The sequence below is a fragment of the Pilosibacter sp. NGB245 genome (assembly GCF_057397225.1).
In genome coordinates, this window is record NZ_CM171584.1 from 2,672,900 (window position 1) to 2,730,570 (window position 57,671).

Consider the following 57,671-nt stretch of genomic DNA (forward strand, 5'->3'; position numbering starts at 1 on the left):
TCAAAATAATCCTGTGGGGAGATCCCGCCGTGAAATTCCGGATAGTCGCTCTCATTGATATCCAGCTTCCATGTCACGCCGGAAATCCTGCTGATATCCTCATCTGCTTCCGTCTCCGAGTTTTCTTTTTCGGTGTCAGCTTCCGCATCTATCTGCTGCTCGCCTTCTGCTTTTTGAGCATCCTCTAAAGTTTCCTGCTTCATCCGAACCTCCAGAGTATCCGGAAGAACGATATCGCTTTCTTTGGCACCCAGAGAGAGCTTCTGCACTGCAATGGCCTCATCCAGCTCCAGAAACGCTTTTATCTCTGCTCCTCCCTCTGCCCCTGTTGCTGTGCCGTTTGGTGCTCCGTTTATTCCTGCCTCGATTCCTGTTATTGCTCCGTTTGCACCTGCTTCTGCTTTGTTTGCACCTGACTCTGCTCCGTTTGCACCTGCTTCTGCCCCTGCTTCGGCTTTGCCTGCATCTGCTCCTGCTTCTTCTTTTCTCGTACCAGACTCTGCTTCTGCTTTGTTTGTACCCGACTCGCCGCGGTTATCTCTTACTTCCGCATTCGACGGAGAAGCATCCGACGGAGAGGCTTTTAATGCAGATTCTTTTTCTGCTGTTTCCGCAGTATCATCTGCCTCCGTTTCAGCCCCGATCCGCTGCATCGAACCGGCCGCCAACGCCTGCGGCTGCCATTCACATGTGTTCCATATTAATATAGCTGACAATGCAGCTGCTAAAATTCGTTTCGATTTTTTTCTCATACCATTTTCCTCCCATTGAGACAAATTTGCTATTACTATCACCAAAAAGCGGTGGAAGTCTTCTCGACTGAGATAAACATCAAGTTCCCGCAATATTTACATTTTTCGCATAATCTTCTATACTAATAGTATATCAATTACGTGTTTTTCTGAAAACCACCTCGACGCAAATGGTCAAACCTCGACCTAATTGGTTCAGAAGCATCGTGGTGAAGGGAGTGCTGCAGTGATGATGCATATTGCTATTGTGGAAGATTGCGTTTTCGATCAGAAGCATCTGATCGATTTAATACAGAAGAATTTCGAGAAATATGGAGAAATGGCTGATTTTACCTGCTATGAGAGCGGCGAGTCCTTTTTAGAGGCTTTCCGCCCCGGTCTTTTCAACGCCGTATTTATGGATATTATGCTTGCAAAAAACGGCCTAAACGGGCTTGAAACAGCCGAAAAGCTTCGAGCTGTTGCCGCGCGGATACCTCTTATCTTTGTGAGCAATGAGCGGGACTATTCCCTTGAGGGATACCGGGTACATCCGCTTGACTATCTCTTAAAGCCGGTGGATGCGGACACACTGGCCTGGTGTCTCAATGAGATCCGCACTTTTCGGGCCGAACCGGCTTATATTGAGATTCAGGCTGTCCTTGGACAGGGGCAGTCATCCTGCCAGCGGATTCTTCTGGATGATTTTTTATACGCGGAAACGCAGAATCACCGCCTGATCATCCACACGTTAAAGGGGGACGTTGCCACGCGCCTCTCTTTTTCGGATCTAATGGCGCTGCTGCCAAAGGGCGGACGTTTTTATATGAGCGGCCGCAGTCTCCTCCTCAATTTTTCGCAGGTGATCTCTGTGGAGGAGGATGGCTCTGTCCGTTTAAAAAACGGCTCCTGCCTTTTCTGCAGCCGACGAAAGAAAAAAGAGACAAAAGAAGCATTTATGGCATACCTGTTTACCTGTATGCGGAAGGGAATGATAACCGATGAGTAATGCAGGCTTATTTCTACATACCACGTAACTATTCAGTACCTTCATAGTTACGTGCAAAAATCCATTCCAGATCAGCTTCGCTGATGGGATTTTTGCCTTCCAGCCTATGTTTTCTTACGGTCAGCGCAGCAAGTGCGCAGACCTACTGAACAGTTACCATACCACTATTAATTTTGATGAAGTTGCAAATGCTTTAGGTTATGGGCAAAGAACTTTAGACCATGCAACCTATGCAAAGGTAACGAACGCCTTTAAGAAAATGGTATTCCACTGCCTTCTCTGGATCTTTATATCCATAATCATCTGTTGTGGCACTGTACTGTTAAGCCATCACATCCAGAACCTGAAGACAAATGAATTGCTGACAGCTTATAATGCAACGACTTTTAAAGGAGGAGTGCGAACCAGTCCGACCACGGTAATGTATACAGAAGGCAGCTCCTATCAATATGATGTCGCCGGGCTTGGATTGAATCTTGATACAGATTTTCCGCATCAGCGAGCATTAACCTTATTATTAGATGACCAAAACCAGCTGAAAGGCGTGATTTCTAATGATGAATCCAACAAAATAACCGATATATTCGCATTTGGACTTGTTTTCGGAATGATCGAGATAGCGGTGAGCATGATCGTCTATGCATTTTTTGTTCGGAAGCATACGTCTTATGGCAAAAAATGGTATGCCTTTATGAAATGGTTCGAAACCAGAGATGACACCCTGCTTGATATCATACGGGAATAATGCCATGCAAGATTTCTTTTATCTTAATTTCCTGTTACATAAAAACAGTCCCGGCATACAGACACTTCTGTCCATATCGCCGGAACTGTTTTTATTTTTACATGATCTTATTGCGCCAAAGTTCTCTTACTCTCTTACCAACAGAGACTTACCAGTCATCTTTTTCGGCTGTTCCCTTATTGCCCGCGCCAGCTGTCCGTGCCGTCCCAGCTTCCGTCTTCCTTATGTTTTGGTATTTTTTGAAATAGGGCTACCGCAATCCCACTGGCTTTAGATGGTGGGTTAAGGTAGCCGGAAGCGGATGTTTGTGCTATACTTGCGTTATGGAAACGTGGAAATCAAAAAACAGACACAAATATTTGTTACAGTATCATATTCGTATGCAAGTATAGAAAGAAATTGCTGATGTCAAAACAAATATCAGATGATATAAAGCAGTTTTCTTATGAGATATGTCAAAAGCATAAAGTCATTATCAGATATATGGAGACAGATAAAGATCATATTCATTACATGATAGAAACAGAACCAACAATGTCTATCAGTAAAATAGTAAATCTGATGAAGAGTTATACAACCTATCATATTTGGAAAAGATATCCGGATTATCTACGAAAACATTTCTGGAAAGAACATACTTTTTGGACGGACGGATATTTTGTCTGCAGTGTAGGAAATGTATCAGAAGAGATGTTGAGAAAATATATAGAAAATCAAGGGTAGGAAGGTGGCGACAGTGGGTGTTAAAAGCATATAAATACAGGATATATCCTAATAGCGAACAAAGAATTCAGATTGCAAAAACATTTGGCTGTTGCCGTTTTGTTTACAATCAGACATTGGCATATCGGAAAGAAATATACGAGAAAGAGAAAAAGTCAGTTAGTAAAACGGATTGTAATAATTACTGTAACAGAGAATTAAAGAAAGACTATGAATGGTTAAAAGAAATAGATAAATTTGCTCTGACCAACGCAATCTATCACATGGACGCTGCATATCAAAAATTTTTTAAGGAACATGCAGGATATCCGAAATTCAAGAGCAAACACGATAACCATAAATCATACACAACAAACTTCACAAATGGAAATATAGCGGTAGATTTTGAGACAGGGAAGATAAAATTGCCAAAATTAAAAGCGGTAAAAGCAAGGTTACACAGGGAATATCGTGGGCAGATTAAGTCAGCGACCGTTTCGCAGGTTTCCAGTGGAAAATACTATGTGTCCATACTTGTAGAAACGGAGCATAAGGAACTGGCACATACAAATCATAACATAGGAATCGATTTAGGACTTAAAGATTTATGTATTACTTCCGATGGGAAGGTATATGAGAATCAAAAAATTATAAAAAAATACGAGAAACAGCTTGTAAAGCTGCAAAGGCAACTGTCACATAAAGGAAAGAGAAGTAAGAACTATTATAAAACAAAGAAAAAGATAGCATTATGCCATGAGAAAATAAGGAATATGAGAAAAGATTATCTGCATAAAGTTTCACATGAGATTATCAGCGAAAACCAAGTGATAGTTTCAGAGAATTTACAGATAAAAAACATGGTAAAAAATCATCATCTGGCAAAAGCCATAAGTGATGTATCATGGTATGAGCTGACAAGACAGTTAGAGTATAAGGCAAAATGGAATGGCAGGAAATACATCAAAATAGATACATTTTATGTCAGTAGTCAATTATGTTCTGTTTGCGGGTATCAGAATCCAGATACAAAAGATTTGTCAGTGAGGACATGGATATGTCCGAAATGCGGAGCAGAACATGACAGGGATATCAATGCCGCGAAAAATATACTGACAGAAGGATTAAGACAAATAGCATAAAGAAATATATAGGGCAGGGACTGCCCAAATTAACGCCTGTGGAGATAGTAGGTTACGAGGTCGATGAAGCAGGAAACCCATTGGCTTAAGACAATGGGTAGTTCACTAATAGAAACATTTTTACTGGCACTATAAAATTTATTCTCACTCCGCAACTTCTCACTATACAACATCAATCTTAACAGATAATCCGGCATATTCCGATGTGCAAGTTCCCATTCCTGCACTGTCCTGTATGGGATGCAAAAATACTCCGCAAATTCCCGGCGATTTAGTCCCATAATGCTTCTAAGTTCTTTTAATATTTCTTTGTTTTCCATTGATCCTCCGCCATAATATACTCATTGAGTATATTATGGCGGATATATTTTTATTTACAAGTAACTTCGTCTAAATATCTTGTATTATATGTACTCCACCTTACAGGTATCTCCCCGTCACACTTTCTTTCACATTTTTGATCTCCTCCGGCGTCCCACACGCAACAATCCGGCCACCCTGTTCTCCGCCGCCAGGGCCCATGTCGATGATATAGTCGGCATTTTTAATCACATCCAGGTCGTGTTCGATGACAAGGACGGTGGCTCCGTTTTCAATCAGCGTCTGGAATACACCGAGGAGCACCTGGACATCCGCCGGGTGAAGACCGATCGTCGGCTCATCGAAGACGAAGACCGTGTCCTCCTGGGCTTTTCCCATCTCGCTTGCAAGTTTCAGTCGCTGGGCCTCGCCGCCGGAGAGGCTCGGGGTCTCCTCGCCCAGAGTCAAGTAGCCAAGTCCTAAATCCCTTAATACCTGCAGTCTCTGGGAGACAATCTTCATATCCCTGCAATTCTCCAGCGCCGTATTGATATCCATATCCATAAGTTCCGGCAGGGAATGGGAAACTCCCCTTTTATCCGTGTGCTTTACAAGATCCGCCTCTTTCGAATATCTCGATCCGCGGCAGTCCGGGCACGGGATCTCCACGTCCGGCAGGAACTGGACATCCAGGCTGATCACGCCTGTTCCGTCACATCCAGGGCAGCGGAGTTTTCCCGTATTGTAGGAGAAATCCCCGGTCTTATACCCAAGACGTTTCGCGTCCGGTGTTCTCGCAAAGGTCTTTCGCAGCTCATCATGGACATTCGCATAGGTCGCCACCGTGGAGCGGACATTCGTGCCGATGGGTGCCGCGTCGATGAGCTTCACTTGACGGATCCCCTCCGCCTGGATCTCATGGACGTGTTCCGGACGTTTTTCGCCGTGAATCATGGCGGATAACGCCGGGATCAGACTCTCTAAGACGAAAGTCGTCTTTCCGGAACCGGAAACTCCTGTGACCACGGTCATCCGACCTTTCGGGATATCCGCAGACAAAGGTTTTACCGTGTGGATATTTCCGGTGGAGATATGGATTTTTCCATACTCAAACATATTCTCCCGATTCGCCCGGACTCTCGTGCAGGTATCCGCTTTTCCGGAGAGGAACGATCCCAATACCGACTTTCCCGATTCTTCGATCTCCCCGATGGTCCCCTCCGCAATGACGGTTCCGCCGCCAGCACCGGCTTCCGGTCCCATCTCGATCATCCAGTCAGACTTCTTTAAGATCTGGACGTCATGATCCACGAGAACTACGGAGTTTCCGTCTGCAATCAGGTCATGCATGACACTGGTGAGTCCCTCGATATTCGACGGGTGAAGACCGATAGACGGCTCGTCCAGCACATAGAGGACACCCGTCGTGCGGTTTCTCACGGCTCTCGCGAGCTGCATTCTCTGGCGTTCCCCAGTGGAGAGTGTAGATGCGGCGCGGTCCAGGGAGAGATAGCCCAACCCAAGGTCTAATAACCGCTTTGCCACCTCTATAAATGACGCGCAGATATTCTCCGCCATCGGGCGCATCTCCTTCGGAAGAGACCACGGCACACTGTGGACCCACTCCGTGAGGTCATTTAATGGCATCCGGCACATCTCATCCAGAGAGATTCCACGGAGCCTCGGTGCTCTTGCCGCCTCCGAGAGTCTGGAACCGCCGCAATCCGGGCAAATGTCCTGTTTTAAGAACTTTTCCACTCGCTTCATGCCCTTTTCGTCTTTTACCTTCGCCAGGGCATTCTCCACTGTGTAGACCGCATTATAATAAGTAAAATCAAGCTCACCCGCCTGATTGCTGTTCTTTGCATGGTAAAAGATGTGCTTTTTCTCCGCCGGCCCGTTGTATACAATGTTCTTTTCCTTCTCCGTGAGATCCTTAAATGGCACGTCCGTCCGCACCCCCATCTCCCGGCAGACGTCCGTCATCAGGGACCACATGAGGGAATTCCACGGAGCTACCGCGCCCTCATCGATGGTAAGGGATTCATCCGGCACCAGGGCCGCACGGTTAACAGTGCGTACGATTCCCGTTCCGTCGCATGTCCTGCAGGCGCCTTGGCTGTTGAAGGCCAGTTCCTCCGCCGACGGGGCGTAGAATTTTTCCCCGCACTTCGGACAGGAGAGTTCCTTTCCCGCCGCCACAAGAAGGGTTGGTTCGATATAATGTCCGTTCGGACATCGGTGGCTCGCCAGTCTCGACACCATGAGACGCAGGCTGTTTAAAAGCTCCGTTCCTGTTCCGAAGGTACTGCGGATCCCCGGGATCCCAGGCCTCTGGTGAAGCGCCAGCGCCGCCGGGACATAGAGTGCCTCATCCACCTGTGCCTTCGCCGCCTGGGTCATACGGCGTCTCGTGTAGGTGGAGAGCGCCTCTAAGTAGCGCCTGGAACCTTCCGCGTAGAGGACACCCAGAGCCAGGGATGATTTTCCCGAACCAGAGACTCCGCCGATGGCGACGATCTTGTTTAAAGGAACGTCCACATCAATATTTTTCAAGTTATGGACCCGTGCGCCGCGGATCTTGATTTTTTCGATCATAGTTTCTCCCTACTGCCCGTTCTTCGAATACATCACCTTCGCGCTGATCCCCTTGATCTTTCCAAGCTTCCCTGAAAGCGCATTGATCCAGTCAGACGGGGCATCAACGATGACGCTGATGATGTTCACTTGCTTCTTCTCGTACGGAAGTCCCATTCTTCCGATAATATACGGGCTGTAATCGTGAAGGATTCTGTTGATCTCCCCCACAGCCTCTTTATCTTCCACAATAATTCCCACTACCGCGATTCTTGTTTCCTGTTCCATACTGCTCTCCTTCTGTCCTGTCCGAAATCATTTCCTTCATCTTAATGCGCCGGGAATCCTTATGTCAAGTGTGCACAAAAAAATAGTCCCGGCATACAGACTCTCTGCGTCCACACTGCCGGAACTATTCTTCATATTTTCTGCCGCTGTTTTACAACACACCAGCCTTTATTACTTTCTCACAAGCAGAGACTTACCAGTCATCTCTTTCGGCTGTTCCATTCCCATAAGTTCAATCAGGGTCGGAGCGATATCTGCAAGGCAGCCGCCCTCTCTGAGGCCGCAGCCCTCGCCCGCGTTTACAAGAATGAACGGAACCGGGTTTGTTGTGTGAGCGGTCCACGGCTCTCCTGTCTTGTAGTCGATCAGCTGCTCTGCGTTTCCGTGGTCAGCACAGATGAACATCACGCCATCAACCTCTTTGATTGCCTCAACTGCTTTTCCAACGCACTCGTCGACAGCCTCGATAGCCTTGACCGCTGCGTTCTCAACGCCTGTGTGGCCTACCATATCCGGATTTGCGAAGTTTACGATGATAACATCATATTTTCCGGAGCGGATCGCGTCTGTCAGCTTCTCACAAACGGCCGGTGCGCTCATCTCCGGCTGAAGGTCATATGTTGCGACCTTCGGGGACTTCACAAGGATACGGTCCTCACCCGGATTCGGCTCCTCAACGCCGCCGTTGAAGAAGAAGGTAACGTGGGCATATTTCTCTGTCTCAGCAATTCTCGCCTGAGTCTTCCCGTGGGCAGCAAGGAACTCACCGAGAGTATTCTTAATCGTCTCTTTCTTGAATGCGACAAGTTTGTTCGGGATCGTCTCATCGTAATCAACAAAGCATACATAGGTGGTCTTGATCCTCTTCGCTCTCGCAAATCCTGTAAACTCGTCATCACAGAATGCGCGGGTCATCTCTCTTGCGCGGTCCGGACGGAAGTTGAAGAAGATCACGGAATCATTGTCCTTAATGGTTCCGATCGCATTTCCATCTTCTCCTGTCACGACAGCCGGAACAACGAACTCATCTGTCTTTCCGTCATCGTAGGACGCCTGAATCAATTCCGTCGCGGATGTTCCCTTATTGCCCTCGCCCGCTGTCAGTGCCTTATACGCAAGTTCCACACGGTCCCAGCGGTTATCACGGTCCATCGCATAGTAACGTCCCATAACGGATGCCACCTTGCCGACACCGAGCTCTTTCATCTTCTCCTCTAAAGCTGCGACAAAATCCTTTCCGGATGCCGGCGGAGTGTCACGTCCGTCTAAGAAGCAGTGAACGAATACTTTGTCGAGACCGTTTCTCTTTGCGAGCTCTAAGAGTCCGTAAACATGGGTGATATGGCTGTGTACGCCGCCGTCGGATAAGAGTCCGAACAGGTGAAGCGCGGAGTTATTCTTCTTGCAGTTCTCAACAGCTGCAAGGAACTCTTCGTTCTTGAAGAAATCGCCGTCCTGGATAGACTTTGTGATTCTTGTCAGTTCCTGGTAAACAATGCGGCCTGCGCCCATGTTCAGGTGTCCGACCTCAGAGTTTCCCATCTGTCCCTCCGGAAGTCCGACAGCAAGTCCGCTGGCCTGACCCTCCACAAACGGGCACTCCTTCATTAAGCGGTCCATCACCGGCTTCTTCGCCTCGTATACCGCATTTCCTTCATGTGTTTTATTCAGTCCGTAACCATCGAGGATCATTAACACTACTGGCTTTTTGCTCATGATTTTTTCTCCTTTATTGCGTGACTGCAGGAGCCCGCTCCAAACGGCAGCTTCCTGCGTTCTTTATAAATGCAATCATATTTCTGCGGTCGGAACGGAGCTTTCCGTCCAACGCTTTGATATCGGTACTATCATCGCAGAAACATCTATATTTTATACCAATTAGAACGTTCCTGCAACCGTTTCGGAGTAGAAATTGTTATAATTTTATCAGTCTTGATCTGCACGATCCTCCCCGCCTTCTTTCTCTCCGTAATTTCCACTCCAGAAAACTCATGCCCGAAAAAGGAGCTTCCTTCCAGGTGAGCATTCTATCCTACAGCGATTTCACAATTTTTTCACATCAAACACAATATTTCGACACATTTTTCCAGTATCCTGTAAAGCGTAACAGGACAGCAAGCCTGGAACAAAATATACTTTTTCATACTTGACCGGCAGAGCGTTCTGCCGGTCCCTCCCTTTTGTTTTAAAAACATTTACAATATAAATCCCCTCTTTTAAGTCTGCCGCAGGATCGGAAATGCGGCAGTCTTTTTATTCATTCCGTCAATCGCTTGAAATACAGTTCTGTATAACAGACTGTACTGAAATATGATTCATGCATCTTCATATTGCTTGCATTTAGGATCTGCCGTCAGGGTCATAGTGTTCTTATCGATCTTTGAATTGAATTTTCATGTTTCTTTTCGATTTTTTTGGTTTCTGTGAACTTTCCGGACATTTTTCTTCCTGCTCGCAGCGCATGATTCCCATACCCATCGATTGCTGTTTTTCCTTATAAAATAAGGCTTTGTGAGGTTTTTCTTGATCCCGGAAGATTCGCCGAAAAAACTTTTTTTCAAAAAATTGAAATTTTTTCAAAAAAACGCTTGCATTTTTTTCAAGGTCATGCTATTATATACGAGTCGCTGGTGAACAGCACAAAACACAAAGCCTTAAAGACATCGAGGCGTGGCTCAGTTTGGTAGAGCGCTGCGTTCGGGACGCAGAGGTCGCAAGTTCGAATCTTGTCGCCTCGATTCCGGCCTGTTGGTCAAGCGGTCAAGACGACGCCCTCTCACGGCGTAAACCCGGGTTCGATTCCCGGACAGGTCATGAAGCTGTATGGAATTCCATATAGCTTCTTTTTTTATATCTATCATAGTTTTCATTAATACAAGAAAAGGGGCTGTCGCATTAGCAAATATTTTTTGCTGGGCGGCAGCCCTGCTTTATGCCCAAATGGCATCGAAATCGGTCACGTTTTCGATGCCATTCTTTATAAACGCAGTTCATTCCCAGGCATCCCTTTCGGCATGCCTTATTTCAGGCTGTTTTGTTTTCAACTATCAAAATCTATGCCCTTTTTAATGGAAAAAGATAACTTCCCGTTCTTCCGGTCTGAATCTTGCAATGAAGCTTATTGATATTTCGTCCCATCGCCAGAAGGATGCTCTCTGCCAGTGCATTTGCCTTTCCACGATACAGATATCTTCGAAAATTCATGTCCTCTTTTACGTCAGCAAAAGAACCTTCTGCCTGAATACTGCGATTCATACGGAGCATCGTTCCATACTCACTTGTGATCCGTTCCAGATCTTCTGCGCGTTTCTGGCTCATTGTTTTTGAAACCATCAGCACTTTATTGCGCTTTTCCATAGGTGTTTTGCAGTTGTTTCCCTTGATACATTCCGTTTTATAAGGACAACCAGTGCAGTCTGGGCTTCTGTAATAAGTTTTTACACTGACATATCCGCTAGTTGTTTTACTTCTGCGTTCATTTGTGACAGTTAGTTCCCTTCCGTTGAGGCAGATGTAGCTGTCTCTGTCTGCATGGTACTCCATGTTTTCCCTTCTACTGATGTCTTTTTTGTATTTTCGGGTCTTCGAAATCTCATAGTTCTGCGGCTTTATATAGGCGGTCTGTCCGTTTTCCTCAATGAAAAGATAGTTCTCTTCACTTTCGTACCCGGCATCTGCAACGACTTCTGAATACTTAAATCCCAGGTGATTCTCCATGTCTTTCAAAAACGGGATCAGGGTACGTGTATCGGTAGGGTGCGGGCTGATATCGATCCATGTGATGTATTCGGAATCCACTCCATGCTGAATGTTATAAGCAGGCTTTAACTGTCCATTCAGCATCGCGTCCTCTTTCATTCTCATGAAGGTTGCGTCAGGGTCTGTTTTGGAATAGCTGTTTCTATCCCCAAGCGTATACAGCTTTTTTGTATATTCCTTTAGTTTCTCCAGATATTGATCCAGCTGTTCCAGAGATTTCTGTAATTGTGTTTTTCTACGCCCGATTCCATGTACAAACACAATTCCCTCCTGCACTTTTATGCGGCACAACTGCTTCTTTAACCGTTTTAATGTGTGGATGGATATCCGGTCATGGTATACGGTCCTGATTCCATAGAGTTCTTCGCATTCAGCCACAAAAGAAGATAGTTTTGTGTATAACCGGGCCTGATTTTTCGTAATAGCCCGTTTCCATACAAAGGTATATTTATTGGCTGCAGACTCGATCTTGGTGCCATCAATAAAAATGGTCTTTCCTGAGATCTCACCAAGAAGATAGAGCAGATCTGACATTTGGGCAAGCAGTACCTTTGCACAAGCCGAAAAATGCAGGGAGATAAAACGCGCGATCGTTGCATGGTCAGGAGCCGGCATTCCTTCCAGGAGGTACATAAAGTTGATATCCCGTTTGCATGCCTTTTGGATATCCCTGCTTGAGTAGATTCGATTCATTGCTGCATAGATGACGAGTTTCAGCATCTGACGCGGCGTTGCCTGATTTTTTCTGATCCTGCTGTAAGTTTTATACAGTTCAGAAAGGTCCATTTCCTCCACAAAGGCACTTACCAGACGAACCGGATCATCAGATGGAATAGAAATCTCTAAATCCAGCGGAAGTTTGATTTGATAATACAGAGAAAAAGAGGTATAATCTCTCTGTATTATTTTGTTTAGTCGCATAAACTGATTATACCACGAACGCCGGGCTTTTCGAAGCTCGGCGTTTTGTGTTGGAAATATGAAATGAGCTGCCGCACGTTAGTGCGACAGCCCCTTTTTGCGTCGCATGAGAAAAGTTCACCACATTTCTTAGCTGCCTACATCATATTCTATTTTTTTTAAATGTCAATATGATATCAAAATCACCCATCCAAAGAGCTCCAGACCGAAACCTATTTCCATACGCTATGACTTATTTCAATTTTTTTCACAAATAATTCATGTTTTCTTCCCTCTTTTTGTTACAATTTATGCTATAATGTCAATAGACGAGTCATGGTGAAGTATCATGACTCTATTTACGCAAGAAAAAGCTGATCCGCTGCTTCTTTTGGACCGGTTTTTGCGCCACTGACCCGGCGGCGGCTGCCGCCTGTACCCGAAGGAGGAACATCGAGAACTTATGGATTACGCAGTATTAAAAAAGAACTTTGAAAACCATCGTTTTCATACATCATATTTCGAGACAAAGGAGGAAGCTGCCGCTTATCTGAGTAACCAGATCAAGGGCGAGAAAGTCGGCTTTGGCGGCTCCATCACCGCAAAAGAGATGAATCTCTTTGAGGTCCTCGGAAAAGACAACGAAGTGATCTGGCACTGGGAACAGGGACCGGATGCAAGGATCCGGGCAAAAAAAGAATCTACCGTATACATACTGAGCGCAAATGCCGCTGCAGAGACCGGACAGATCATCAACATCGACGGGACCGGAAACCGTCTTTCCGAGAGCTTATTTGGACCGAAACGAGTATACTATGTGATCGGGAAAAATAAGATCGCGCCGGATCTGTCCTCCGCAATGGATCGCGCACGAAATATCGCCTGTCCAAAGAACGCGGCGCGTTTTAACAAGAAGACTCCTTGCGTCGTGTCCGATGACAAAAAGTGCTATGACTGCAACAGTCCGGAGAGGATCTGTAACGCGATCCTGATCTTAGAACGCCCCTGTACCGGAATGGAAGTTGAAATGGTATTTATCAATGAAGATCTTGGATATTAAAGGAGAGACACATGAATATTCTGTTTTTTCTGACACCAAAGAGTGATGTGGCATTTATCTATTCTGACGCGAACCTGAGAGAAGCGATCGACCTGATGGAAGCGCACCGCTACTCCGCCCTGCCGATCCTTACGAAACAAGGACGGTATGCCGGAACGCTGACGGAGGGCGACCTGCTCTGGTACATGAAGAGCCATATGAACCAGAGTTTAAAGGATATGGAGCTGATCTCCATCATGGAAGTAAAGCGCCGTCAGGACAACAGCCCGGTAAATGCCGGTGCGAAAATGGAAGATCTGCTGGACAAGGCGATGCAGCAGAACTTTGTCCCGGTACTCGATGACAATAAATCCTTTATCGGAATCATCACGCGACGTGATATCATGAAATATTTTTCCGGTTCCTATAAGAAAACAGGAAATGCTTAAGTTATTGGATTCCGGTTCAAATGGCTTTTTCCAGACTGTCGCATAAATTCCTGTCATTTTCTTCCAGCATCATTTTCTGCCGTCCGGTTATACTGATACCATCCCAGAAAAAGGTGGTGAGAAATGATGAATCAGGAAAAGAACGACAGCATCCAGTGCTCGATCCATAACTGCGTGCATCATGCGGAAAATGTGGATTACTGCACCTTAGACCGCATCCATGTAGGAACGCATGAGCTCAATCCTACAAAAAAGGAATGTACCGACTGTGATTCCTTCCAGTGCAAGATGTAGTCCTGTCTGACCCTTGACGAGAAAAGAGATCCCTTCCTCCCATAAATTTTATGAAAAAGGAACGGGATCTCTTTTTCTATTCTTCTACCGTGAATTTCCTGCCCTCACCGGTGCCGGATCGAAGCTCGGATTGAACGCATAGAAATTTCTGGAATCGAGCCGGTCCTGGAGGCCGCGGAGTGCTTCGCCGAAGCGCTGGAAATGGACGATCTCGCGTTTTCTGAGGAAACGGATCGGTTCGCAGACATCTGGATCCGTCACGACACGAAGGATGTTGTCGTAGGTGCTCCGGGCTTTCTGTTCCGCAGCAAGGTCCTCAAACAGATCGGTGATCGGATCACCTTTCGACTGGAATTCGCAGGCATTAAACGGCACGCCGCCGGCTGCCTGGGGCCAGATCCCTGTGGCATGGTCGATATAGTACGGGCCGAATCCCTGCGCTTCCAGCTCCTCCGCTGTTAAGTTTCTCGTAAGCTGGTGAACGATCGCCGCGACGATCTCCAGATGGGCGAGCTCCTCCGTTCCGATATCCGTCAGAACCGCTTTCTGCTCCCCATACGGCATTGAGTAGCGCTGGGAGAGATAGCGCATGGACGCACCCATCTCGCCGTCAGGTCCACCGTACTGGCTCATGATAAACTGTGCCATCTTCGCATTCGGCTCCTTAATATTCACCGGAAACTGCAGTCTTTTTTCATAGACCCACATCTTAACATCCTCCTTCCCACGGCCATTTTTCAGTTACCCAGTCCCAGGATGAGGATGTCACATCGGCATATCTCAATGGTCCAAACTGGCTTTCATAGGCGGCAATGGCCTGATTTCGCATGTCGCGGACAGCCTGGTAATAGCGGAGTGCATCCTGATTTTCCGGATGAGTGTCCAGGAACAGGACCACATCATCCATCGCAAATCCTGCCTCCATGATCTGGCGCATCAGTGCCTCTTTATCCTGAAATATCATGTCTCCACCGCCCTGACAGCTGCCGCACGCCGGCACGACATTCTGAGCAGACAGGCGCGGATCACGGATCGGTTCTGCCGGCATTCCCGGCATCATACTGCATCGATAGAATTCTTTCATCTTCTGCACCTCCCCATCGCGAATGGAAGATCCAGAGTCGGGAAGATCGTCCCCCGGACAAAGCCTCTGGCTAACGGATATGTGGTTCCCCACATCTGCACCGGGACGTAGCCCATTCCTACCGGAAATATCGGATCATTGCCGTCAAAGCAGGCACGGGACACCGGGCGGACGACAGGTCCCGGGCCGGAAATATCAGATGGAAGTCTGCCGCAGCCGCAGGGAGAAGTCCGGGCGGTATCCGGCAGATCAGAATTTCTGCAATTCATATGCGGATGTCTCCTTTCTTTGTTCTGATATTATGGTATGCACAAAATCAAAAATGGGATCTTTCCACTGCGAAAAAGAGCCTTCAGAAATTTCTCCCTGAAAGCTCTTCCACAAAACTCCTCTTTATTTTATTGCCGCACACTGTCTCTTCCCTGCGCATCCATAACCGGATTGATTCGTGGGCACAGGTATGACACTGACCGGGGTGATCCATCCCGCTCACTCCAGAAAATCCAGCGCATCCACCGGAACGCCGTCTTTTAAGAATTCGAAGAACACATTCGTTCCTTCCACCGTATAGTATTTCGTCGGCTCCGCGACATAGCCTAAAAGGTCGCCCCGGTGGACATACTCGTTTTCCACGACCGGGATCTCCTTTAACTGACCGCAGACGGCTGTGTAGCCGTTTCCAAAGTCGAGATCGACATAGTTTCCGATCTCCTCATTCGTCCCCACAGAGACGATCCTGGCGTCCGCAGGGGCCGATACCGGGGTGCTCACCTCGCTCTGGATCACATTTGCCGGGTTGACTTTATACTGGTCCAGCGTCGGAAAATATGTCGTGGTGTCCATGCTGTAGCCGAGAACGATGTTCCCGTTTACAGGCCAGGCGAGCTTGTCCGTATCGGCAAAGTCGAGCACCAGGGACTCCGTGACGGCAGCTCCGGCTTCCGCCATGGAACGATCCGATGCAGCCCCGGCTCCGCCTGCCGCATCCGCAAGACCGGTATCCTCAGAAATGCCCGGGGCAGCGGCAGCAGGATCCGTGCCTGTTCCCGCCTCATTTTCCGCAAGCGCAGCATTTCTGCCATCTCCGGTATTTTCCACGTTTCTGGTTTCATCTTTTAATGCCGCCAGTTCCCCGGCCAAAGTATCCCCTCCGGACTCTGCGCCTGCGTTGGAATCCCCCGCGATCACATGGTCCGGATCTTCGATCTCCAGATAGGGACTCTTTTCGATATTTTCTCTCCCCTTCTGGATCCTCACAACTCCTGCTGCCGCAACAATAGTCAGCAGGCCGAGCACGAGCATGACAAGGACAAATTTGTCCCTGAACAGCTGATTTCCTTTTTCTTTCACGTTTATCACCTCGGTTATATTTTTACCCGTGATGATAAAGTTATTCACAAAAGCAAAAAATTCTGCGATAATTCAGCAAGTCTGCACATTTGCCGGACAGACCGCACAATGCTCACAACAGAACATATGCCCCGGCACATTCCTGCACTGGGCACAGTCGTTTGCAGCATTCTTCAGCTTCGCGCAAACGCACATCATTAGCACATCGTGCCAGCAGCACGCAATCCTGATAAAAAAGGAGCAGAGTCATTCATGCCAGATCCTCTACTCCGCGATCTTCACGATTTCGATCCCCCGGAAATAATATTTCAGCAGTTCCTGAAACGCACTCCCCTGCTCTCTCTCCATGGCGTCCGCCCCAGCCTGCGAAAATCCGTATCCGCTGCCGATCCCTTTCGAGGATACCCGGATCTTTCCGTCCGCGGAGGAAAAATAAAAGCATGATGACGAAAGTCCCAGGGAATCCCGGACCTCATCTCCCGTATAGTCCATATTTCCGATCTGCGCCCTTTTTACATATCCGGCACTGTCCCGCTCGATGATCTGGATCTTCTCCGCGATCCCGTCCGCAGCCGGCTGCGGTCCGCCGATCCGCCCGATCCTGTCCGCAAACTCGCTTTCCGTGAACGTCCGGACATATAAAAATCCTTCCGTTTCCAGATCCCCCGGACTCTCCACAGAAGAAAGATACGGATACGCCGCCAGCTCTCTCGTCTTTCCTGCCGACGCGAGACAGTAGAACGGCTCGATCAGTTCCCCGTCATACTCCGCGACAAGTCCTTCCGTCTCCCGGACCGCCCTGCGGACCTTCTCATAGTACTCCTCAAAATGTTCGTTTCCCCACTTTTTCTCCATCTCCCGTACACTCAGGCAGTCGATGTCCAACTCTTCCTCCATAAGGTCCCGGTCCAGAGTCCTGCTCCGTTTTCCCCATCCCGCAGCTCCGGCGCCGCTGTCTGTTCCCGGATCCGCACTTCCCGGATCGTCCGTGTTTTCCCCACCGATCCCGGGATCCACGATCCGGTACACATACGTCCTTGCGAGCACGGCCTGCGCCTTCATTGTCTCAATCCCATATTCCGCCGGGATCTCCGCCGCCACCATCCCCACGAGAAACTCCTCTGTCGGAATGCTCTCCCCCACATCCGTCCGGATCCTGCCTGTCCACGCGAGAGTCGTCACATAGGGGATCATGACCATCGCGAACAGGAGCATAAAAAATCGTTTCATAAAAAATACCCGCCTCATACACCGTGATATTTCCAGTGTATGAAGCGGGTGATTCTTTTATGTTAGTAATATTGTAACTATTCAGTAGGTCTGCGCACTTGCTGCGCTGACCGTAATAAAACATGGGACGGAAGGCAAAAATCCCATCGGCGAAGCCGATCTGGAATGGATTTTTGCTCGTAACTTGCCATGCATCCGAAGGAAATCTCCGAGGGGAGGTTTCTGTAGGTGTGAGGGTACTGAACAGTTACGTAATATTTTAAGTGTCGGATTACAGCTCTACCTTGATCTTCTTCAGATGCCAGATATCCCTTACATACTCTTCGATCGTACGGTCAGAGGAGAACTTTCCTGCAGATGCGGTATTGAGCATTGCGGTTCTTGCCCACCACTTCTCATCGCGGTATGCCTGGTCGATCTTCTTATGAGCTTCCGCATAGGAACGGAAGTCCTTTAAGATAAAGTAGGTATCTGCGCGATCACTGCTCTGTGTGTTGAGCAGGGAATTGTAGATATCGCGGAACAGCTCCGGATCCTGCGGAGAATAGTAACCGTTGATCAGCTGCATCAGAACACGGCGGATATCCTGGTCATTGTTGAAGATATCCATCGGGTTGTAGCCACCGTTGTTCTCAAGGTTGATGATCTCATCTGCGGACGCTCCGAAGATGAACATGTTGTCCTTGCCGACTTCCTCCGCCATCTCGACGTTCGCACCATCCATGGTTCCGATCGTCAGAGCGCCGTTTAACATGAACTTCATGTTTCCGGTACCGGACGCTTCCTTACTTGCTGTGGAGATCTGCTCGCTGACATCAGCGGCGGAGAAGATCAGCTCTGCGTTGGATACACGGTAATCTTCAATGAATACGACCTTTAACTTGCCGCCGATGGACTTATCGTTGTTGATCACGTTTGCTACATTGTTGATGAGCTTGATGGTCAGCTTCGCGCGCTTATATCCGGCAGCTGCCTTTGCGCCGAAGATGAAGGTTCTCGGAACGATATCCATATTCGGGTTATCTTTTAACTGGTTGTAGAGATACATCACATGAAGGATGTTCATGAGCTGTCTCTTGTACTCATGCAGACGTTTTACCTGAACATCGAAGATGGAACGCGGGTCAACGTCGATTCCGTTGTGTTCCTTGATGTACTTCGCAAGACGGATCTTGTTCTGGTACTTGATGTTCATGAACTCCTGCTGGCACTTCTCGTCATCCACATAGACAGAGAGTTTTTTGATATTGGAGAGGTCGGTGATCCACTCGTTTCCAATCTTGTCGGTTACCCAGTCTGCAAGCAGCGGGTTTCCGTGAAGAAGGAAACGTCTCTGGGTGATACCGTTCGTCTTGTTGTTGAACTTCTCCGGCATCATCTCATAGAAGTCACGAAGCTCCTGTTTCTCAAGGATCTCTGTGTGGAGCTTCGCAACGCCGTTTACGGAGAAGCTGCCGACGATCGCGAGGTAAGCCATGCGGACCTGTCCGTCGTAAATGATCGCCATTCTGCGGATCTTCTCGTTGTCGCCCGGATATCTCTGCTGGATCTGGGCAACGAAGCGGCGGTTGATCTCCTCAACGATCTGGTAAACACGCGGAAGAAGGCGGGAGAAGAGCTCGATTGGCCATTTCTCAAGAGCTTCCGCCATGATCGTGTGGTTCGTGTAGGCACATGTCTTTGTGGTGATCTCCCAGGCCTCATCCCACTCTAAGTTCTCCTCGTCAAGTAAGATACGCATTAACTCAGCGACAGCAACGGTCGGATGTGTATCGTTTAACTGGAAGGATGCCTTCTCATAGAATTTATGGATATCGTCATGCTTTTCCTTGTACTTTTTGATGGCACGCTGAACACTGGCAGAAATAAAGAAATACTGCTGTTTTAAGCGAAGCTCTTTTCCGGAATAATGGTTATCATTCGGATAAAGGACTTCAACGATGGTCTTTGCCAGATTCTCCTGCTCAACGGCTTTCTGGTAGTCACCTTTGTCGAACTCGCTTAAGTTGAAGGTGTTCACAGGCTGTGCATCCCAGATTCTCAAGGAGTTTACGACATTGTTGCCGTATCCCACGATCGGAATATCATATGGAACTGCCATAACAGACTGGTAGCCCTTCTGTACAAAATGATTTCTCTTTCCGTCCCACTCGGTCTCCACATAACCGCCGAACTTGACCTCCGTCGCGTACTCTGCGCGGCGGATCTCAAACGGATAGCCATCCTTTAACCACTCATCCGGAACCTCAATCTGATATCCGTCACGGATCTGCTGTTTGAACATTCCATAACGATAACGAATACCGCAGCCATATGCCGGATAGCCTAAAGATGCAAGGGAATCCAAAAAGCATGCCGCAAGACGTCCAAGACCGCCGTTTCCGAGTGCCGGATCCCGTTCCTGATCCTCAATGGAATTCAGGTCAAATCCCAGTTCAGAGAGTGCCTCCTCGATCTCCTTCTGCTCACAGAGACTGATGATGTTGTTTCCGAGGAAACGACCGGTCAGGAACTCCATGGACATGTAGTAAACGATCTTCGCATCCTGCTTGTCGTACTCTTTATGAGTCGCGATCCAACGGTCGATGATCATGTCCTTGACTGCAAGTGCGACAGCCTGGTAAACCATAGCCGGAGTCGCCTCGTCGATCGTTTTGCGGTAGATGCTCTTTACGTTGAACACAATGGTCTTCTTCAGTTCATCCTTGTTAATTGTCTGACTCACCCCTAAAGTCCTCCTTTATACTCTCTTAATGGCCGGATCCCGCGCCATGCCTCTTCAGGCCGCGTCTGTGATCCGGTCCATGTGAACCCCTTATTTACAGGAAGGTTCCGCATTGCGGGTCTGTCCATAAATATTGTTCATGAAATCCCCGCGCTGCGGAACTTTTTCCTGTTGTCATCCGTCTATTTTGTCACTTTCGCGACACCGAGTACAACATCTTCACCGTTGATGTTCCACTCTTTTGTATATCCAGTCATCTCGCCGAGCGTGATGCTGTCGGCCATGACTTCGCTCTTTAACTCGTCTGCGTACTTCTTGATCAGATCTGCGATCTTCTCATTCTTGTCCACGTAAACGTAGATGTGGTCCATAACCTCGAATCCGGCCTCTTTACGCATCGTCTGGATCTTGCTGACGATCTCGCGGTAGAAGCCTTCCTCGAGAAGCTCCGGTGTCAGAGTCGTGTCGAGAACAACTGTCACGGTGTTGTCCGCCTCGGATACATAACCTTCTGTCTGTGCCATGTCGATCAGAAGATCATCCTTTGTGAGAACAACCTCGTTTCCGTCAAAGTTGAAGGTCAGAGCGCCCTTCTCGTTTAACGTATCCATTGCAGCGTTTCCGTCTAACTCAGCGAGAGCTTTCTTGATGTTTCCGAGCTGTTTTCCGTACTTCGGTCCTACGGTCTTAAGCTGCGGCTTGAAGGTGTAGGATGTGAAGTTTCTGACATCGTCCGTGAACTCTACGGACTTCACGTTTAACTCGTCCTCGATGATCTCCTGGTAGAACTCCGGAAGGTGTTCCGGTGCCTTTACGAACATTCTGGCGATCGGCTGACGGTTCTTGATGTTTGCGGTATTTCTTGCCGCACGTCCCATAACAACGATCTTTAATACTTCATCCATCTTCGCTTCCAGCTCGGCATCGATATGTGCCTCATCAACGGTCGGGAAGTCGCAGAGGTGGATGCTCTCCGGAGCCGTCTTGTCGATGGATCTTACCAGGTTCTGGTAGATCTCCTCTGTCATGAACGGGATCATCGGAGCTGCTGCCTTACTGATCGTCACGAGAGCTGTGTAGAGAGTCATGTAAGCATTGATCTTATCCTGCTCCATGCCCTTTGCCCAGAAACGCTCACGGCTTCTTCTTACATACCAGTTGCTCATGTCATCCACGAACTCCTGGAGTGCTCTTGCAGCCTCCGGGATGCGGTAGTTCGCAAGGTCGTCATCCACTGCCTTAACAGTAGAATTTAACTTGGATAACAGCCATTTGTCCATGACCGGAAGTTTATCGTATTCCAGTGTATACTTGGTTGCGTCGAAGTTGTCGATATTTGCGTAGAGAACGAAGAATGCGTAGGTATTCCAGAGAGTACCCATGAACTTTCTCTGTCCTTCCATAACGGCCTTTCCGTGGAAACGGTTCGGCAGCCACGGTGCACTGTTGATGTAGAAGTACCAGCGGATCGCGTCAGCGCCGTATGTCTTTAATGCGTCGAACGGATCAACGGCATTTCCCTTGGACTTACTCATCTTCTGTCCGTTCTCATCCTGAACGTGACCGAGAACGATAACGTTCTGGTACGGCGGCTCATTAAAGAGCAGCGTGGACTCGGCAAGGAGGGAGTAGAACCATCCTCTTGTCTGGTCAACGGCCTCGGAGATGAACTGTGCCGGGAACTGTTTGTGGAAAAGCTCCTGGTTCTCAAACGGATAGTGATGCTGTGCGAACGGCATTGCACCGGAGTCGAACCAGCAGTCGATAACCTCCGGTACACGGTGCATTTCTTTTCCGCAGTCCGGGCAGGTGATCACTACATCATCGATAAACGGACGGTGAAGCTCAACCTCTCCCTTGTCTCCATCCATCTCTTTGCTGTATTTCTTTACAACATCCTGATAGTTCGGGCTCATCTTCTTTAATTCTTCACGGCTGCCGATGCAGTGCATCTTTCCGCACTCACACTGCCATACCGGAAGAGGTGTGCCCCAGTAACGGTTTCTGGAGATTCCCCAGTCCTGAACGTTCTCCAGCCAGTCGCCGAAGCGTCCTTTACCGATGGATTCCGGGATCCAGTTAATCTTATTGTTGTTGCGGATCAGGTCATCCTTCACCGCTGTCATCTTGATGAACCAGGACTCTCTCGCATAGTAGATCAACGGTGTGTCACAGCGCCAGCAGAACGGGTAGCTGTGCTCGAATGCCGGTGCCTCGAATAACAGACCTTTTTCCTTTAAGTCTTTTAAGACCATCGGATCCGCTTTCTTCACGAATACGCCTGCATACGGAGTTTCCTTTGTCATGTCGCCCTTTGCATCTACAAGCTGTACAAACGGGAGATCATAACGACGGCCTACCTGGGCATCGTCCTCACCAAAAGCCGGTGCAATGTGTACCACGCCGGTACCGTCTGTCAGGGTAACATAATCCGCGCATGTCACGAAGTATGCTTTCTTGTGCTGTTTCTCGCAGATCTCCACCGCACAATCAAATAACGGCTCATATTCCTTGTACTCAAGGTCCTTACCGGTGCATGTCTCAAGAACCTCATATGCCGGAGTTCCGTTTTCCTTATCCGCAAGCTTTCCGAGAACGGCATCAAGCAGGGCTTCTGCCATATAGTAGGTATAACCGTCTGCGGCCTTTACTTTTGCGTATGTCTCTTTCGGGTTTACGCAGAGTGCCACGTTGCTCGGAAGAGTCCACGGTGTTGTGGTCCATGCAAGGAAATATGCGTCCTCGCCTTTTACTTTGAAGCGGGCGATGGCAGATTTTTCCTTTACATCCTTATATCCCTGGGCAACCTCATGGCTGGAAAGCGGTGTTCCGCAGCGCGGGCAGTACGGAACGATCTTGAATCCCTTGTAGAGGAGTCCTTTGTCCCAGATCTGTTTTAATGCCCACCATTCGGATTCGATATAGTCATCATGGTAGGTAACATACGGATTATCCATATCAGCCCAGAAACCAACGGTGCTGGAGAAATCCTCCCACATTCCTTTGTATTTCCAGACGCTCTCTTTACATTTCTCGATGAACGGCTCAACACCGTACTGCTCGATCTGCTCTTTTCCGTCGAGACCAAGAAGCTTCTCGACCTCAAGCTCTACCGGAAGTCCGTGGGTATCCCAGCCGGCTTTACGCGGAACCATGTATCCTTTCATGGTGCGGTATCTCGGGATCATGTCTTTGATAACACGGGTAAGTACGTGTCCGATATGCGGCTTGCCGTTTGCGGTAGGCGGTCCGTCATAGAACACGTATGGGGTTCCTTTTCTGCGGCTGTCGATACTTTTTTCAAAGATTTTTTCGTCTTTCCAGAATTTCTCAACCTTTTTTTCCCTGTCCACAAAGTTCAGGTCTGTTGATACTTTCTCGTACATGACACATTTCCTCCAATTCTTTTTTTCGCGCGGGGCTTTCTCGTTGCCTCGGCTTCCCTCTGCACTCTCCGCAGACGGTCCCCTGCCGCGCTCTTCGTGTTTTTGTGTGTCGTATGTCAGGTCCGCCCAGCGCCTTTCCGGTGCCGTCGGTTGGTAATAAAGAAATAAAAAAGCCCTGTTCCAATGAGAACAGGGCGAAATAACGCTTTTAACCACCTATTACTGCATACTGACATATGAGTTTCCGTTAACGGCGGAAAAGGCCGGGGACACTTACTTTCCGGGAACACGGTCCGCACCCGGGGTTCAGCTTCCAGCTCGGGAGTGATCTTCCTTTCACGAAAAAGCACCGGGCTTCCATCGTCCCCGGCTCGCTTTGGCTTTCTGCTTGTGAACCTACTGTCTCCGTCATGGCTTTTTTCTATGATCGCCTGCATCTTAGATATACAGACAAATCAATTATAAATATAAGGTATTTAAAAGTCAAGGGAATCCCCCGACTGTTGCGAATTCTTTCCATATTTTCTCTTTGTTCGGTTTTCTTTCTAAGGTTTTTAGTCATATTTTACGTTCTTTTTAATTGATCGTTACTTTTTTAACGTAAAATTTGCCTTTTCGCACAAGAGCTGATATAATCAACTTCAATACGTTTGACAGCCGCGCGTTTCTTTTGGGGTGAACCGTGCTCACGCTGTCGCTATCATCCGGTATGAGTTCCTGTCCGATGCTATGCCGGATCGCTGCGTTCAATATTCCGCGCGGTATCCGACGCGGAGAAACATGAAGGAGAAATATTATGAGCGAACGAAACCTGACGCTGCTTACAGATCTCTACGAGCTGACCATGATGCAGGGTTACTTTCATGCAAAGGATGCAAATGAGACTGTCATCTTCGACGCATTCTACCGCACAAATCCGGATGGAAACGGATTTGCCATCACGGCCGGCTTAGAGCAGGTTGTCGAATACATCGAAAATTTACACTTTGATAAGGAAGATATCGATTATCTCCGCACCACAGGACTCTTCGGGGAAGATTTCCTGGAATATCTGGCAGACTTCAAATTCACGGGCGATATCTACGCGATCCCGGAAGGAACCGTTGTGTTCCCGCGGGAACCTCTCGTAAAGGTCATCGCCCCGATCATGCAGGCCCAGCTTGTTGAGACCGCGATCTTAAATATCATCAACCACCAGAGCCTGATCGCAACAAAGACTTCCCGAATCGTCCATGCAGCGTGCGGAGACGGAGTCATGGAGTTCGGTTTAAGACGTGCCCAGGGTCCGGATGCCGGAATCTACGGTGCGAGAGCCGCTATGATCGCCGGCTGTATCGGTACCTCCAATGTTCTCTGCGGCCAGATGTTTGATGTTCCGGTAAAGGGGACCCATGCCCACAGCTGGATCATGAGTTTCCCGGATGAGCTCACCGCCTTCCGCACCTACGCGAGACTCTATCCGACTGCATGTATCCTGTTAGTTGATACATACGATACATTAAATTCCGGTATCCCGCACGCGATCCAGGTATTCAAGGAGATGCGCGCCGAGGGAATCCCGCTTACCTTCTACGGAATCCGTATGGACAGCGGAGACCTCGCTTATCTCTCCAAAGAGGCGAAAAAAATGCTCGATGCGGAAGGCTTCACGGACGCTGTGATCTCCGCATCCAACGATCTCGATGAGACCCTGATCACAAGCTTAAAGAATCAGGGCGCGACCATCAACTCCTGGGGTGTCGGAACAAACCTGATTACCTCCAAAGACTGCCCGTCCTTCGGCGGCGTTTATAAGCTCGCTGCGATCATGGACAAGAAGACCGGCAAATTTATCCCGAAGATCAAGCTTTCCGAGAACGAGGAGAAGATCACAAACCCGGGCAACAAGACGACCTACCGCATTTATGGCAAGGACAGCCACAAGGTCATCGCGGACATTATCTGTCTCGTCGGTGAGACCTTCAACGAGGACGAGCCACTGTTGCTCTTTGACCCGATAGCGACATGGAAAAAGACACTCCTCGCTCCCGGAACTTATACGATGCGTGAGCTTCCGGTGCAGGTATTCAAGGACGGCGAGTGTGTCTACCACTCCCCGAAGGTCATGGATATCCAGAAATACTGCAAGGAAGAGCTCAATACCTTATGGGATGAGACAAAACGTCTCGTAAACCCGCATGAGGTCCATGTGGATCTCTCCAAGCCTCTTTGGGATATGAAACATGAGCTGCTCGACAAATATCATTTCGAGTAATTTCCAGTTCACACGTTCCTCATGACAGCGGCATGCACCGCCGGATCCATTTAACCATGAAACCATATACCGCCCGGAGTATTTTCAGTCTCCGGGCATTCTGCAAAAAGAGGGAAATACTATGAGCGCAACAGATATCGCCACATCCGTCGATGTGGACCTTGACTTAATTTATGAACAGACAAAAGCGATCGCCGAGGAGCTGATCAATACCGCCGCAATGAAACCGGGGCAGATCCTGGTGGTGGGCTGCTCATCCAGCGAGATCGCTGCCCACGCAATCGGCTGCTACTCCAGCAGCGAAGTCGGACAGGCTGTCTTTACCGCCCTTTCCCATGTGACAAAGAAACACGGTCTCTACCTCGCCGCCCAGTGCTGTGAGCACTTAAACCGCGCTCTGATCGTCGAGGAAGAATGTGCTGAGAGATATGGCCTTGAGATGGTGAATGTAAAACCGCAGTTGAAGGCCGGCGGTTCCTTCTCCACCGCCGCATGGAACGGTTTTGAATCTCCGTGCGCCGTGGAATACATCCAGGCACACGCTGGGATCGATATTGGCGATACCCTGATCGGCATGCACCTTCGCCATGTTGCCGTTCCGGTCCGCACGAAGATCCAGTCCATCGGCTCCGCCCATGTCGTATGCGCGAGAACGAGACTCAAATATATCGGCGGAGAGCGGGCTGCTTACCAGAAATAAACAGAAAAGTGGTTCACCTTTTTCCGGAAGGTGAACCACTTCTCTTTTCGATGCTTTTCATTCAGCAGGCAATGAAATAGAACAGCGCCGTAACGTAAGCATATGACTTAATAATTTTCTTCGCGAACTTCAAAGTAGCTCTGCGGATGGCTGCAGACCGGACATACCTGCGGTGCCTTTGTTCCGATCACGATATGCCCGCAGTTGCGGCACTCCCATACCTTTACTTCACTCTTTTCGAATACAGAAGCTGTCTCCACATTTTTAAGAAGGGCACGGTAGCGCTCCTCATGGTGCTTCTCGATCTCGCCTACCATACGGAATTTTGCTGCGAGAGCATGGAAACCTTCCTCATCGGCGGTCTTCGCAAAATCCTCATACATATCAGTCCACTCGTAGTTCTCCCCTGCTGCGGCTGCCGCAAGGTTTGCAGCGGTATCGCTGATTCCATCTAACTCCTTGAACCACATCTTCGCGTGCTCTTTTTCGTTGTCAGCTGTCTTTAAGAATAAAGCCGCGATCTGCTCGTATCCCTCCTTCTTTGCTACGGATGCAAAGTAGGTATATTTGTTTCTCGCCTGGGATTCACCGGAGAATGCTGCCTCGAGGTTCTTTTCTGTTTTTGTTCCTGCGTATCTGCTCATAGTGTTGAACTCCTTTCTGATTCTTGTTTTCTTATTGTTTTCCCTTCTTTTTGTAAAATGATTCTTTCCGTTCCTGTAATTTACCGTTTCTGTCTGACGGTCGTCTTTTTTGTTGTGTATCGTCTTGTTTATAGTTGTATTCTAACATACTTTGCCTCAAATGTCAATAATAGTAATTATTATTGTTTTATAGAATTTATTTACCTCAACTCCAGATATTTTTCAAGATCCTCTGTCAAAAACGCAAAAAATACGCCGGCACATTTGGGATCTTCCATTGTAGAAAAAGAATGTGCTTGGCACATTCTCGCGCCTCGCGCGGTCGCGTGCGGCAATCTACATCTTCGCACGAGTGCGCATCTTTAGCACGTTAATGCCTTTTATGTAACAGGGAATTCCCCGGCATTTCCTGTTGCATAAAAAAACTGCCGATCCACATATCAACCGATATGGACCCGCAGTCTTTCTCATGTATTTTTATCTGCTTTTTCTTTCCTTAGTCCGCAAATAACGGTGTGGACAGGTATCTGTCACCGGTATCCGGAAGCAGTGCCACGATCGTCTTTCCCGCATTTTCCGGTCTCTTTGCAAGCTCAAGGGCAGCCCAGATCGCCGCTCCGGAGGAAATCCCGACAAGGACGCCCTCCTTTTTTCCGACTAACTTTCCTGCTGCAAACGCGTCGTCATTCTCAACCGCGATAATATCATCGTAAACCTTCGTGTCGAGGACATCCGGCACAAATCCGGCCCCGATTCCCTGGATCTTGTGGGATCCTGCCTTGCCCTGGCTCAATACCGGAGAGCTTGCCGGTTCCACCGCAACGACCTTCACATTCGGGTTCTGTTTCTTTAAATATCTTCCGGTTCCGGTGATGGTTCCGCCGGTGCCGACACCAGCGACAAAAATATCAACCTTGCCGTCCGTATCTTCCCAGATCTCCGGTCCGGTTGTTCTCTCATGAACTTCCGGATTCGCCGGGTTTACAAACTGTCCCGGAATAAAGCTTCCCGGAATCTCCTTTGCGAGCTCCTCCGCCTTTGCGATCGCGCCTTTCATTCCCTTTGCGCCCTCCGTGAGCACAAGTTCCGCGCCGTAGGCTTTCATAAGCTGGCGTCTCTCCACGCTCATGGTCTCAGGCATAACGATAATGATCCGGTAACCGCGGGCAGCCGCGACCGACGCAAGACCGATTCCTGTGTTTCCGGAAGTCGGCTCGATGATCGTAGAACCAGCCTTTAAGATTCCCTTCGCCTCAGCGTCATCGATCATCGCCTTCGCGATCCTGTCCTTTACCGATCCGGCCGGATTGAAATATTCCAGCTTCGCAATGATCTTCGCGTTAAGTCCCTCGGATTTTTCAATCTGTGTGAGCTCTAAGAGCGGAGTCTTTCCGATCAGCTGGTCTGCGGATGTATATATATTTGCCATGAGTTATTACCTATCTTTCATATATGTTAATAGGATTATATTGTAAATATACGGATTTGTCAATACTAAAAAGACTCCGCGCGCCATAAGTTTTATGGCTCACGAAGTCTTTCAATACTTAATGCACTGCCGGCATACCGTTCCATCGTCCATCAGAGGTCACTGTATAGCCATCCGGAGTCACTGTATTCTTCAAAAGTTTTCCCATATCCGGACCAAACTCTGTCTTAAAGTAATACCAGTTTTCTCCGATTTTCTGCCAGCCAGTTATCATCATGCCCTCTAAGGAATTTTGTTCTGTATTCAAATAAAATGTATTTCCTGACGCATCTGTCATCCAGCCTGTTGCCATTCTTCCATTTCCATCAAACCAGAACCATCCATACGGCATTGTCTGACCATTTGCAGATGCCGCAGACAGATATACAAGTCTCCAGCCTCCAACACACTGATTACCGAACTGATCCAATAAGTTCCAGTATGGTGTTCCACTTTCTTTTCGCCACGTTCCTTCCATCACACCTGCAGGAAGGATGTATCCGTGTATCGTCTGCACTGCTCCGGTATATCCAGCTGGAACTGCCGATTTTGCACTTTGTCTGGAATAGCTGTTTCCTCTGCTGCCGGAATGTCCGCCGCCTCCAGTATTGCCTCCATTTCCGGGATCTGGTTTATCTGTTCCCGGTTCATCCAATCCTGGTTTATTTGTCCCCGGATCATCTGTTCCTGGTTTGTCTGTTCCTGGTTTGTCTGTTTCTGGTTTGTCTGTTCCTGGTTTGTCTGTTTCTGGTTTGTCTGTTTCTGGTTTGTCTGTTTCTGGATCCAATGTCAGCCTTGTTCCATCGCTTCTCAAAACATCATATGTCTTTGTCGGCTGAATGCTTTCAACATCTGTCCTGAGTGTTACTTTTCCTCCCTCATTATCTGCAAAAGCACTCTCTTCTACTCCTGACACAAGTTCTGGAAGAGTAATTTCACTCAGACGATTTCCAGCAAAGCTGTATTCCGGAAGTTCAAATGTCTCTTCCGCTCCTGCTACTCTCGCCGCAAATTCCAGAGTTTCCAGCTGATTGTTCATAAATGCTTCTTTTCCGATCTCTTCTGTCTTGCCTGTCAGAATAAGATTCTTCAGCTGGTTGTTCTTGAATGCGCGGTCACCGATATGTCCAGTGTATTTCCCAAGTTCCAGAGTTTTGATCTGATTATTTTCAAACGCACCAGTTCTCACCGCATGCATTAATTCAGGGAACTTCACAGAAGAAAGTTCGTTATCTTTAAATGCATACTCCTCAATGATCCTTAAACCTGCCTTGTTGATATCATTTAAATTCCAACCAAATTCCTGAAGTCCTGTTCCCATAAATGCACCGGCACCAACAGTGTCAACCTGATCCGGCAGAGTTACTTTATTAATTTTTTTACCGAAAAAGGCAAAATCGCCAATCTTTGTGATTGCTCCGCTGTTTCCAATTGAGTTCGGGATCTCTACATTCTCAGCCGCGCCGACATACCGAAGAAGAACATGATCTTTTACAACAAAGCGACCATTTCCGGCCTTCTCTGCGGCTGTACTTCCTGCTTCCTGTCCATTGACTGTGAAGGAGAGCGTATCGCCTTCTTTTATTGCCGGAAGTTCCAGATAAAAATATCCTGCTTCATCTGCCACTGTTTTTCCGGTGTAGCCTCCTGCTGTCACCTGCACCTCAGCACCCGGAAGTACAAATCCAACAGTTTCCTTATCTCCTTCCAGAACCGGCATTCTGATCTGTGCTTCAAGAAGATAATAGTAAAAGTCAAGCGTATTTTTCTCTTTCAGAGTTAACGTCTGCGATTTGTCTTTACTTACATATACTTTTCCGTTATCTCTGAACGAAGGTGCATTTACTGTGACCGTCTGCCCGATCCTGTAGAAATCAGATGCCGGATAATTTCTTGTCATTCCATACGGATTTTCTGCTCCATACTTTAATCCGATTTTAATGACATCCTCCTTATCCTTAGCATTGATCATATTCAGTTCCACGACTGCCGGATTGATCAGATACTGTCCATCTTTTGATTCAAGCACAGAGTTTTCTCCTGTATACACCTTTGCATATTCAAACTGTACACTGGAGGTATTTCCGAATGCTCCATCTTCAATCTCTTCCAGAACATCCGCCTGTACTTCCACTGACTTATTTCCTGCAAACGCTCCTGTCCTGATTGTTAGAACTCCGGGCATTTCTACTTTAAGCGGGCTTCCTGCACTTTCAAATACGGATTTCTCTACAATATGAATGTTCTCCGGCAGACGTACTGTCAAAGAATCGTCATCCATACCTGTCTTCCACTGATATTTAAATGCCCCCTCTTCCAGAACATTCAGGCTATCCGGAAGATAGATTTTCTGAAGATTATTGTTTTTAAAGGCATCCTTACCGATTTCTTCGATTCCCTCAGAAATTCGAACAGTACGGAGCCGCTTATCAGCATCCTTTCCGTCCCCTTTAAATGCCTCATTTCCGATTCTCTTCACCGGAACACCCTTAATCTCAGCTGGTACAACAACAGAAGTTTTCTCCCCCTTGTACTCTGTGATCGTCTGGGTTTCCGGATCAAATACAAACTCTTCTTCATCCGTCGGTTTAACATTTCCTGTATCCCCACCAGAGCTTCCTCCATCTACACTGGATTCTGGATTCTTCTCCGCATTTTTCGGATAATACCAGGATGCTTTCATCGCATAAGCTCCCGGAACAGAAAGTGCCGTTGTCTTTGTGAACGCCCCATCATAGACAAACGATCTTTCTTTCGCCTTATCTGAAGCTTTCACGTCGTAAAATACACCCATGCAGGAAGCCAGTTCCTTTTCATACTGAACTGCAATATAAACCGGTTCATCCCTCTGGATCCAATATTCTGTCAGATCAATCTTATTCCATTCATTCGGAACAAGATTTTCATATTCTCTGAACGGTGCAAGTTCTCTTAAACGTCCCTGCTTATCATATCCAAGAACCCCAATCTCCACATGATCCCCACCATAATAATTATTATTAACGAGGAAAATATCAGCACTCTTTAGAATTCCTCCTTTATGCGGTGACTGGAACCATACAGCTGCGCCTTTCATTCCACTTGTAAAGTGTACAGTTTGATAGCTTCCTTCGGTTTCTTCCACTACAAAACCGTAATCCGCTTCTTCTTCGGCAAAGTCTCCGATTTCTTTTAAGCGTACTGGATCCACCTGATTTTCACCTTCAGTCAAGGTTACCTTCACTTCCTGCGGAATATAGCCTGTTTTAAACACACGAAGTGTACAGTTTCCGGCATATACACCATTTCCGGTATAGGATCCATTTTTATCCGTCTCAAAGAGCGGAATACTGTCATTTTCCAGGACGCGGACTTTTGCGTTTTCCAACGGATTTCCTGCTTCATCCTCAACAATACCATTAATGACTGCCTTTGGTGCTTCTTTGAGAACAAAGTCAATATTTGGATGCGGATCCTGATTCAGATCTACAGAGATCCTCTGAGTTTCAAACCCATATGCAGAAACTTCCAGTGTATATGGTTTCTCCACATTTACCGCATGATCCAGATAATAAGTTCCATCGATCTCACTGGCATATGTGTACTTTCCTGTCTCCAGTACTGTCACTTTTGCCTTCTGCGGAATTTCTGTCACTTCTCCCTGCACAGAGATATTTTCCTGTCCACCGAAAGCAGCGGTTTTTTTTCTGATTGCATTTGATCTGGTTGCCGTATTATATTTTCTTACAGCATTTCCACCTGTTGCAATCAGCTTTGACGCTTTGCTTCCTGAAAATTCTGAACGCGCTTTGCTCACAAAAATGTTGTCAATAAACCAGCCAAGATCGTAAGAAGAAACAAGATCTGTGCCTGTTGACACGCGGAATCTTACCTGTACAGTTTTGCCTGCATACTTTGACAGATTCTTTGAAAGTGTCTGCCATTCATGCTGCTGCTCTTTTTTCTGCACCTCTTCTCTTGTAAACAAAGTAAACCACTCATCCGCATCAGCTTCCCTGATTTCCACCGTCATGCGGTTGGAACCCACGATACTTTCCGTGGTAAGAGAATCAAAATAGAAATAATCCCCTTCAGAAACCTCAAATTCCGGCATAAGCAGGCAGGAATCCTGCTTTTTGGAAAGGAGTCCATTTGCTGTGGTTCCCCACATTCCGGAGCCGTTCTTTTCCAGGTTTTCCCATACCTGTTTTAGAATGAAATCCATGTATTCATCGTCCGGTCTTTCCGGATGGCTCCATTCCCAGTCATCTGCTTCCCCGGAAAGGATCTCGGAGGTAAATCCCCCGTCATTCTCATCAAACTCATATGATACAGATGTTTCATATGATGATACCTTCACTTTTATCTCATCTGACCATGGCCCTTCCTGCCCACCAAGGTCGACAGCCCGGACACGATACCAGTATGTTTTTCCTGCCTCTGCGGTATCATCATACCAGAGGATCCGGTAGTGAGTTTTATCTACTCCGTTATTGATAAATTCTTCTTTTGCATCTTTGTCCAGCATTGCGACTTCTTCAAATTCGCTGTCTGCGCTTCTTCGCTCGATCCGGTAATTCTCTACATCCGGTTCTTCTACTTTTACAAAGCTTATGCAAAGTCCCTTCTGATCTACCACAGCTTTCAGTCCGGTAACTTTCTCCGGACTCTCACTTCCAGCGGTGTCAAGTTCCAGATTATCCAGATACCAGCCCACACCACTGTCCGCATCATGTCCAAAGAAATAAAATCTCAACAATAACGGTTTGGAATTTCCAGCATATTTAGAAAGGGAATATGTATTGTGCTCCCATTTCCGTTCCGTAATATCCGGTCGTTTTGTCAGATTATAGACAACTTCCCAGTCATCCTCATCTCCTGTATAAGATGCCTGGATCTCAGAAAGGCTGATTCCCGTAAATCCCACATACATATCTGCTGAGAGGAATACCGGATCCCCCTCGTTCATATCAGAAAGGTCAACCGGCGGAAGATATAAATAGCTGTCCACACGCTTTTCAAACGTACTCTGTCCGCCGTCAATTCCAATATATGTATTTCCATCATCCGGCATTTCCGGTTCAGCTGCTGACTCGCGATGGGATAACTTCCAGTTTCCTTCGATCAGAAATCCCTGCATATCTTCCTCAAAATCCTGTTTCCACGGAACTTTAATGCCGGGAAGAATCTGCATCGTCTTTTCGATTTTTGTGATATTATCCGCATAATCCGTAATCTCAGCTCTGAGATTCAATTCTCCTTCTTCCAGGATATCTGCGTCCAGAACTGCTCCATAGATTCCATCATTCTGTTCTCCGTCTGTCAGTTTCAGGGAAATTTCTATCTCATCACCGTCTTGTCCAATCTGATAATATAGGGCTGCCTTCTTAATAGAAACATCCTCTTTTACCTTTACAGACACTTCGACATCTCTTCCCAGATATCCAGAATCATCGCCAATGAACTCTGCACTGCTGGCTCCTGTATCCGTACCCAGCTTCTTTACTGTTCCAGAAATAGAACCGATCGTCTTTCCCTTCAAACGTGCAACTGCATCATATGCATTGATCAGACCATATCCATACCCCATATTGGGTGTTTCCTGATATTTCCGATCTGTCAGCGGCTCTGCAGTCTCCGTGATCACATTTTTGATTTCCCGGACAGAAAGTCCCGGAGCAGCCTGTTTCAGAAGTGCAACTACACCAGTCACATGCGGTGTTGCCATACTTGTACCATTCCAGCTTACATAATTTCCTGTTGCATCCACACTTCTGACCTGTACGCCAGATGCTACAATCTCCGGTTTAATAATTTTTCCTGTCTCATCAAACGCCGACGGCCCCACCAGGGAAAACTTTCCAAGATTCTTATTTCTGTCCACAGCACCTACAGAAAGTACCTCCAGAAGATTTCCCGGGTTTGCGATCGATCCGGGTGCCGGATCTCCAGAAGACTGGTTTCCGGCAGCAAATACCGGAACGATTCCTTCTTCGATCCATGCTTCTATGATCTCAGAAAACCAGTCATCGTCATCATTGTCTCCCCCCAGGAGTTATTGATAACGTCCGGCTTTTGCTCCAGCATCCACTCTGCTGCTTCCAGAAGATTCGCGACTTCTCCGCCTTCATCATTCAGAGCCCTCGCACTGATATATTTGGCCCCGGGCGCTACACCGATCTGGTTCAGGTTGTCGCCTTCACGTCCGCAGATCGTTCCGGCTACATGCGTTCCATGATCGTTGACAGAAGATGCCTCCGGTTCCGGGAGATCGTCTATAAAATCCTTATAGTAGCGGTTATCGATCTTTCCCGTCGATTCATCATAACCTTTAAACGCCTTTTGAATTGCCGGAAGATTGTAATTAACACCGGTATCGATGATTCCTACGGTAACGCCTTCTCCATTGATATGGAAATCGTCCCACACTTTATCCGCGTGGACCATGGATACTCCCCATTCAATGTTCTTTTCATCCGGTTCAAAAATTGAATTCCGAACTGAATATGATGCCGTTTCAGGTTCCTCGTCATCTTCGACCGGCTCGACCAATTCAATTTTATTGTTCGGTGTGATCTTTTCCACATTCGGAAGTTCTGCGATCTGCTTTATCAATTCCTTCGATGTGATGATCGCATGAACCGCATTTACAATGTAATAGGATTGATACTCCGTCACAGACTGATCCTTTGTTTTCTGTTCCAGTAGTTCCAGTAGCTCCCTCTGTGCTTTGTTTGCCTTTTCCTTTCTGGAAAGCCCCGTACCATCATCGGAATATATACACTTGATCAGTATATCGTACGGTGCACTGCCCTTCAGCAGGCTTTCAATTTCTGACAGTACATACTCTGTTTTCTCGGAATCAGCTGCAGCTTTTTCCCCGTATGCACCGTAAGCACTTCCGGAGAATCCCGGAAGTACTGTAGATGCAAGCATAGAAAGTACAAGTGCTTTGCACGTCAGCTCTTTTATCTTTTTTATCATAATAGCCCTCTTTTTTGTTATTGTTCCCCTACTTACGGCATCAGTACAACATGCAGTTCTGTCTCTGTATACCCTGGAAGTTTCAGATAGATCGTTGTCACATACCGGTCATAATCTGTTCCCGGCTTGATCTGCCATTTTAACGTTCCCTCTGACTGATCTGTCGGGAGAAGGACTCTAAAACCATCTGCTGTTTTCTGTACACTCCAATATCCATACTTAGAAGAATCTGTCTCCTTGTCGATCGGTGACGGCACTGTAAAACGCTCTTCCCCTTCGCTCTGCATATCGATCTGAAGTTCATTTTTAATCTTGTCAAGGGTCAGCTCACTGTCATTGATATTGATCTTTATGCTGCTGTACTCATCGTATGGATAAATCGGATAACCATACTTCGTACCATCGTCTGTCTCCGGAATTTCAGCATTTAATGTTTTTGCTTCTGTTTCCTGCTTGTAGGATAAAGTAAGTGTAAATGCCTTTGCTCCAGGAACCTTTCCTGTCAGGGCAACAGAGCCATTTTCATCCAGCTGGTCTTTGACAGCAGCATACGGAATATTGATATATGTGCACATTTCACCATCCACACGCTCTTCTGTTACTTCAATTCCTGTAAGTTCCTGATCATCTGCATACAGCTTCAGCGCATCATAATCTGCTTTTTCAAGACCGATCACTTCTGCTTTTACTGTTGCACCAGTCTCGATATCTTCATATTCAGTCGGATAAGCATATACGGATTTGCTCGCTTTATAACTTACTGTAATATACTTTGAATGATCTCCTGCATTTACTTTCAGATATACCCACTCAGCTGAAGATAAGCTTCCGCTGTCTCTCTTTAAGATCTGTTGTGTAAACAGAGTAATCGTTCCATTCTCCTTATCATAACGGTACTCCACTCCATCTGTATATTCTTTGTTAGAATAATCACCGAGATATGTCACTGTCACTTTTTCCGGGAAATTCATATTTTTTAAAGTAATGACCGGATTTTCATCATAATAGTAATCCTGCTGATCCAGTGTCATGTCCGGAGTTTTCTTTTCCTCTACAATGACCTCAGCCTTTACTTCCGGCTTATCTCCTGTAACATTCTCCGGAAGTTCGTACTGTGCCTCAGCGTAATATGTACCTGCTGCCCATGTATTCACTTTCGAGGTCATCCAATCCTCAACATTCACATCAATGCTTTTCTCGTTGCTCAGCAGCAATGTGATCGTATTTGGAAGCGCCTCTAAAATACCAGCTCGGCTTTCCCCATATTTTACAGTTACAGAGTCGATTGCTTTGTATCCCACTGCCGTGATGATCTCCGGTTCCGCTGGCTTTTCTGCCACGATAATCGTGAGTGATACTTCCGGTTTGTCTCCTTTTACATCTTCCGGCAGGTCATATCTTCCATATATTTTTACCTCGCCCGGACGATATGTGTTCAGATATGACGGCCATGTTACATCCACATCTCTCGTTTCCCCGTTACTTAATTTCAGCGTGAGCTGCTGCGGAAGGCGTTCTAAGACCTGGTTCCAATCTTCACCATATTCCGTATTGACTTTCTTCAGATTTTCGTATCCCACTACTGTTATTTCTTCTGGGGTACCCGGCTGATCTGGGGTGTCTGGTTTGTCTGGAGTATCCGGTTTATCCGGGGTGTCTGGCTTGTCTGGAGTATCCGGTTTATCCGGGGTGTCTGGTTTGTCTGGAGTATCCGGTTTATCCGGAGTATCTGGCTGCTCTGGAGTGTCTGGTTTGTCTGGGGTATCCGGTTTATCCGGAATTTCCGGCTGATCTGGGGTATCCGGCTTACTTGGAGTATCTGGCTGATCCGGGGTATCCGGTTTATTGGGAATCTCCGGCTTGTCCGGAGTCGCATTGCTTCCCGTTTGTACTGGCCTAGTATCTCTGTCATCACTGTCATCGTCATCGCTGTCAGACCATCCGCTGTTGGAACGTCCAGAACTGCCGCTATATCTCGTTTTCACGGTGCTTGCCTTTACTGACTCATCTTTTGTCTTAAATCCTTTATTTACAGAAACATGAATCTCTCCATTCTTATCGATCCACTGGCCATCCGCATTGACCAGGTATCCATCCGGTGTCTTTCCGCCCATATAAAGACTGCCCTGACCGTTGGTGCCTGGTTCAAAATAGTAGCACCGTCCATCGATCCACTGCCAGCCAGTTACCATACGCCCCTTAAATCCATCACTTAGATTATTCAGGAAGTACCAATGTCCATCCGCCGTATGGAGCCATCCTGTTACCATCTCTCCAGTTGACGGATCAATATAATACCAGTCATTTCCGTTTTTGACCCATCCGGTCAGCAAGATCCCGGATGCATCATAATATTTCCACTTCTCATTCTCCTGTCGCCATCCGCCGACACCTGCTCCAGCACCCATTGCACTAAAGCTCGTTGTAAACAGGCTAGCTGCTGCAGCCACTGCACAAACAGATACTCGATTGATTTTCTTTTTCATATTGCCTCCTGATTATTTTAGTTAGTTATGGCTAAGTTAGTTATGACTAATCAAATTCTACACATATCTATGAAGTATGTCAATCTTTAAACTATTTATGGCACTTTTTCTCATTTTCTCTGCATATTGCACAACGGCGTTGGATTTATTCCCTTTATTTCCCTTAAACCTTGTATTATAATAGGAATAATGTTAAACTTACATTACGATCAAAAATATTCAGCAACATGGGAGGATACAGATTATGATGGTTTCAACAAAAGGCCGCTACGCTCTCCGCGTCCTGATCGATCTTGCGGAACACCAGACCGACGGCTATATTCCATTAAAAGATACAGCAGCAAGACAGGAAATCTCTGAAAAATACCTCGAGGGCATCATCAAGGTCCTCGTAAAAGCAAAACTCTTAGAGGGGGTCCGCGGTAAAGGCGGTGGATATCGCCTCACAAAAGCACCGGAACAGTACACAGTCGGCAGCATTCTTCGCCTCACTGAAAACTCCATGGCTCCGGTAGCCTGCTTAGAGCCCGGCAGCACCGACTGCCCCAGAATGGGAAGCTGCAAAACTCTCCCTCTCTGGCAGGGTCTCGACAAAGTCGTCAACGAATATTTAGATGGCGTCACCATCGCCGACCTCGTGCAGAATGGCCAGCCGGGGGACGATTATGTAATTTAGCCACCCCCCAGCTGCCGGTCTGCCTCCAGGCTCAGACGCATTATTTTCCGGGCATGGTTTCCTCTTAGCTCGTGGGAGAATGCGTTGGTGGACAGGCGGCACTTGTCTGAGCCGAAGGCGAGTTGTGCCGACTGACCACCGCCCTTAGCATTCTTCCGCAAGCTTAGAGGAATCGCCTGGGAAATACCCGGTGTCTGGGACTGGAGGCAGACCGGCAGCGTACTCTCACCAAACTCGTCGCTCCCATCCCAAAAACAAAGGACAGCCTTGCGGCTGCCCTTCATCCATTTCCATATCCAATTCCATTCCCGGAAATATCGTCCCTAATTCCAGAAGTCCACCTTCTCCTTCAGTTCAATATGCTCCGCCTTAAACACCGGATTCTTTCCGGCCTTTTTCTGCTCTGTATAATCCTCAAGACACCGCAGTACCGGCTTCAGGAGAATAACGATCACCGGCACATTGATCAGCGCCATGAAGCCCATCAGCACATCCGCTGTATCCCAGACAATACCAAGCTTCATCGTAGCGCCGACGCACACAACCACCGCAGCAACGATCCTCATGCCCCACTTTGCCTCATTAGATGGAGTCATGCCGCAAAGATACGCAAGCCCTGTCTCCGCATAATAGAAGTTTCCAAGCAGGGTCGTAAATGCAAACAGGAACAGGGAAACTGTAATAAACACAACACCAAACTTGCCGAGTGTGCTGTTCATAGCCGCCTGCACATAGGCCATTCCGGCCATATCCGCATCTGGCTCCACACCAGAGCAGAGCAGCAGCATCGCAGTCGCTGTACAGATCATACAGGTATCAAGGAATACAGAAAGCACCTGAACAAGTCCCTGCTTTACCGGATGGGAAACACCCGCGGAACCAGCCGCACACGCAGCTGCACCAACACCGGCTTCGTTAGAGAAAAGACCTCTCTTGATACCAAGCATGACCGCAGACCCCGTAAATCCGCCGAAAATTGCTTTCACATCAAACGCGTTGCGGAAGATCTCTGCGAACACTCCTGGGAGAAGTGTGATATGGGTCACGATCACGAACATCGCAACCGCAATGTAGAAGAATCCCATAAATGGAACAACCTTCTCTGTAATCCCCGCGATCTGCTTTCCGCCGCCGCTGATGCATATAAAGAACAGGACCGCAAGCACAGCGCCGATGATCCACTTTGCAAGATTCTCATGCTCCGCATATCCCGGAACTACCCGGAGCGCATCCGCAATGTTAAAGGACGCAACCAGATTAAAGCCAACCATGTAGGTCAGGATCATAAATACTGCGAACAGGATCCCAAGCCAGTGCTTTCCGATCGCCTGATCGATATAGTAGGACGGGCCGCCATAGCATCCGCCGTCATCGGAACGGCGTTTGTAGATCTGAGCCAGAGTTCCCTCCACGAAAGCAGTGGACATTCCCAGAAGCGCTGTAAGCCACATCCAGAATAATGATCCGAGTCCGCCGAGACAAATCGCAGTAGATACGCCTGCGATATTTCCGGTTCCCACACGGGATGCCGTCGAAACCATAAGTGCCTGAAAAGACGAGATCGCCTTGTCATCCTCACTCGGTGCGAGAACGACCCGCAAGGATTCCTTTAAATAGCGGAACTGAACAAACTTTGTGCGGACCGTAAAGTAAATTCCGCCTGCAACAAGTAAAATGATCAGGATGTATGTGTAAAGATAATTACTGAGATTCCCGATCAGTGCCCCATACAAATCGTACATGTGTTGTTACCCCTCTTTTTTCTTTTTTGTTACCCCAAAATTTTACTGTAAGTTATCCGTATTTACAATCATTTTTTCAGAAAATTTTGCCAGGACCGCACATTTCATTATCCCCGAAGAAGAATGTGCCTCGACACATTCTCGTGCCGAGCGCGGTCGCTTGCGACAACCTACATCTTTGTGTGATCATCAGCCCAAACTTCTGCCTGATTTTCTCTCTTAATACCTCCCCTTCCTAATTTTTCTCTAAAGAAGAAAGTTTCCGTCCGCCCATTTTCCCCTGGGTTCCCGTACCACTTTCATACTTTCATCGTAACCTGATGAACAGTTACCCTTCATCAAAAAACTGCTCAGTCTTTCTTCGCAAAAATATGCAATTTCATCTGTGAGGAAAGGAACTGCAGGATTTTTCTCCCAGCAATGCTGTTTCCCTTTGCGTCCAGGGACGGACCATAGATTCCGATTCCCATCTTCCCGTCAACAACAGACAGCAGTCCGCCACCGACACCGCTCTTCGACGGAATTCCCACGCGGACCGCAAATTCCCCGGACCCGTCATACATGCCGCAGGTCAGCATGATCGTTTTCACGACTCTCACCGTGTCAGAATTCAACAGCCGCTTTCCGGACGGATCCACTCCATCGTTTGCAAGCAGAAGTCCCAATCCCGCAAGGCTTTCCGCCGTCACGCTCAGCGAGCACATTTTCACATAGAAATCCAGCGCTTCCTCCACATTTCCATTGATCACGCCCTTGCTCTCTAAAAGGTAGGCGATGGCGCGGTTTCTCGCCACCGTCGACATCTCCGAGCGGTAGACCTTCTCATCCAGAACGATCCCGTCATCCTGACAGAAACACCTCGCAAGCTCCAGCATCTCCCCAAACGATACCTTCGGCTCGATAAAGCTCGCCACCGCGATGGCGCCGGAATTGATCATCGGATTGTATGGATGACTGTTGGATCCCTCAAGCTTGATCAGGGAGTTGAACGCGTCCCCCGACGGCTCCATTCCCACATTCTCAAACACCATGTCAAACCCGCAGACTTCAAGTGCTACTGCAAGGCTGATAACCTTCGAAATACTCTGGATGCTGAACCGGTCCTTCGTATCCCCACAGGAGAACCGGCTTCCATCCCGGCAGAAAATACTGATTCCAAGCTTATTCTTGTCCGCTCTTCCAAGCTCCGGAATATAGGTCGCAACCTCTCCCTCTTTGATGTATGGGCGTCCCGTTTCCAGTGCCTCATTGATCAGATCCTGAAACATAACTTTTGTTTACTCCTTTCCTCTATGACCTTCCACTCCTGCTGCCGCACTTTCCATACTTTGCAGGAAACTCCTGTCAGCACATTTTCCGTGCATTTTCTCTTATTTTAAACGTCCTGTCCCCTCTCAAGCCGCTCTCTTACTTCCTTCAAAAACTCTTTCCCAATCCCGGAGATCGGCACATCCGCAAGTGTCACATACCCGAATTCCAGCTTCACCTCGCACCCCGGAATCGGCACGGAAACTGCCCGGAAATCCGACAGCTGCTTGTCGAAGTCATGGATTCCGATGCTGTAAAAATCCGTCTGTGAGATCAGGTTCATGAGCGTCGCACGCCCTGTCACATAAATCTCCTTCTTCTTTCCCGTACTTCCCCCATCCTCATTTGGTCCGAGGATATTGGAGAGAATATCGTCATACAGCCCCATATAGCGGATAAATCCGTAATTCGCAAGATTCTCCCTCGTCATCGGCTTCTTCTCCCGGACGAGAGGATGATCCTTTGAGATCACGATCTGCGGTTCCACATAAGAGAGGAACCGGTATGTAAGGCCTTTCGCCGCCGCCATCACCTGGATCTCCTCATGTCTCTGACTGTCGAAATGGAAAATTCCGATGTCGGCCCGCCCGGAGACCACATCCTCGATGACATCCTCCAACTGCCCCTCATACAGGCGGTGGGTGAATTCCGGCTGATCCTGGTACCGTCGCACGATAGTGATAAAGCTCTCCATCACATGGGAGAACTTTGTCATGGACACTGCCAGGGGCTCTGTCTTCTCCATCTCCTTTAATGGCCGCAGATGCATTCCTTCCATTTCCTTTAAGATCCGCACTGACCGCTCCAAAAACTCATTTCCCTCGGGAGTCAGCGTCACGCCCTGACGGCTCCTGTTTAAGAGCGGCGCTCCAACGGTCTCCTCCAGGTCATGAATGATCTTTCCGAGATGGGACTGGGAAACATAGAGCATCTGGGCCGCCTTGTTGATGGAACCAAGTCTCGCCACCTTGATGAAGTATTCCAGATGTTTCAGATTGATATCATAGCTCATGTTCTTCCCTCCCTCATTTTTCTATCTCTCTTCCCGCGCATCGCTGCTGAAAAGAGTTTCTGAAATCCGCACATTCCTGCGGCTTTTCTTGTATATAATGTATCATTTTTTGCTATATCTTTCTACTTCTTTGTTATTCTTTATCAAACTAAGGTTATTTCCCGCAGAAAAAACCTTATACATCAAAAACGGAGTGCCGTCACCTGGACAACACTCCGAAACCATACTTTCATATCTTAATTCACACGGGATGACAGACCTCAGCTCCCGATCATAATGCTGATGATCTCATCATTCGTCTCCTTCATTCCCTCTTTTGCGAGACGTCCCACGTTGCGGATCGTCGCCTCGATCCCGGCCGTCACGATTCCGTCGCCGTCATCAAAGTTCTGACCACGCTTTGCCATATAGTAGCCGATGATCCCCGCGTCCACCGCCTCAGCGATCTTTGCCGCGCAGGACGCTTTCGCGCCATCACAGACCATACCGGAGATAATGGCTACCGCATTGATCACGGTGTGGACCACCTCATCATAGGACGCTCCGGAGAGATACGCGATCCCTGCTCCGGAACCCGCGCCCGCGCTGACTGCGCCGCAGTAAGCGGATAGTCTTCCGATGGGCGTCTTCTGGTGGATCGTCGTGAGATCTGAGAGTGCCATCGCCCGGTACATGGTATCCTCATCGACTCCCAGCTCCGTTGCGTATACGATGACCGGAACAGAAGCCGTGATTCCCTGATTTCCACTGCCGGAGTTGATGATAACCGGAAGCTCACATCCGTTCATTCGTGCGTCGGATCCGGCTGCCGCCATGGCTCTCGCCCGTGTACGAACATCATTTCCATTCATATCAAGAAGAAGTGCGCCGATGTTGGATCCATACTTCCCACGCATTCCCTCTCTGGCGATCGCCATATTGTAGGTTTTCTGGCGCTCCAGAACCTCTCTGATATCATTCACATCCACCGTATGGATAAAGTCCCAGATATGCTCCATATCGAGCAGTGAGCGGTCCGTAAGACCTTCCTCCTCCTCACCATTCACCGGGATATCCCTGATGACTTCTCCGTTCTTTTCAATATGTACCACATTCGTGTGATAATTTGCGATGCGGACCATGCTGGTATCTGTTCCGCGTGTCAGTGTCACAATAATATCAAAGGTGATGCCGTTATCAATATGTTCCACTTCCACCGGGGTCGTCTGAAGGAATTCCTTCATCGCCGTGATCTGCTCTTTTGTAACAGACGCTATGACCTCAAGTTCCTTTTTCGGATCACCTGCAACGATTCCTGCCGCCGCCGCCGCCGGGATTCCCTTTAAATGATCCGTATTCGGGACGATCACGGATTTTACGTTCTTGATCATGCTGCCGCTGGCTCCTACCTTCACCTTCTCCGGGAGTCCGCCGAGCACTTCTCTCGCGACTGCCGCGCAGTAAGCGATGGCGATCGGCTCCGTACATCCCATCGCCGGCTTCAGCTCCTCTTCCAGAATACTCACATATGCCTGATATCTGATATCGCTTTTCTCCATTGTATCTGTCCTTTCTCCGTTCTTTTCTGCCGATCGGATCACTTTTTCCGCCCGCCATTCATGACTCCGAGTCTCACATCCTGAAAATTCGCATTCTATCCTGCTATTTTCTTGCAATTTCTATATTCTTAGCGTATCATAAGAAGTACTAAAAGTAAAATTGAACGTTTTAAACAGATCGTTTATAAATTTTTATAGAGAAGAAAGGAATCCGCCATGGAACTTCGAGAGATCCGCACGTTTCTACAGATCGCGCAAAAGCAAAGTTTTTCAAAAGCCGCCGAGGCGTTAGGCTATTCCCAGGCCGCCGTCACGGTCCAGATCAAGCAGTTAGAGGAGGAACTCGGCATCCATCTCTTTGACCGTCTCGGAAAAAAGACGGTCCTGACTCATCACGGGGAAATCTTTTACCGCTATGCCGTGACGATCCTTGGCACCGTCGCCGACGCGAAAAAAGCTGTTTCCGCCACCACAGAGCTCTCCGGTGACCTCACCATCGGAACCATTGAATCCATCTGTGAATCCATCTTTCCGGATCTTTTAAAGAAATTCCATCAACTTTACCCGAACGTCTCCGTGAGCATCGTTCTGGACTCCCCGGATGTTCTTTTGGACCGCATGAACAAGAACTCTATCGATCTGGTCTATCTCCTCGACCAGCCCATTGACGACAAGCGTTTTATAAAAGTTCTGGAAGCGCCGGAAAATATCTCCTTTGTCTCTTCCTCCGTCCACACGCTGGCAAAAAATGATCCCACAGACCTTGCCTCGGTCATCAGCCACCCATTCCTCCTGACCGAAAAAAATGCCAGCTACCGGTTCGTTCTTGACCGGTATCTGGCATCTCTCGGAAAGGAGATCAAGCCTTTCCTGGAAATTGGAAACACTGAATTCATTATCAATATGTTGAAGCAGAACGCCGGGATCTCATTTCTCCCAGAGTTTGCCGTAAGGCATGAAGTGGAATCCGGTATTCTCTCGATCCTGCCGGTAAAGGATTTCCACATGGAGCTCTACCGTCAGGTCCTCTATCACAAAGACAAATGGCACACCGGTGAGATGGACGCCTTTATCGAGCTTGCGAAGGAGACTTTTCAGACTTCATCCGTTTCAGACGAGTTCCCTCAAGCATAATGAGGAAGGTTAACATAACAAGCATCGCAGCGCTCACCCCGATAGTCAGCCTGTAATCCCCTGTTATGTCATAGAATGTTCCAAACCACATGTTGAACGGGGCGCCGAGAAGCGTTCCCACCATAGTGGAGTAAGCGTACGCCGTGCTGTATGTCTCGCCCTTCCAGAAGATCCTGCAGAATAACGGCATCATGACCGAGGAAAGCGGCAATGTCACGCCGAAGAACAGAGAACCTGCCATCACAGTCTTCGGGGAACCTATGAACAGCAGCACATGACCAAAGAACGCCAGCGCAATGGAAAATTCGAAGGTCTTTATGATTCCAAGACTGTCACTGACCTTTCCGAGGATCAGTTTGCTGGACATATTTCCAAGAAGGGAGATACTCGTCATCATGGCCGCTGCCTGCAGCGTAAGGCCGGCTGCGATCCCACAGGGCGTCAGGAAGGAATTCAGGTACGCGCATGACACACTGGTCCAGTATGCACCCACGGCAATATAAAATTCCGGCTGACGCAGCAATTCTTTTAACGTAATCCCGTTTTCCCCGGATGCGGGCGCTGATGCGTCTGATACAGCCCTTCGCTCCACATCCTTTGCCCCGTAAGGCAGAAGTCCCATCTCTTCCGGCTTGCAGCGGAGAACGAACAGGGAGATCGGGAGGACCAGCGCGATACTGACGATTCCAACCGCCACATAGCTCACCCTCCATCCGAATGCCGGGATCGCCATTCCAAGAAAGCTGCTGCCGATCATGCCGACGAGACCGGAGAACGCCGCGGAGATTCCCACCGCCGTTCCGGTCTTTTTCTTAAACCAGTTTCCAAGAATGATCGGCGCCGGGATCATGCAGACGAAGGACGAGGCAATTCCCTGAATGATGCCTGTCAAATGCCACTGCCACAGTTCATGGAAGGTACCCATGAGGGCCGCGCAGCCTCCGTATATGACAGCTGCAATGCTGATCACGATCCGCACATCATGTTTCCGAAAGCTTGTCGCCACAAATGGCAGCGCCAAAGCAGAACTGATGCAGTAGAGCATCCGGTACATCGTAAGTTTTCCCAGCTCAAATCCCAGCTCTTTGCAGATCGGGGAGTAAAAGACACCGGCACAGTTGTTGATGAGTCCCAGAGTCGCCCCCTGCAGGATGCAGCAGCCCGCAAGGATGAACCAGGCATAGTGCAGTCTGTTTTTCTTTTGTTCCATTGTTATTTCTGCCTTTCCCCAGCTTTTTTCTTTTCCGCATATCGCCGGTATCCGGCTGTCCGCCCCGAAAACTTCCGACCACATATCCACCCGGTTCCATCTCCGTCACTCACTCTTATGGCAGGCGCCTGGCCTCTGCGGACATGCTGAATAAATCTGCGGAATATTCTTTATTCCTTAAAGTTATATTGTAGCATTATTTCTCCCATTTTCCCATATTTTTTTCATCTTTTTACCATAAAGAACTTGCAGGATAAATCTTAAGTATTTATAATAGAATACACGGTAACTGTTCATTACATCGAAACAGTACCGCAGTAAAAAGACATTACCGCCCGACCCCGGCGGCAAAAAATACAATGCCGGTCTGACGGCAGAATGGAGGAATTTCCAATGGCAAAGAAAGAGATCGACTGGTCCAATATCGGATTCGGTTACATCAAAACTGATTACAGATATGTATCCAACTTCAAAGATGGTTCCTGGGATGAGGGAACTCTTACAACTGATGATATGATCACCTTAAACGAGTGTGCATGCGTATTCCAGTATGCACAGACCTGCTTCGAGGGCTTAAAGGCATACACAACGGAGGACGGCCACATCGTAACCTTCCGCCCGGACTTAAACGCTGAGCGTATGATGAACTCCGCAGCAAGACTTGAGATGCCGCAGTTCCCGAAGGAGCGCTTCATTGACGCGATCACAAAGCTGGTTGCAGCAAACGCTGATTTCGTTCCGCCGTATGGTTCCGGCGCAACTCTTTACATCCGTCCGTATATGTTCGGTACAAACCCGGTTATCGGTGTGAAACCGGCAACCGAGTACCAGTTCCGCGCGTTCTGTACACCGGTCGGCCCGTACTTCAAGGGCGGCGCTAAGCCGATCACGATCCGTGTCACAGACTTCGACCGCGCAGCACCTCACGGAACAGGCCATGTAAAAGCCGGCTTAAACTACGCAATGAGCTTACATGCCATCGTTGATGCTCACAAACAAGGCTATGATGAGAACATGTATCTCGACGCTGCTACAAGAACCTATGTTGAGGAGACAGGCGGAGCAAACTTCATCTTCGTTACAAAAGACGGCACAGTCGTAACACCGAAGTCCGACTCTATCCTTCCGTCCATCACACGCCGCTCCATCCTCTACGTTGCTGAGCATTACCTCGGTTTAAAGACAGAGGAGCGTCCGGTTCCGTTTACAGAAGTAAAAGATTTCGCTGAGTGCGGTCTCTGCGGTACCGCAGCTGTTATCTCCCCGGTCGGCAAGATCGTAGATCACGGCAACGAGATCTGCTTCCCGAGCGGAATGGAGAAGATGGGTCCGGTGATCCAGAAGCTCTACGACACATTAACAGGCATCCAGATGGGCCATATCGAGGCACCGGAAGGCTGGATCCATGTGATCAAATAATTAACCGTGTGAATTGTATCAGAGCAGGATTCCTTTGGGGAGTCCTGCTCTTTTTTCTTTAGCAATGATTCGCATGGGAAGAGAATTCCATTTAAGCGATGATACTATTCTGGAACAAATATGTAAAAATTTTGATCTGGATCAGGCAACTGCAAGAGAATATCTTGATTCTTTTGAAAAATAATGATCTGCATTCATAAAAAGATCCGAGAGACCATCCATGCATGATGGAATCCCGGATCTCTTTAATTTTTCTTTATTTATGCCGCATGGAATCTTCCATCCCGCCTGCAGATATCCTCAAACTCCTTAAGCTTCTGCTTTGCCTCCGGACTTAAGTCATCTGGAACCTGAATCCTTACGACGGCGTACTGGTCACCGTGGAGTGACGGGTCTTTTAAGGAAACGATACCTTTGCCGCGGAGACGGATCTTTGTGCCGGAGCGGGTTCCGGCTTTGATCTTGCAGACCACATCTCCATATAACGTGTGGACAAGAGTCTCACCGCCGAAGACGGCCGTAGTGAACGGAACTTCCACATCGCTGTAGACATCCATGCCCTTTCTCGTCCAGCCCGGCTTTTCGCCGACTGTGATCTTGAGAAGCAGATCACCAGCGGCACCGCCGCCGCTTCCCGGCATTCCTTTGCCTGCAAGACGGATGCTCTTTCCGGTCTCGATACCTGCCGGGATCTTAACCTTCAGCGTCTGCGGCCTGCTGCCCGGCTGGTTCGGATTCTGGATCGTGATGGTCTTTTCGCAGCCATGAACGGCTTCATCGAAGGTTATCTGAACCTCCGCATTTAAGTCGTTGCCGCGGTCAGAAAATCCAGAACCGGAAAATCCATTTCCGCCGCCAAAGCCATGGAAGCCGGAACCGCCAAATCCAGCGCTGCCAGACCTTCCTTTGCCGCCAAACATATTTCCAAACAGATCACCGAAGATATCATCCCCGTCACCGCCCTCAAAATGGAATTCATGATACGTTCCATCTCCGGAACGGAAGGATCCGGACCGGTATGCTCCGCCGGCACCGTTTCCGAAGCCGCCGAATCCGCCAAAACCACCGGCACCTGCTCCAGCGCCCTGTCCGTAACCTGTCGTCTCATCAAAAGCAGCATGTCCAAACTGGTCGTAGAGTTTCTTCTTCTTCGGATCACTCAAAACGTCGTAAGCCTCATTTACATCCTTAAACATCTGCTCCGCCGTCTTATCGCCAGGATTGGAGTCCGGATGATACTTCTTTGCCAATTTTCTATATGCACGTTTAATTGCCGCAGCATCCGCATCTCTCGAGATGCCCAGCACATCATAATAATCTCTCTTTGTCGATGACATATTCACCACCTCGCTGTTCTATCTGTAATGTAACATATCTAATTTTCAATGTCAAGGGAGGTATGTGAATTTTTTGTGATATTTAAAGATCCCGCCGAAACCTTCCTCCGTACAATATCTGTACGTTCTGGCTTTTAGCGGGATCTTTATTTTTCAATATTTTCTTTGTTATTCTAATTATTCCTATTTTTCAAAAATCTGTCTAAATTCCTTCACCTGGGTCCGACCGATGGGCAATGCCTCAGCATCATAATACTTCATCTTCACACAATATCCATTATTGTAGCTCACCTGCATCTCCTTCACATAATCCAGATTGATCAGGTAGCTCTTGTGGATCCGGAAGAACCGGCTCTTTTTCAGGTGAGTCTCATAATTGTTCAGTGACTCGTTCTGCAGATAGAAGGATCCGTCCTTCATATGGATCTTGCAGGAATGCTTTTCCGTCTCAATGAATACGATATCTGCCACATCAACGACCTGAAAGCTGGAGCCCGTGTTCACCATGATCTTTCCGATTTCATATCCGGGACCGGCGGCCTTTTCCTTTATGTGTTCATGGATCCGCTCCATCGCCCGTTTGACGCGTTCATAGTCAAAGGGTTTTAAGAGATAATCCACCGCCCCGATCTCAAAGGCCTTTACCGCATATTCCTGGAACGCAGTGGCAAAGATGAGCAGCGTGTCCGGCTGCTTTCTCTTTATCATGGATGCCAGCGTAGTGCCGTTCATGCCGCCCAGATTGATATCCACAAAACACACATCAAAGGTCTCATTCTCCAGCATTGCAAGAAATTCTTCGCTCCCGTCGGCCTCCGCGATCTCCGCATCCGGCTCACACTGCTCCACCAGATATTTAAGTTCGCTTCTTGCCGGGCGCTCATCGTCAACTACTGCTATTCTCATACCTCATGCCTCCCTTGTTCTGTCAAAAACTCCGCTGTTCCAAACAGCAGGCTGCTGTCATCTGCTCTTCCGGAAGATCGTCAGCCGATCGTTTTCTCCTGCTGTGCGCTTCCAGCCGCGCTGTCCGGAATATTCATCCGCACGTCCGTCCCTTCTTCACTTGTCACGATCTGGAGTCCGTAGGACTTTCCGTATAAGGAGATCAGTCTCTGCTGCACGTTCATCATTCCGATTCCTGTGTGTTCCACTTTTTCCCCGCCGTACAGGCTCTGGACGATCCGGTAGTCCATTCCCGGTCCGTTGTCGATCACATCGATCCTCGTGGATCGTTCCTCCCGTTTTACGTTTACGATGACCTTTCCGACTCCTTTTTCCCTCTGCATTGCCCCGTGATGGACCGCATTCTCCACGATGGGCTGTAAGATCAGGTTCGGCACGCAGCTTCGCAGCGCCTCCGGATCCGCATTGATCTCGATCGAGAGACGTTTTTCAAACCGCGCCTCCTCAAGCATCGTATAGGCTTTTACATGCTCAAGTTCCGTGTCAAGAGTTACCATATAATCGGTATCCTCCAGCATGCTGCGGAAATAGGAGCTCAGTGCCAGTAAGAGCTCTCTCGCCTTCTCCGGCTTTTCCCGGCAGAAGTAGGAGATCGTATTTAATGAATTGAACAGGAAGTGCGGATTGATCTGGGACTGCAGGGTCCGAAGCTCCGCTTTTCTCAGCTCTTCCTTCTGTTTCTCCATCTCCGAGAGCTTGATCTGCATCGCGAAGTGGTTCGCGAGTCCCGTGACAAATTCAATGTCCGCTCGATAGGAATATGCATTTTTCTTCACCAGCATCACAAGCGCCAGAACCTTTCCCTCATCGAGGAGGATCGGCGCAGATATGATCACATTCTCCTTATAAAGAGGATAAAATCCGTCCTCCGGTAAAGGCACGCGGCTGATCCTCGTCGTCTTGAAGGTCTTTGTCGCGGATAAAAGTCTCGGATAATTGTTCTCTGTGAGAACGATACTGGAAAATGCCCCGCTCCTTGCCAGAAATTTCATATCATCGATCAGTGCCGCACCCTGACAGTGGTACTCTTCCATAATAATGTCGATGATCCTTCCCGCCGTCTTCCGGTCATTCTCCACAGAGCCAAGATACGGGGTACACCGCTCGGCGGTTCTCATTGCGAGGGAGACCTTGGACGCAACCTTCAAGTCCTCCGTGTTGAAGATCGATTTAAAAACATTAAAGAAGATCACCATGCCGACGGAATTGATGATCACCATCGGAACGATCACGATCTTTACGATCTCAACGGCCGCATCAAACGGACGGGTAAGAAGCAGGATCAGAACAATATGGATCATCTCGGAAATGAACGTGACTCCCAGCAGAAACGTGTTCGAGTACTGGCGGTTTTCCTTCTTCTTCCAGCCGATAAAGGAACCGATGATCCCGTGGATGATCGCGGAGAGCACACAGGCCACCGTGGAGATCCTTTCTGGAAAGATCAGATACCGATGGGCCGCCGCGATCACTGTCGTGATAAAGCCCGAGACAGGACCGCCAAGAAATCCGGCGGACAGAACACCGATCACCCGGGCATTCGGCAGCGCCCCTGTCACCTGGATCCCGATGTAATCAGAGATGATGCAGAAGACGCCGAAGATCACGCCGAGAAGCACCTTTTCCCAGATCCTCTGCCAGACACTCTCCCCTCTTCCTTCCTCACTTCCGCCCTCTTCATTTAAGAGAAGTCTCTGGACAAAGTCCATCTTCGTCATCATGAAGGCGAGCACTACCAATAGGCAGATGTTAAAGCAGATACTGTAAATAACATCAAGCAGCATGTTGTTTCCTCCTGTCTCTGACGATCCCTGTTTTTCTATATCTGTCCGCAGTGGTTATTGCAATCTGCGCAAAACCTCCATTTCGGAATGTCTGCGCGTAGCATGGATCACAACTGTCTGACGCCTGACCCGGCGTGTTTTAACGGACACATATAGAAAAACAGGGACCGCCGCAGTAAATTTTCTGCAGCAGTCCCTGTGTGTTCACCGGTTATCTATGAAGGTCTACACTGCCGCCGGTGCACTCTTCTTTGCAGCTGCTTTCTGGAATACGAATACAACTGCGCAGATCACGATACCTGCGATATCTGTCACAAGACCGCTGTCGATCAGGAGATAAGCGCCAATGAGGCTGGCAATTCTCAATACGATGTTGACCTTTGTGAACAGGAAACCTTCGACTGCTGTACTGATTAAGAATACACCAACTGCAGCAGTTACTGCAACCTGAATCGCTTTTGCAAGCGGAGTATCAAGCAGCAGAAGGTCTGTATTGTATACAAACATGTACGGAAGAATGAATCCTGCAAGCGCAAGCTTTACGGATGCCCATCCTGTCTTCATCGGACTTCCACCTGCGATACCTGCTGCCGCAAAGGCTGCAAGGGCAACCGGCGGTGTCAGGTTTGCGAACATTGCGAAGTAGAAACAGAACATGTGGGCAACCAGGGCCGGGATACCAAGCTGTACCAGAGCCGGAGCTGCGATCGTGGAGGTAATGATATAGGACGGGATACTCGGAAGACCCATACCTAAGATCATGCAGGTGATCATTGTGAATACCAGTGTGAACATCAGGCTCTTTCCGCCGATGCTGATGATGGTATTTGCCATATTCAGAGCGAAACCTGTGATCGAGCAGGAACCAACGATGATACCAACGCAGGCGCAGGCGATCGCTACGGATACGGTAGACTTCGCGCTCGCTACCATCGCATCAAGAATATCCTGGAAGGTCATTCTCGTATTCTTTCTGCACTGCGCCACGATGATCGTGAATACGATCGTATAGAACGCAGCCATGATAACCGTCTTTCCGGAGAAGAACAGCATGTAAACGAGGAAGATGATCGGGAGTGCCAGATGACCGTACTCCTTCATGACCTGGGACATCTTCGGAAGCTGATCCTTCGGGGTTCCCTGCATTCCCATCTTCTCAGCCCTCATCTGGATCTGGAACAGGATGCCCATGTAGTAGATGACTGCCGGGATGATCGCGGATAAAAGAAGTTCGTTGTACTTCATGCCAAGAGTATCTGCCATGATGAATGCGGCAGCACCCATAACCGGCGGCATCAGCTGTCCGCCGACAGAACCGGTCGCAACAACGGCACCTGCGAACTCGTCGTCATAGCCGGATTTTTTCATAAGCGGGATCGTGAAGGAACCGGTCGTAACAACGACGGCTACAGCTGCACCGTTGATCATTCCGAGAAGACCGGAAGCAACAACTGCTACCTTTGCCGGGCCGCCCTTTGTGCCGCCCGCGATGGCGTTCGCGAAGTCATTGAAGAACTGACCCATGCCACACTTGTTCATGACTTCACCGAAGGCAATGAAGAGGAAGATGTAGGTGGACGCGACGTTGACCGACGATCCGTAAATACCTTCCGTGTTCGAGAAGAAGTGGCTCATTAACTTCTGCCATGTATATCCTCTGTGGAGGAAGATGCCCGGGACATCGATCGGGATGAGTCCCTGCTTCGTGCCCATTAAGCTGTAGATCATAAAGATAATGGAGATAATCGGGAGAGCCATGCCGCAGACACGTCTCGTTGCCTCCAGAACGACCAGGGTTAAGAGGGTACCGATCACGACATCCATCATGTCCGGCTTTCCGGCACGGTTGATGATGTTTACATAATCTACGCACATATAGATCGGAACTGCGGCTGACAATGCGATAAATACATAATCATACCACGCAATCACTTTGCGGCTCGCTTTTTTCGTAGCCGGATAAAGCATGAAGGCAAGAATCAGGATCATGCCGACATGGATGGAACGATGTTTTAATGTTTCCGGCATGTAAAGACCGGATGCGAAAACCAGATGATATAAGGTAACGATGATCGCGAATACCCGGTAAGCTTTCTTTAATACCGGGGACCCGAACTTTCTCGTCTTGCTCTCTTTATCAAACTGCTCGAGGAGTTTCTGTTTTTCTTCCTCGCTCATCTCTGCTTCCGCTGTACTGGGGACGATGTTTTTCTCTTTTTCGCTCATACAGATTTCCCTTCCTTCGTTGTCAGAGTTGTTGTCGGTGTTTCTTCAGCAGTTTCCTTTTCTTATTTTTCAAAACCATTCCGGATCCTCAGCACCATTTTTACGTGATGCGGCATGTCAGAACCCTGAATCAGGAGCTCGCCATTCACCTTGATGTTCTTCAGGGCTGTCTGGGAATTGATCCAGTTGAACTGCGGAAAGACGCTTTCGATCTCATCCATGTAGACGAGTCCGTCTTCGTAGCGGTATTTGCAGTCCATCTCTGCCGGAATTCCGGCACCGAAGCCCGCGACCGCGATGGTGTGGAGAATGAAGCTTCCGTCTTTCTGTATCTCGTAATACTCGTACCACGGAATATGCTCAAAGGAATGTTCCCACTGGAAGGAAAGCTCGTCACCGGTCTTTACCGGAATCTCCCGGTAAACATTTCCGGTTTCAAGCTCTTCGATCACCAGAATTTTTTTCTGCTGCCGTGCGAACACGGCAGCAGAGATTGCTGTGATTACCAGAAGAACCGGAATCAGGATTTTTAATTTAGTTCTCAGGAGTCTCATAACCGTGATCCTGCCACCACTTCGCAGCACCGTCATGAAGCGGGATCTTTACATCGTCAACACCGAAGGAAACATCGATGTTCTTGTCTGCTGTGTTGTGGGATGCCTTGATGGTAGCGATTCCATCGTCGGAGAAGATGCAGTCAAGCATATCGTAGACCATGTCATCGGATACGTCCTTATTTACAAGCATGATATTGTAAACGAATACGCTCTCCACGTCCTCTTTGTTGTTGTATGTATTGGCCGGGATCGTGCTTGCGGAGAAGAACGGATACTTCTCGATCAGGTTATCTCTGCCTTCGCCGTCGATCGGAACGATCACCATATCGTAGCTGAATGCCAGCTCGCTGACGGTTGCGTTCGGAAGACCGGAGGTAACGAATGCCGCGTCGCACTGACCGTTTTTCATCTGGTCGATCGCTTCACCGTAGGATAAGTAGTCAACATCACTATCCTCATATGTCATGCCGTATGCTTCATAGATCATTCTCGCATTTAACTCAACACCGGAGTTCGGAGCACCGATACCGACTCTCTTGCCCTTTAAGTCCTCAACGCTCTTGATGCCTGTGCTTGCCACGGTTACGAGCTGTACGTAGTTTGGCCAGAGTCTCATCATGGCTCTCAGATCCGGCTCTGCCTTCTCAAACGCACCAAAGCCCTCATAAGCCTGTACGACGGAGTCCTGCATTGCGATCGCAAGCTCTGCCTCACCGTTTAAGATCAGGTTGATGTTCTCAACGGAAGCGCCGGTTGCCTGTGCGGATGTCTTATATCCTGCATTTCCTAATGCGGTTGCAAATGCGCCGCCGATCGGGTAGTAGATACCACTCGTAGGACCGGTTGCGACTGTGACAAACTCTTTCGCCCTGTCAATGCTCACGGACGTGCTGCCTGCCTCTGCGCTGGAACCATCCGCCGCTTTCTCAGTTACGGCTGCCGCTGTTGTGTCAGCTGCTGCTGTTGTAGATGTACTGCCGGAGCTGCTGCCGCATCCTGCAAGAGCTGCTGTCATTGTGAGTGCCATAGCTGCTGCTGTGATTCTTTTCACTAATCTCATACTGTTTACCTCTCCTTCTTTTTGTTTACCCGTAACGCCTGTTACCCGCAGGCTGTTACAATACCCACTTTCCAAATGCTTCATATTATTTATAAATATTTCACATTTCATGTCTAAATTTTAACGTAAACCTGACTATGGCACAATGGGGTTCGTGCAAACTGCACAAAATCGTGTATGAATGGTAAAAATTGGCGTATAAAATGCAGGAATAAAACATGGTTTCCGGAAAAACGTCTGTTATTTATTTAACGGGTCTTTGCGCGATTTTCCGATCCATCGATGCTGTTTCTCAGTTTCCGTGAATTGATCGTTCCTATTAATACGTTGCTTTAAATTTCGAAACTTTAACGCGTGCAAGTGTTGACTTTTCTTTCTTCCATATATATACTAGGAACATAACCGCAAAACGACAAAGAAGAACATTTAAAATAAACAGGGGGAGTTATCCATTATGGGAGCAATCGTAAAAGTAAGAAATGTAAAACTCGGTGACGGGATGCCGAAGATCTGCATTCCGGTTACGGATACAAATCTTGATGACCTGAAAAAATCTGTAAACCTGATCCGAAATACTCCGTTTGACCTGATCGAATGGCGTGCGGACTTCTACACCGGTATGGAAGATCCCGAAGTCCGGATTAAGGCAATGACTTTATTTCGAAATGCTTTAGGGAATATTCCGGTGCTCTTCACGATCCGTACCAGCGTGGAAGGCGGAATGATGGAGATCGATACGGAGAGCTACACAAAGACGATCCTCGCCGTGATCGACAGCGGTCTCATCGATCTCGTTGACGTGGAACTCTCCCGCGGGGAAGACACAATGAAGACGATCGTCGCGGCCGCCCACCGGGTCGGAGTAAAAGTTGTCGCCTCCCGCCACGACTTCACGGCAACACCGGACAAAAACATCATCGTGAACAATCTCTGCCTGATGCAGTCTCTCGGCGCCGACATCGTAAAATTCGCAGTTATGCCGCAGTGTGACCGCGATGTCCTTACACTTCTCGACGCAACACTGACAATGAAGGAGGAACACAATGAGACGCCGGTGATCACGATGTCCATGAGTCCTTCCGGAGTGATCAGCCGTATCTGCGGACAGCTTGTCGGCTCCTGCGTGACCTTCGGAACGGCCGGAAAGGCATCCGCACCCGGACAGATCCCTGCAAACCTGCTGAGCACCTTTTTAAAGACGCTTGCATAAAAAATGAAAAGCTCCCGTCCCCGGACATGGCACATCCGGCGGCGGGAGTTTTTCATAGGGTTTTCAACGAGTACCTGAAATTCATCGGTGTCGATGAGTATAAGACACTGATTTCCAAATATCTGTAATCGTAACTGTTCAGTACCCTCACACCTACAGAAATCTCCCCCGGAGATTTCCTTCGGACGCATGGCAAGTTACGAGCAAAAATCCATTTAAAATCGGCTTTGCCGATGGGATTTTTGCCTTCAAGCCTGTGTTTTATTA

General features: G+C 48.2%; 40 protein-coding genes, 2 tRNA genes and 1 pseudogene (1 of these 43 cut by a window edge). 15 read left to right on the plus strand and 28 right to left on the minus strand.

The window, feature by feature from the left end:
- A protein-coding gene (locus ACXMYH_RS11945) for a YDG domain-containing protein (RefSeq protein WP_486554960.1) crosses the window boundary here: on the minus strand, positions 1–752 show its 5' portion. The gene continues 6,103 nt to the left of window position 1, outside the view; the window shows 752 of its 6,855 coding nt (coding positions 1–752); the start codon lies at positions 750–752; its stop codon lies beyond the left edge, outside the window.
- Between the two features lie 229 nt (positions 753–981).
- Between ACXMYH_RS11945 and ACXMYH_RS11950 the strand changes: the two genes are divergently transcribed.
- The 4 genes and pseudogenes from ACXMYH_RS11950 to tnpB all read left to right on the plus strand — a co-directional run bounded on the left by ACXMYH_RS11950 (position 982) and on the right by tnpB (position 4,329).
- Positions 982–1,740, plus strand: a complete 759-nt coding sequence (locus tag ACXMYH_RS11950) for a LytR/AlgR family response regulator transcription factor (protein ID WP_486554961.1) — start codon at positions 982–984, stop codon at positions 1,738–1,740.
- A 106-nt stretch (positions 1,741–1,846) separates the two neighbouring features.
- Positions 1,847–2,485 carry a hypothetical protein gene (locus ACXMYH_RS11955; protein WP_486554962.1) on the plus strand — a complete coding sequence of 213 codons (639 nt, stop codon included), beginning with the start codon at positions 1,847–1,849 and terminating at the stop codon, positions 2,483–2,485.
- 323 nt (positions 2,486–2,808) lie between these two features.
- Positions 2,809–3,208, plus strand: a pseudogene (tnpA, locus tag ACXMYH_RS11960) (IS200/IS605 family transposase).
- A gap of 17 nt (positions 3,209–3,225) precedes the next feature.
- The gene (gene tnpB, locus ACXMYH_RS11965) at positions 3,226–4,329 is read left to right on the plus strand and encodes an IS200/IS605 family element RNA-guided endonuclease TnpB (protein WP_486554963.1); all 1,104 of its coding nucleotides are present in this window, start codon (positions 3,226–3,228) and stop codon (positions 4,327–4,329) included.
- Positions 4,330–4,749: 420 nt separating this feature from the next.
- Here tnpB and ACXMYH_RS11970 read toward each other — a convergent pair whose 3' ends face one another.
- From ACXMYH_RS11970 to gpmI, 3 genes are all read right to left on the minus strand, one after another.
- Positions 4,750–7,227: an excinuclease ABC subunit UvrA gene (locus ACXMYH_RS11970; RefSeq protein WP_486554964.1), complete on the minus strand. Its 2,478-nt coding sequence runs from the start codon at positions 7,225–7,227 to the stop codon at positions 4,750–4,752.
- 9 nt (positions 7,228–7,236) lie between these two features.
- A complete protein-coding gene (locus ACXMYH_RS11975; RefSeq protein ID WP_118599001.1) occupies positions 7,237–7,494 on the minus strand; it encodes a TM1266 family iron-only hydrogenase system putative regulator in 258 nt (85 codons plus the stop codon).
- A 171-nt stretch (positions 7,495–7,665) separates the two neighbouring features.
- Positions 7,666–9,210, minus strand: coding sequence for a 2,3-bisphosphoglycerate-independent phosphoglycerate mutase (gpmI, locus tag ACXMYH_RS11980; protein WP_486554965.1), 1,545 nt, complete (start codon positions 9,208–9,210; stop codon positions 7,666–7,668).
- A gap of 948 nt (positions 9,211–10,158) precedes the next feature.
- Here gpmI and ACXMYH_RS11985 point away from each other — a divergent pair.
- Positions 10,159–10,232, plus strand: a tRNA-Pro gene (locus tag ACXMYH_RS11985).
- 4 nt (positions 10,233–10,236) lie between these two features.
- Positions 10,237–10,308, plus strand: a tRNA-Glu gene (locus ACXMYH_RS11990).
- 240 nt (positions 10,309–10,548) lie between these two features.
- Here ACXMYH_RS11990 and ACXMYH_RS11995 read toward each other — a convergent pair.
- On the minus strand, positions 10,549–12,174 hold the full coding sequence (locus tag ACXMYH_RS11995) for an IS1182 family transposase (protein ID WP_486554761.1): 1,626 nt from the start codon (positions 12,172–12,174) through the stop codon (positions 10,549–10,551).
- Between the two features lie 442 nt (positions 12,175–12,616).
- On the opposite strand from ACXMYH_RS11995, the gene ACXMYH_RS12000 reads away from it, so the two are divergent.
- The 3 genes from ACXMYH_RS12000 (at position 12,617) to ACXMYH_RS12010 (ending at position 13,935) form a co-directional block, all read left to right on the plus strand.
- The gene (locus ACXMYH_RS12000; protein WP_486554966.1) at positions 12,617–13,213 is read left to right on the plus strand and encodes a lactate utilization protein; all 597 of its coding nucleotides are present in this window, start codon (positions 12,617–12,619) and stop codon (positions 13,211–13,213) included.
- Positions 13,214–13,224: 11 nt separating this feature from the next.
- Complete coding sequence (locus ACXMYH_RS12005; RefSeq protein WP_118530560.1) at positions 13,225–13,641, plus strand: CBS domain-containing protein; 417 nt, start codon at positions 13,225–13,227, stop codon at positions 13,639–13,641.
- 123 nt (positions 13,642–13,764) lie between these two features.
- Complete coding sequence (locus ACXMYH_RS12010) at positions 13,765–13,935, plus strand: DUF1540 domain-containing protein (RefSeq protein ID WP_021903995.1); 171 nt, start codon at positions 13,765–13,767, stop codon at positions 13,933–13,935.
- 84 nt (positions 13,936–14,019) lie between these two features.
- Here the strand turns inward: ACXMYH_RS12010 and ACXMYH_RS12015 are convergent, their stop codons facing one another.
- From ACXMYH_RS12015 to ileS, 7 genes are all read right to left on the minus strand, one after another.
- Positions 14,020–14,643 (minus strand): manganese catalase family protein, encoded by a 624-nt coding sequence (locus ACXMYH_RS12015; RefSeq protein WP_486554967.1) that lies wholly within the window; start codon positions 14,641–14,643, stop codon positions 14,020–14,022.
- Between the two features lies 1 nt (position 14,644).
- Complete coding sequence (locus ACXMYH_RS12020) at positions 14,645–15,019, minus strand: spore coat protein CotJB (protein WP_243106552.1); 375 nt, start codon at positions 15,017–15,019, stop codon at positions 14,645–14,647.
- Positions 15,016–15,288 (minus strand): spore coat associated protein CotJA, encoded by a 273-nt coding sequence (locus ACXMYH_RS12025; protein ID WP_118514883.1) that lies wholly within the window; start codon positions 15,286–15,288, stop codon positions 15,016–15,018. Before ACXMYH_RS12025 ends, ACXMYH_RS12020 begins: the two co-directional genes overlap by 4 nt.
- A 220-nt stretch (positions 15,289–15,508) precedes the next feature.
- On the minus strand, positions 15,509–16,369 hold the full coding sequence (locus ACXMYH_RS12030; protein ID WP_329752113.1) for a M23 family metallopeptidase: 861 nt from the start codon (positions 16,367–16,369) through the stop codon (positions 15,509–15,511).
- A gap of 264 nt (positions 16,370–16,633) precedes the next feature.
- On the minus strand, positions 16,634–17,599 hold the full coding sequence (locus ACXMYH_RS12035; protein ID WP_329752112.1) for a SpoIID/LytB domain-containing protein: 966 nt from the start codon (positions 17,597–17,599) through the stop codon (positions 16,634–16,636).
- 271 nt (positions 17,600–17,870) lie between these two features.
- Entirely contained in the window at positions 17,871–20,324 is a 2,454-nt protein-coding gene (locus ACXMYH_RS12040) for a glycogen/starch/alpha-glucan phosphorylase (protein WP_486554968.1), read from the minus strand.
- 182 nt (positions 20,325–20,506) lie between these two features.
- A complete protein-coding gene (ileS, locus tag ACXMYH_RS12045) occupies positions 20,507–23,710 on the minus strand; it encodes an isoleucine--tRNA ligase (protein ID WP_486554969.1) in 3,204 nt (1,067 codons plus the stop codon).
- A gap of 796 nt (positions 23,711–24,506) precedes the next feature.
- On the opposite strand from ileS, the gene ACXMYH_RS12050 reads away from it, so the two are divergent.
- Both ACXMYH_RS12050 and ACXMYH_RS12055 read left to right on the plus strand, forming a co-directional pair.
- Positions 24,507–25,964, plus strand: coding sequence for a nicotinate phosphoribosyltransferase (locus ACXMYH_RS12050; RefSeq protein ID WP_486554970.1), 1,458 nt, complete (start codon positions 24,507–24,509; stop codon positions 25,962–25,964).
- A 121-nt stretch (positions 25,965–26,085) separates the two neighbouring features.
- Complete coding sequence (locus ACXMYH_RS12055) at positions 26,086–26,664, plus strand: TIGR01440 family protein (RefSeq protein WP_486554971.1); 579 nt, start codon at positions 26,086–26,088, stop codon at positions 26,662–26,664.
- A 107-nt stretch (positions 26,665–26,771) separates the two neighbouring features.
- Here ACXMYH_RS12055 and rbr read toward each other — a convergent pair whose 3' ends face one another.
- From rbr to ACXMYH_RS12080, 5 genes are all read right to left on the minus strand, one after another.
- A complete protein-coding gene (gene rbr / locus ACXMYH_RS12060; RefSeq protein WP_015553723.1) occupies positions 26,772–27,308 on the minus strand; it encodes a rubrerythrin in 537 nt (178 codons plus the stop codon).
- Positions 27,309–27,804: 496 nt separating this feature from the next.
- Entirely contained in the window at positions 27,805–28,737 is a 933-nt protein-coding gene (cysK, locus tag ACXMYH_RS12065) for a cysteine synthase A (protein ID WP_486554972.1), read from the minus strand.
- Positions 28,738–28,855: 118 nt separating this feature from the next.
- Entirely contained in the window at positions 28,856–34,807 is a 5,952-nt protein-coding gene (locus tag ACXMYH_RS12070) for a leucine-rich repeat protein (protein WP_486555862.1), read from the minus strand.
- On the minus strand, positions 34,762–35,739 hold the full coding sequence (locus ACXMYH_RS12075; protein WP_486554973.1) for a S8 family peptidase: 978 nt from the start codon (positions 35,737–35,739) through the stop codon (positions 34,762–34,764). Before ACXMYH_RS12075 ends, ACXMYH_RS12070 begins: the two co-directional genes overlap by 46 nt.
- Before the next feature lie 32 nt (positions 35,740–35,771).
- On the minus strand, positions 35,772–38,225 hold the full coding sequence (locus tag ACXMYH_RS12080) for an N-acetylmuramoyl-L-alanine amidase family protein (protein ID WP_486554974.1): 2,454 nt from the start codon (positions 38,223–38,225) through the stop codon (positions 35,772–35,774).
- Positions 38,226–38,469: 244 nt separating this feature from the next.
- On the opposite strand from ACXMYH_RS12080, the gene ACXMYH_RS12085 reads away from it, so the two are divergent.
- Positions 38,470–38,901 (plus strand): RrF2 family transcriptional regulator, encoded by a 432-nt coding sequence (locus tag ACXMYH_RS12085; RefSeq protein WP_118530538.1) that lies wholly within the window; start codon positions 38,470–38,472, stop codon positions 38,899–38,901.
- A gap of 323 nt (positions 38,902–39,224) precedes the next feature.
- Here the strand turns inward: ACXMYH_RS12085 and ACXMYH_RS12090 are convergent, their stop codons facing one another.
- The 4 genes from ACXMYH_RS12090 to ACXMYH_RS12105 all read right to left on the minus strand — a co-directional run bounded on the left by ACXMYH_RS12090 (position 39,225) and on the right by ACXMYH_RS12105 (position 44,501).
- Positions 39,225–40,643, minus strand: a complete 1,419-nt coding sequence (locus ACXMYH_RS12090; RefSeq protein ID WP_486554975.1) for an alanine/glycine:cation symporter family protein — start codon at positions 40,641–40,643, stop codon at positions 39,225–39,227.
- Between the two features lie 350 nt (positions 40,644–40,993).
- Positions 40,994–41,911, minus strand: a complete 918-nt coding sequence (gene glsA / locus ACXMYH_RS12095) for a glutaminase A (protein ID WP_117515798.1) — start codon at positions 41,909–41,911, stop codon at positions 40,994–40,996.
- Positions 41,912–42,018: 107 nt separating this feature from the next.
- Complete coding sequence (locus ACXMYH_RS12100; RefSeq protein WP_486554976.1) at positions 42,019–42,963, minus strand: LysR family transcriptional regulator; 945 nt, start codon at positions 42,961–42,963, stop codon at positions 42,019–42,021.
- 260 nt (positions 42,964–43,223) lie between these two features.
- The gene (locus ACXMYH_RS12105; protein ID WP_118298658.1) at positions 43,224–44,501 is read right to left on the minus strand and encodes an L-cysteine desulfidase family protein; all 1,278 of its coding nucleotides are present in this window, start codon (positions 44,499–44,501) and stop codon (positions 43,224–43,226) included.
- A gap of 216 nt (positions 44,502–44,717) precedes the next feature.
- On the opposite strand from ACXMYH_RS12105, the gene ACXMYH_RS12110 reads away from it, so the two are divergent.
- The gene (locus ACXMYH_RS12110; RefSeq protein ID WP_486554977.1) at positions 44,718–45,635 is read left to right on the plus strand and encodes a LysR family transcriptional regulator; all 918 of its coding nucleotides are present in this window, start codon (positions 44,718–44,720) and stop codon (positions 45,633–45,635) included.
- On the opposite strand, the gene ACXMYH_RS12115 is transcribed toward ACXMYH_RS12110, so the two are convergent.
- Entirely contained in the window at positions 45,571–46,845 is a 1,275-nt protein-coding gene (locus ACXMYH_RS12115; protein WP_486554978.1) for an MFS transporter, read from the minus strand. The genes ACXMYH_RS12110 and ACXMYH_RS12115 overlap by 65 nt on opposite strands.
- A 393-nt stretch (positions 46,846–47,238) precedes the next feature.
- On the opposite strand from ACXMYH_RS12115, the gene ACXMYH_RS12120 reads away from it, so the two are divergent.
- The gene (locus ACXMYH_RS12120; RefSeq protein ID WP_142412250.1) at positions 47,239–48,264 is read left to right on the plus strand and encodes a branched-chain amino acid aminotransferase; all 1,026 of its coding nucleotides are present in this window, start codon (positions 47,239–47,241) and stop codon (positions 48,262–48,264) included.
- Between the two features lie 260 nt (positions 48,265–48,524).
- Here ACXMYH_RS12120 and ACXMYH_RS12125 read toward each other — a convergent pair whose 3' ends face one another.
- The 6 genes from ACXMYH_RS12125 to ACXMYH_RS12150 all read right to left on the minus strand — a co-directional run bounded on the left by ACXMYH_RS12125 (position 48,525) and on the right by ACXMYH_RS12150 (position 56,194).
- Complete coding sequence (locus ACXMYH_RS12125; RefSeq protein ID WP_486554979.1) at positions 48,525–49,601, minus strand: DnaJ C-terminal domain-containing protein; 1,077 nt, start codon at positions 49,599–49,601, stop codon at positions 48,525–48,527.
- Between the two features lie 183 nt (positions 49,602–49,784).
- The gene (locus ACXMYH_RS12130; protein WP_486554980.1) at positions 49,785–50,507 is read right to left on the minus strand and encodes a LytR/AlgR family response regulator transcription factor; all 723 of its coding nucleotides are present in this window, start codon (positions 50,505–50,507) and stop codon (positions 49,785–49,787) included.
- An 80-nt stretch (positions 50,508–50,587) separates the two neighbouring features.
- Complete coding sequence (locus ACXMYH_RS12135; protein ID WP_486554981.1) at positions 50,588–52,351, minus strand: LytS/YhcK type 5TM receptor domain-containing protein; 1,764 nt, start codon at positions 52,349–52,351, stop codon at positions 50,588–50,590.
- A gap of 225 nt (positions 52,352–52,576) precedes the next feature.
- Positions 52,577–54,577 carry a TRAP transporter permease gene (locus ACXMYH_RS12140; RefSeq protein WP_118736194.1) on the minus strand — a complete coding sequence of 667 codons (2,001 nt, stop codon included), beginning with the start codon at positions 54,575–54,577 and terminating at the stop codon, positions 52,577–52,579.
- Positions 54,578–54,639: 62 nt separating this feature from the next.
- Entirely contained in the window at positions 54,640–55,131 is a 492-nt protein-coding gene (locus tag ACXMYH_RS12145) for a DUF1850 domain-containing protein (RefSeq protein WP_117567550.1), read from the minus strand.
- On the minus strand, positions 55,112–56,194 hold the full coding sequence (locus tag ACXMYH_RS12150) for a TAXI family TRAP transporter solute-binding subunit (RefSeq protein ID WP_243016000.1): 1,083 nt from the start codon (positions 56,192–56,194) through the stop codon (positions 55,112–55,114). The genes ACXMYH_RS12145 and ACXMYH_RS12150 overlap by 20 nt, the downstream gene beginning before the upstream one ends.
- Positions 56,195–56,648: 454 nt before the next feature.
- Between ACXMYH_RS12150 and aroD the strand changes: the two genes are divergently transcribed.
- Positions 56,649–57,404: a type I 3-dehydroquinate dehydratase gene (gene aroD, locus ACXMYH_RS12155; protein ID WP_486554982.1), complete on the plus strand. Its 756-nt coding sequence runs from the start codon at positions 56,649–56,651 to the stop codon at positions 57,402–57,404.
- The last annotated feature ends 267 nt before the right edge of the window (positions 57,405–57,671 follow it).

What these genes read in the sequence shown, in the direction of transcription:
- ACXMYH_RS12150 (WP_243016000.1), bottom strand. Translation starts at nt 56,194, where the DNA reads ATGAGATTAGTGAAAAGAATCACAGCAGCAGCTATGGCACTCACAATG.
- ACXMYH_RS12135 (WP_486554981.1), bottom strand. Translation starts at nt 52,351, where the DNA reads ATGCTGCTTGATGTTATTTACAGTATCTGCTTTAACATCTGCCTATTG.
- ACXMYH_RS12035 (WP_329752112.1), bottom strand. Translation starts at nt 17,599, where the DNA reads ATGAAACGATTTTTTATGCTCCTGTTCGCGATGGTCATGATCCCCTAT.
- ACXMYH_RS12130 (WP_486554980.1), bottom strand. Translation starts at nt 50,507, where the DNA reads ATGAGAATAGCAGTAGTTGACGATGAGCGCCCGGCAAGAAGCGAACTT.
- ACXMYH_RS12140 (WP_118736194.1), bottom strand. Translation starts at nt 54,577, where the DNA reads ATGAGCGAAAAAGAGAAAAACATCGTCCCCAGTACAGCGGAAGCAGAG.
- ACXMYH_RS12015 (WP_486554967.1), bottom strand. Translation starts at nt 14,643, where the DNA reads ATGTGGGTCTATGAAAAAAGACTGCAGTTTCCGGTGAATATTAAGGAG.
- aroD (WP_486554982.1), top strand. Translation starts at nt 56,649, where the DNA reads ATGGGAGCAATCGTAAAAGTAAGAAATGTAAAACTCGGTGACGGGATG.
- ACXMYH_RS12055 (WP_486554971.1), top strand. Translation starts at nt 26,086, where the DNA reads ATGAGCGCAACAGATATCGCCACATCCGTCGATGTGGACCTTGACTTA.
- ACXMYH_RS12110 (WP_486554977.1), top strand. Translation starts at nt 44,718, where the DNA reads ATGGAACTTCGAGAGATCCGCACGTTTCTACAGATCGCGCAAAAGCAA.
- rbr (WP_015553723.1), bottom strand. Translation starts at nt 27,308, where the DNA reads ATGAGCAGATACGCAGGAACAAAAACAGAAAAGAACCTCGAGGCAGCA.
- ACXMYH_RS12050 (WP_486554970.1), top strand. Translation starts at nt 24,507, where the DNA reads ATGAGCGAACGAAACCTGACGCTGCTTACAGATCTCTACGAGCTGACC.
- ACXMYH_RS12075 (WP_486554973.1), bottom strand. Translation starts at nt 35,739, where the DNA reads ATGATAAAAAAGATAAAAGAGCTGACGTGCAAAGCACTTGTACTTTCT.
- ACXMYH_RS12125 (WP_486554979.1), bottom strand. Translation starts at nt 49,601, where the DNA reads ATGTCATCGACAAAGAGAGATTATTATGATGTGCTGGGCATCTCGAGA.
- ACXMYH_RS12005 (WP_118530560.1), top strand. Translation starts at nt 13,225, where the DNA reads ATGAATATTCTGTTTTTTCTGACACCAAAGAGTGATGTGGCATTTATC.
- ACXMYH_RS12115 (WP_486554978.1), bottom strand. Translation starts at nt 46,845, where the DNA reads ATGGAACAAAAGAAAAACAGACTGCACTATGCCTGGTTCATCCTTGCG.
- gpmI (WP_486554965.1), bottom strand. Translation starts at nt 9,210, where the DNA reads ATGAGCAAAAAGCCAGTAGTGTTAATGATCCTCGATGGTTACGGACTG.
- ACXMYH_RS12100 (WP_486554976.1), bottom strand. Translation starts at nt 42,963, where the DNA reads ATGAGCTATGATATCAATCTGAAACATCTGGAATACTTCATCAAGGTG.
- ACXMYH_RS12085 (WP_118530538.1), top strand. Translation starts at nt 38,470, where the DNA reads ATGATGGTTTCAACAAAAGGCCGCTACGCTCTCCGCGTCCTGATCGAT.
- cysK (WP_486554972.1), bottom strand. Translation starts at nt 28,737, where the DNA reads ATGGCAAATATATATACATCCGCAGACCAGCTGATCGGAAAGACTCCG.
- ACXMYH_RS12105 (WP_118298658.1), bottom strand. Translation starts at nt 44,501, where the DNA reads ATGGAGAAAAGCGATATCAGATATCAGGCATATGTGAGTATTCTGGAA.
- ACXMYH_RS12090 (WP_486554975.1), bottom strand. Translation starts at nt 40,643, where the DNA reads ATGTACGATTTGTATGGGGCACTGATCGGGAATCTCAGTAATTATCTT.
- ACXMYH_RS12000 (WP_486554966.1), top strand. Translation starts at nt 12,617, where the DNA reads ATGGATTACGCAGTATTAAAAAAGAACTTTGAAAACCATCGTTTTCAT.
- ACXMYH_RS11970 (WP_486554964.1), bottom strand. Translation starts at nt 7,227, where the DNA reads ATGATCGAAAAAATCAAGATCCGCGGCGCACGGGTCCATAACTTGAAA.
- ACXMYH_RS11995 (WP_486554761.1), bottom strand. Translation starts at nt 12,174, where the DNA reads ATGCGACTAAACAAAATAATACAGAGAGATTATACCTCTTTTTCTCTG.
- ACXMYH_RS12120 (WP_142412250.1), top strand. Translation starts at nt 47,239, where the DNA reads ATGGCAAAGAAAGAGATCGACTGGTCCAATATCGGATTCGGTTACATC.
- ACXMYH_RS11975 (WP_118599001.1), bottom strand. Translation starts at nt 7,494, where the DNA reads ATGGAACAGGAAACAAGAATCGCGGTAGTGGGAATTATTGTGGAAGAT.
- glsA (WP_117515798.1), bottom strand. Translation starts at nt 41,911, where the DNA reads ATGTTTCAGGATCTGATCAATGAGGCACTGGAAACGGGACGCCCATAC.
- ACXMYH_RS12020 (WP_243106552.1), bottom strand. Translation starts at nt 15,019, where the DNA reads ATGAAAGAATTCTATCGATGCAGTATGATGCCGGGAATGCCGGCAGAA.
- ACXMYH_RS11950 (WP_486554961.1), top strand. Translation starts at nt 982, where the DNA reads ATGATGCATATTGCTATTGTGGAAGATTGCGTTTTCGATCAGAAGCAT.
- ileS (WP_486554969.1), bottom strand. Translation starts at nt 23,710, where the DNA reads ATGTACGAGAAAGTATCAACAGACCTGAACTTTGTGGACAGGGAAAAA.
- ACXMYH_RS12025 (WP_118514883.1), bottom strand. Translation starts at nt 15,288, where the DNA reads ATGAATTGCAGAAATTCTGATCTGCCGGATACCGCCCGGACTTCTCCC.
- ACXMYH_RS12010 (WP_021903995.1), top strand. Translation starts at nt 13,765, where the DNA reads ATGATGAATCAGGAAAAGAACGACAGCATCCAGTGCTCGATCCATAAC.
- ACXMYH_RS12145 (WP_117567550.1), bottom strand. Translation starts at nt 55,131, where the DNA reads ATGAGACTCCTGAGAACTAAATTAAAAATCCTGATTCCGGTTCTTCTG.
- ACXMYH_RS12080 (WP_486554974.1), bottom strand. Translation starts at nt 38,225, where the DNA reads ATGAAAAAGAAAATCAATCGAGTATCTGTTTGTGCAGTGGCTGCAGCA.
- ACXMYH_RS11955 (WP_486554962.1), top strand. Translation starts at nt 1,847, where the DNA reads ATGTTTTCTTACGGTCAGCGCAGCAAGTGCGCAGACCTACTGAACAGT.